The organism is Plebeiibacterium sediminum (genome assembly GCF_026013605.1).
GTDB classification, from domain to species: domain Bacteria; phylum Bacteroidota; class Bacteroidia; order Bacteroidales; family Marinilabiliaceae; genus Saccharicrinis; species Saccharicrinis sediminus.
Window position 1 is genome coordinate 1 of the sequence record NZ_JAPDPJ010000020.1, and the last position, 57,671, is coordinate 57,671.

Genomic DNA, 57,671 nt, shown 5'->3' on the forward strand with positions numbered 1-57,671 from the left:
CTAAGAAATATGGCCCTGCAATTTTGTGAGAACAAATTTCCGCCAAGAAATATGGCCCTGCAATTTTGTGAGAACAAATTTCCGCCAAGAAATATAGCCCTGCAACTTTGCGAGATCAAATTAAAATAAAGAGCTCTGCGGCTTGAACGAAAAGTTCCATTTCTAAAGACAATTCTTCAAATGAATCCAATTACACAATATCATCAATCTGGTCAAGGAAAAGCTTATAATGTTTTATATATTTATAAAATATATTATTTAAAGTTTTTTTATGTTACTCAGACTTTGGCTTACTATTTTTATTTCTCTAATCAGCTTATTCTCCTTTGCAAAAAAAAACTACACCATTGGTTTTTCTCAGTGTGGGCAAAGAGATAACTGGCGTCTTAAAATGGAAGCAGAGATGGAAAGAGAATTACTATACCATCCGGATCTATCCATAATTATTAAACAAGCTTTAGATGATAGTGAAACACAACTAGAACAGATTGATGAACTCCTTAATCAAGATATCGATCTCTTAATTGTTTCTCCCAATGAAATAAATCCTGTACAAAAGGTAATTGAAAAAGTTTATAAAAAAGGAATACCTGTTATTCTGATTGATCGTAGAATTGATTCAGATAATTATACTGCATATATTGGTGGGGATAACTATGAAATAGGTAGATTTGCTGCTGAATATATTGGGAGAAGACTGGATTATAAAGGTAACGTAATGGAAATACAGGGCGCAATGACTACATCTGCAGCCGTAGAAAGAAGTAAAGGTTTTAATGACGCCCTGGCCAACTATTCAAAACTAAAAAATGTATACAAAATCCATTCTTTTTGGAATGAAAATATACTTACAGATAGCTTGCCTTCAGGATTCAATTTACATCCCGATATCAAAGCAATATTTGCATTCAATGATGATCTTGCATCTGATGCTGTTGACTTACTCAAAAAACATACAAATTCATCAGAACTGGTAGTAGTCGGTGTTGATGGATTGGCAACACCTAAAGGAGGTATTTCAATGGTTGAAAACGGAACAATAACAGCAACAATAATTTACCCGACTGGAGGAAAAGAAGCCATACAAATTGCAGCCAAAATACTACATAACGAACCATTTATAAAAAATAATCTTCTGCCTACTGTTCTTATTGATGAAACAAATGTAAAAACAACCCGGATTCAATATACTTACATCGAGACACTCCAACAAGATATTGACAGGTCAAAAAATATGCTAGAGAAATTGACTGAGCAATATCAATCTCAACATATGTTATTATTAATTGCAATATCATTACTTTTAATTGTTATTCTTCTTAGTACACTGCTTTTTAGAGCCTTCAGACATAAAAATATTGCTAATCTAAACCTGGAGAGACAAAAAGAAGCAATTTCACAACAGAATATTGAACTTAAAAGAATTTCCAGACAATTAGATGAAGCAACTCAGGCAAAACTTAAATTTTTTACAAATATTTCTCATGAGTTCAGAACACCTCTAACCCTTCTTTTAGGACCATTATATGACATGGAAAAAGATGCAGAACTTGATGAAAAAAATAGGTGGAGACTGAATTTAATTCATAAAAATGCAAAAAGGCTGTTAATGCTAATAAACCAGTTAATGGATTTCAGAAAAATAGAGATGGGAAAAATGGGATTATTAGCTAATGAATATGATCTTGTAGAATTTCTTCAATCTATTATAAATGACTTTACCAGCCTTGCATCAAATAAAAATATTAAGCTTTGCTTTTATACGGATGTTGAGAGTATGCAGGTTTGGTTTGATAAAAGCCATATGGATAAAGTATTTTTTAATCTGTTTTCGAATGCTCTTAAATTTACTGATCAGGAGGGAAGTATAAATATACACTTAAGCCAGGTTTCATATACATTTGGTAATATAGAAAAAGAGTGTGCTAAAATTATTGTTGAAGATAATGGAAGAGGAATATCAGAGGAACACTTAAACAGGATTTTTGATCGTTTTTATCAAATAGAACAAAGTGGAAACCGTTTAGAAGGTACAGGAATTGGACTTTCTTTAACAAAAGGATTAATTGAAATTCATAAAGGTGCAATCGAAGTCTGGAGTGAAAAAGGTAAAGGAACACGTTTTAGTATTTTCCTGCAATTGGGGAATGAACATTTTAGACCAGATGAAATCAACCAATCCCAATCAGAAAAAGGTTTGATGGATGATCTCATAAAAACAGAAACTGATCTTGAAGAAAATAATTCCTTCATAGAAAAGAAGTCTATTAACGAAAATATTAACAAACCAGTTTTATTACTTGTTGAAGATAATGAAGAATTAAGAAATTATATTAAACAAAGTCTTATTCAGAATTATATAATTGTAGAAGCCGGGAATGGTAAAGAAGCACTAGGATTAATTGAAGAAAACGAGTTGGATTTAATTATTACCGATGTTATGATGCCCGAAATGGATGGACTTGAATTTACCCAAATCGTAAAATCTAAGGTTGAAACCTGCCATATCCCAGTTATCATGCTTACAGCAAAATCATCTGAAAAACAAGTTATTGAAGGTATTGAACAAGGAGCTGATGATTATATTACCAAACCATTTAGCGCAAATTATCTTTATGCTAAAATCCACCAACTCATTGAAAACAAAAATAATATTCGAAAATACTTTAAAGAATTAGGGGCTAACATGCCTATTAAAGGACTGTCAAAACTTGACAATCGTTTTATTAAGAATATAGACATTTTAATTTTAGAAAATTTGAATAACGAGCAATTCGGAGTTGAGTTCTTAGGTGAAAAAATTGGCATGTCGCGCGTACAATTGTACCGAAAAATTAAACAAATGACAGAACTATCCCCTAATGATTATATAAAATCTATACGCCTAAAAAAAGCCATAAAATTAATGACTGAAGAGAATCTTACCATTTCGGAAGCTGCTTTTAAAACTGGTTTTAGTACACCTTCCTACTTTTCTAAATGTTTTAAGGATATTTATAAACAAACACCTAGGGAGTATTTAAATGAGATAAATCAAAACTGAGTTATCTGAATACCAAAAGAGGGTGTGCGCTATGTTAAACAACCCTCTTTTACTTGCCCAATTTGCTATACGATCATTATGATAAAATCTTTCTAATTATTCCAAATAGATTTTAATTCGTACAAATCAGCTTTATTAATCAAAATGGCACCATCTTTCGAAAATGCACTTATTGTATCATAATTCTTTTTTGGGAAAACAAGACTTGTCAATACCCTTTCGCCATTGTTTACAAATATTTCAATAGAGGCCCAATCTACAATAACTCTAAAATTCAATGTACTTTTTGCATGATATGGCGCATATTGTAGTCCGTTAAAATCCTCAGAAAAATCTGAGACACCAGAATTATCTCTGTTTATGATCAATTCTTGCTTTGTAGTGTTATAGGAAACAATAAATTCCTCACCATCCTGATTTTGTAAAGAGAATCCATACTCTGAAACATTTTTAAACTCTGAATGATTAATTGTTTCAAATCCGAGTATAAATTCACAAGGCAACTTTATTTCTTGAAATACTTTTTCTGAGCCCACAATCATAAGTTGCTCCTTTGTTTTTACTTCTTTTCTGAGTGTTCCAAATTCAGTAACAGGTATTGACGTTAAAATTAGATCTCCTCTTTCACTCTTAAGTTTTAATTCTCTGGTAACAGTCATTGCAGAACGCCACCTTTCGGTTGGAACTTTATTTGCATAAAGCCAGTTACTCATCCAGCCAACAAATAAGGTTCTTCCATCTTCTTCCGGTATATCTGACCAGGTAACACCTGCATAGTTATCCTTCCCATAATCCAGCCACAAGAGATTTTTATTTTCATTAATAAATTCATGTCCATCAAAGCTTCCCACAAAGTATTGCGTACCGGAACCGCCATTTGGAGCTCCGGGGTTGATACTAACAAAAAGCACCCATTTTTCCTCTCCTGAAACTTCATCCATTATGGGAAATAAATCGGGACATTCCCATACTCCGCCATAAGCTCCCAGCTCTGGTTGAAAATCACTTTCATGTTGCCAGTTTTTTAAATCTTTGGAAGAATAAAAACTAATATGGTCTTTAACAGCAAGGCTCATGATCCACTTTTGCTGCGGTTGATACCATCGAACTTTAGGATCGCGGAAATCCTTGATACCTGGATTTGTTAAAACAGGATTGTCTTCATATTTAGTCCAGGTTCTCCCTTTGTCGTTACTATATGCAATAGCCTGAGTTTGGTAATCAATTTCACCGTTCATCTCCCCAACCCGATCATTATAAGTAAATATGGCAACCAATGGCGGAACACTATCCTTTCCAAAACCTGATGTATTATTCCAATCGACTACAGCACTTCCCGAATAAATATACCCCAAACTATCCGGGTATAAAGCTATTGGTAAATGCTCCCAGTGAACAAGATCATTGCTGATGGCATGTCCCCAATGCATTGGACCCCAAACATTACTATCCGGGTAGTATTGATAAAATAAGTGATATTCTCCTTCATAGTAAAACATACCATTTGGGTCATTCATCCACATACTATCGGGAGTAAAATGGATTTGCGGTCTGTACTGTTCAGAGTAGCGAGTTACTTTTTCTATTGTTGAATTTTGCTTGGTATTTTTGGATTTACATCCAAACACCATAATTACCAGAAATATTATAATTAATGCTCTCATACCTTTATTTTTTTATCCCATAAACCCTATTTATCTTCGGTAAGAAGAAATACACCACTATCAAACTGATCGGATATTTGCAATTCTATACCAACATTCATCAAATACTCTCCCTTAAATATTTTTTCATTTCCCCAAAAGCGAATTTTACCATTTTTATTGATCTCTTTAATTGTATAATCTTTTAATGGATCAAGTCCGTTTAACTTAATGGTAGGAAACAATCCTCTTGAATGAGGCTCTATGCTAAAGGCAAATAATGCAGCTGTCTTTTTGTCCGTAGAAACATATAATTGAGATGCCCAACCTCCTTCATCATAAGGTGATATTAAACGATAAAGATCTCCTTCTGTTACCAATGGACGTATATGTTGTTTGTAATTATTGATGGCATCTATAGCAAAGTTCCGCTCTTCTCCCTTTATATCTTTTGGCTGAAGTTCCATTCCCAAACGACCGGTCATGGCTACATCAAATCTAAATTTAAGAGGAGTAACTCTTCCTGTTTGATGATTAGGACTGGTAGATACATGAGAAGCTGATGCTACTGGCGGATAAATCAAATTCGTACCATACTGAATAAATATTCTCGATAAAGGATCTGTATTATCAGAAGCCCAGAATTCATTGTGATATTTTAATGCACCATAATCAAGTCGTCCACCTCCTGAAGCACAATCCTGAATCACAAAATTAGGATATTTTGCACGAATACGCTCATATATAGAATAAAGCCCTTTTGTATATGATACCCAAAAATGAGTTTGCTCTGACTCTGGCAAATAGGTTGAACCAACTTGTTCTACATGGCGATTGGCATCCCATTTAATGTATTCTATCTTAGGATGAGTGGTTAAAAGACTGTCTACCATATTGTAAATAAAATCCTGAACTTTTGGATTTGAAAGATCGAGTAAAAGTTGATGTCTCCATGTAATTTTATCCCTTCCCGGACTTTGAACAATCCACTCCGGATGCTTCTCGGCCAGTTCGCTTGCCGGGTTTACCATTTCAGGTTCAATCCATAAACCAAATTTTATTCCTTTAGAGTTTGCGTGTTTAATCAAATAGTCTAGTCCACGAGGTAATTTTTTGGTATTGGTTTGCCAATCACCCAATCCTGCATTATCATCGTTGCGCGGGTATTTATTACCAAACCATCCATCGTCAAGTACAAACATCTCCACTCCAATTTTAGCAGCCTCATCCATCATACCGGTTAGTGTTTTCTCATCAAATGAAAAATAAGCTCCTTCCCAACTGTTCAATACAATGTCATGTGTTTCATATCCACCTGTCATTCCATATTTTCTTCCCCAACGATGAAGGTTACGTGATATTTTTCCCTGGCCTTCATTACTGAATGTATAAATCATTTCAGGAGTGGTAAATGTTTCTTCTGGCTTTAAATTCCATTCGGCAAGAAAGGGATTAATCCCGGAAAGTACATTCAGGTTTTTCCATTCATCAATTTGAAAAGACAGACGATAATTACCCGACCAGGCCAAAGCTCCGCCATAACATTCACCTTCATTTTCAAGTGCGGGGTGATCAAGACTTAATATAAACGAAGCATTCTCACCTTGTGTTGTACGTACTCCTTTCTTTGATTCAATAACTTTAATTCCATTTTCAATTTTTTCTTCCACCTTTTGCATTTCTCCGGCCCACGGACCATAAAAGTGTGTCAGATAATAACTTTCTGAATTCACTTTCAAGAAGGAAGAATAAAATCGTTTAAGTGTTATTGCTTTGGGTTGGTGATTAATGATTTTTACCCATTGAGTAATAACATCTTCTGAAAGATAGGCTTTTGTATGCAACTCAACTTCCAAGGCGTAAACTTTATCTTTTAATTTGATGATTGAATGAGAAACACCTTCTTCAGATTTATCCATATCATGTCCCACATAAGCCAATTCTGTATTCAGGCTTCCATCTGATTGGATTGCAGCAAATGCCGGTTCATTTATATTTCCTAATCCCATAGTAGGATAAGCCTCATAACTTAAGTCTCTGTCCGTATCAAGTTTACGATAAGATTGTTGATGGTGAAAAGGTTTTATGTCTTCTATCCTTTTACCATAATATTGAAATACCAATCTATTATTCTTATCAACTGAATAAACTAAAGATGTTTCTTTTGTATGAATGGGAATAACAGCTTTATTTTGACTGAATACAGCACTGTTAAATATCAGAAAAACCAACATCATATGGCTCATCCATATTCTCTTTAAATATTTATTTTTTATTGTCTCCATAACTATTTATTTAAGTCTCTTATAATCCAGTCTGATTTCCATTTAATAATTTCACATGACCGTTTTCTGCAAAAAGATTCAGGTGCTTTATTCCTTCTGGTAATGCACATTTTTTAGTCATTGAAATGAATCCGTCAATGGCAAATATCTCCACTGATGCTTGATCGATGATTATTTTAAGATCGAGTGTAGATTTATCAATAGCATAAAAAGCGTAATCAATGTCGGTGTATTCTTCTGAGACTTTATTCTTATCTTCTTTTCTAACAAAGAAATAACGTCTTACACTATTATAACCAATAATGGTCTTTTCATTTTGATGATTTATTATTTCAATCCCAAATACTTCGGCTAAATCCAAATAAGTCCGATTGTTTACATCAAAAGTCAGGTTTAATGTTATTGGTAACTCTAATTTTTTACCAAAAGCGAATTGACTATTAATATTCTGTGGTTGAAAAGGTAACTTTGTATTATTCTGTGTTTCATTATACTCTACTGGTACAGATTTTAGGTAATAATCATTGAATTTGTTTATTAAAGTCAGTTTTCGTGGTAAAGTATACGATTCTGGCATCCCATCATTATTAATAGAATTCCCATATTTACTATTGTTCATCCATCCAAGGTAGTAACTTGGCTCTCCCTGTTTATAATAATTTGTTACTCCTACCCCTGCAAAGTTATCACTTCCATTATCCACCCATTTAGGCTTATGTGTAATCGGATTAAATTCAAAACCATTAAACTCTCCTACAAAATACTGAGTTCCACTTCCATTATTAGGAGAACCTTCAGTTGTGCTTACAAAAAGAACCCAATATTTATTGTTTGAGTTATCAACTCCTATTTGAACAAACTCAAGGTCTGTCCATTCTCCTTTTTTCTCGTCAACTTCATTTCCAAATTCATTAAAGTACTCCCAGTTTAACAGATCGTCAGAGAAATAAAATTGAACCTGATAACCTGATAATACCAACATTATCCATCGCTGCATTTCTTCATGCCATATTACTTTTATATCTCTAATGTCTGAATTGGTGTTATAAAGTTCTATTTCGTATTCCAGTTTATTTAACCAACTATTACCGTCATCAGTACTAATTGCTACATTGATTGACTTATAATTATGGTTATTTGATTCTTCTTCACTATTTGCATTAGTGTAAAATCCAATAAAAGTAGGATTATCTGATGCCAGTCCACTCTGATTATTTTGGTCGACCACAACACTCCAAACCCCAATTGATCCAAGAGAATCAAGTTCATTGGTTTTTGTTGCTTGATGCCAGTTAACTAAATCCTTACTAATTGCATGCTTACAATGAATTAATTGGTCATTTTCTTTTGCCTGATAGAATAGGTGATATTCTCCATTATGCAAGAATAGTTCCTTTGGAGCTCCCAACTGCATCTCTTGTGATACAAAGTGAATTCCATGTGATTTAATCTTAGAATCCATCTTGCAACCATGTAACGATAACAGTATTGATATAAAAGGTATAACAAAAAATGCCTTCATTGTAAATAATTTAGATTGGACTTCAATTACTATAAGGTTAAAAGGATATTGATACCGGAGTAAATATTGAAATATTCACTCCGGAAATTAATTCCTTATTTAGTCTTGCAAAATCTAGTATCCAACATTTTGCTCATACAATTTTTTTGTAAAATCTATCTCTCGTTGTGGAATAGGATAATATTCATCTCTGCCTGCTGTAAACTGAGCTTTATTCAAGAAATCTTTTCTTGTTTTTTCCTTTTCCAAATAGGCATTCAATGTAGGTTCTGCAATACCCCAGCGCACCAAATCAAAGAAACGAGGACTTTCCATTGCAAATTCCAATCTTCTTTCCCATTGTAAAGCAATTCTTGCATTTTCCTGCGTCCATGAAAGGTTTGCTCCATCATACTCACTGATCAGATAATTAGAAGGATTTGTGCCATCTGCCAATTTAGTTCGATCTGTACTTTCGGATGCTCTTTTGCGGATTTGATTGATTAAAGGCATTGCATTGGCTTGTTCTCCAAGTTCAATATAAGCTTCTGCCTGCATTAAAAGTACATCAGCATATCGAATTATATCAATATTTTTAGAAACACCCATAAACGGACCTTGTTTCTTATAACAAGAACAATCTGCAGCCTGTTGTTCTTTCATACTTTGAAAGTAACCATATACGCCTGGCTCTCTAATCCAGCTATTATTAAAAATATAAGCTTCCTCATTACGATATTTATAAGGATGACCGTTCATACCTACGGTATGATCTATTCGTGGATCAACAGTTACTCCTGTAGGTGTAATATCTTCAGCACTTAATTCCACGTCATTAAAAGTGTCAAATTTTGGCAACCCACTTTCATCTGTAGCAAAAGCATTTACCATATTTTGACTTGCCTGATGAAATCCGCAACAACCATATTGAGGAGCTCCGTGAGGATAGTTTAATCCATTTTCGAAATTCAAACGTCCGGCAGTAGTACCATCACTTATAGAAAATTGAATGGCAAAAACTGATTCCGGGCCGTTATCATATCCATCCAAAAAGTTCTCTGCAAAATCCGGCTGTAAAGAATATTTGCCTGAGTTAATTACCATTTGTGTTAAATCAACAACTTCCTGTAAACGAGTAGCATTAATATTTACAACCTGATTATTTTCATCCTGCTCATAAGCCTGATATAGTCTCAATTTAGCCAGATATGCAGCAGCCGCAAATTTGTTTGCCCTACCAATTTCTGTTTGATCTTCAGGAAGATTATCCACGCCATACTGAAAATCCTTAGCTATTACATTCCAAAGTTCATCATTAGTATACTCTCTGTTTGATGTTTGTATGATTTCATCATTAGATAAATTTTCATCAATATAAGGGATATACTTAAACAGAATTTTTAGCATAAAATGACTATGTCCCCTTAAAAATCGTGCTTCTGCGATACGAATTGTTCTTTCTTCATATTCATCATCTGTAAGTTGATTCAACATTCTTAAAGCTGAATTAGCTCTTGAAATGGCTGAATAATAGTTTTCCCAAGTATATGGAAGACCGGCTAACCAGCTTTGTTCAGGTTGCGTAATATTATACTGCTCATAAAAGTTAAATGGCTCAACATCACCTGTTCCTCCACCACCCTTATAGGCATCATCAGAACGAACACTTCCGTAAACCCACATACTGGCAATAGGGCCAATCATATCATTATTACCAATGGCAGCATAAGCTGCAGTTACCAAACCTTCAGCACTTTCTACAGATGGAGATCCTGCTTCGATAAAACCTTGTGGTTCAACATCAAGATAGTCCTTACAAGAATATAATAAGACTACTAATATGATAGCAAACCAATTTTTATATATGTATTTCATAATTTTCATTTTTAATCTTTATAAAACGATGTTTACTCCAAATGAGAATGATCTTGGGATTGGAATAGTATTTACATTAGTTCTTTCAGGATCAGGCCCTTGAAATTCTTTACTCTTAATAAGAAACAGATTTTCAGTCATGAAATATACACGAAGATTTTCAAAGCCTAACTTATCCGAGACTAAAGAAGTAAGGTTATAACCTATTTGCAGATTTCTTAATTTAAAGTAAGATGAATTTACATTATAATAATCTGATGGTCTTACTTCATTATTGTTGTCTGATAAACTTAATGCCGGAATACTTGTATTAGTATTTTGAGGTGTCCATGCTTTAAATACACCAGGTCCAACATTATCCCTACTTCTTACAAAATTATTTACGTTTATATAATAATCATAACCTGTTTTTCCGGCTACACCAGAGCCAAATAAGGATAAATCAAAGTTCTTATAGTTAACAGCAACTCTCAAACCATATTCAAGATCGGGAAGTGTTGTTCCAAGAAAATCCTGATCAAGCGCATCGATTTTACCGTCATTGTTTAAATCTTTATATCTGATTCTTCCCGGAGCTGCTCCTACTTGTGTTGCATGATCTTCTACTTCTGAATCGTTCTGAAAAATACCATCGGTTACATATCCGAATATTGAACGGCTGGAATGGCCAATTATAGTTTTTTCAGCATTTCCGGCATAAGCTGTTCTAACTTCTTCAGGTAGTTTTGTAATCTTATCACTGAAGTGACTTAATGTGGTTGATACTTCATAGGTAAAATCCTCATTAACATCTTTACGATAGCTCAATGCAAACTCCCATCCGTTATTCTTTTGAGTAGCCCCGTTCAGGAATTGTTTTTGTCCTTCACCTAAAGCTGATGCAACTGGTGGTTGAATAAGAATATCCGATGTTGTTCTTGTGAAATAATCAAACGCACCCATTAACTGGTTATTGAAAAATCCAAAATCGATACCAATATTTAGTTCTTCTGTAGTTTCCCATTTTAAGGCAGGATTTGCTGCCTGTACTGAAACAAAACCAGATGTAAGATTACCAGAATCAGAACCATCCAACGCATATGCTGAACCGACATTCCAGAATTGGTCAAAAAATGAATTGTGTTCAATTGATGAAATCTGATCAGCAGTAGCACCATAACGAGGTTCAAATAAGGCAAGACTGGCATACTCACCAACATCCTGATTACCTACTCGTCCAGCTCCTAGTCGTAATTTAAGATTGCTTAATTTCTTAATTGATTTAAAGAATGCTTCCTCGCTCAATCGCCATCCTACAGTAGCTGCAGGAAATAAACCATAGCGATTATCTTTACCAAAACGAGAGGATCCGTCACGTCGTAGAGTAAAAGAAGCCAGATATCTACCGGCATAACCATAATCTATTTTTCCAAACTGAGAAAAAAGTCTGCTCCCTGATGCAGTTCCATAACTATTACCATTACTGGTTCCGGAACTTAATACAAAGAAGTCCTCTGTTTGAGTAGAAAAACCTTCTTTATAACCTGTCATATCTTTAAAATTGTCGCTAACAGATTCAACTCCAAGTAAAAATCCAAAATCACTATTCCCTTTCTTTAACTTATAGTTTGCTGTATTCGACCAGGTTACACTGGTAAAGTCGCTATTATACATCGTTAAACTATTAACTGATCGCGAAATAAATCCATTCTCAAATGCAGGTTCTATATCTTTATCTTTTACCATTGAATAATCAATTCCTACGTTAGTTCTCAAAACTAAATTTGGAATAAGCTCCAATTCAGCAAAAACATTTCCAAAAAGATAAGAACGATTAGTATTGTCAAATCGATTAATATACTGCATAAATACAGGATTGTTTCTATCTGAATAACCAGAGCCTAAGGGGCCGGCATATTCTCCGGTAGAGGTATAAACAGGTATAGTCGGAGGCGAAGAAATAGCTAACCCAGGAGTTGGTGCACTACCCAAATCTGGTGTTTCAAGAGTTTCGTTCGAAGAAACGACCTGAGTATTAATTCCCACTTTAAACTTATCATTAAACATGCTTGTTTGTGCATTTAAACGAGCTGTAATTCTATCATAATTGGTATATTTTAACATACCTGTATTTTTAAGGTAGCCCAGATTCAATAACACAGAAGATGTTTCATTACCACCTGAAATCGTCAGATCGTTATTAATTACATATCCTGCTTCGTAGGTTTCATCCTGCCAATCAGTATCTCCTGCAGGGACATTAGTATCACCTCCTACATAAGGTTGAACTGTAACACTGTTTAATACCGGATTATCAAAATTATTATTCCAGTCAAAATTATATATCTCGCCATAACCTGCAGAAGGATCTACCCGGTCGTTCACAGATGCCTGCCACAATGCTCTTCCTCGCTGAACAGCATTAGCCATTTTAAAACGTTGTGGTTTTTCTGATTGAATGGAAACATTAGAATTAAACTGTACTGTTACTTTGCCATCCTGTTTTGCACCATTTTTAGTAGTTACAATTACTACCCCATTTGAAGCTCGTGCTCCATAAATAGAAGAAGCTGAAGCATCTTTTAATACCTGAACAGAAGAAATAGAACCAGGACTCAGATTTTGAAATACCTCTGGTCTTTTTGTTGGAACTCCATCTATAATAAATAAAGGATTATTATCACCTAATGTATTTTCTCCACGAATAAGTACTCTTGTATCAGCTCCTGAGGGTGATCCTGATTTTTCAATATACATACCTGGTACTCTTCCCTGTAAAGCCACCACAGGACTTCCGGAACTCAAACTAACATCAGAAACAGATTCCATCTTAACAACCTCAACAGCTCCGGTTAAGTCTGCCTTTTTTAATACACCATAGCCAACTGCCACAACTTCCTCCAGACCAATATTTTCCTGCTCAAGTATTACATTTATTAAACTCTTCCCCTGAACTTGAATTTCCTGAGTTACCATTCCGATAAATGATATTGACAAGGTTGCTTTTTCTGAGACATTAATGCTATAAGCTCCATCCAAATCAGTTATAGTACCATTATTTGTTCCTTTTTCCAGAATAGTTACTCCGGGTATACCTAAACCGTCTGTACCGGTAACTTTACCATTAACTGTTTTTTCCTGTGCACTGGCTCCTATTGTAAAAACAAATAGAAACATGGACAGAAAAATGCCAGTTAGTATTTTCCAATTGTCTGATTTTTTCATAGCATAAATTTGTTTATAAATTAGTAATAATTGATTTAATTTGCTCTAAGTCGTAAGCAGGAGTTGCACCTTCTTTTGAAGCTACATAAGCACCTGTAGCTGAAGCAAAATACAAAGCCTCAATTGGGTTGTTATCTTTTAAATAAGAAGAAATAAAACCGGCCAAAAAAGCATCACCTGCGCCAACCGAATCTATTGTTTCGACTCTGTATCCACTGTGTTTATGAAATTCACCTTTATCTAATAATACAGAACCTTCGGGTCCTTTGGTCATACAAATAGTATCTACCCCCAACTTCTGACCCAACCATGTCATCATGTATTCTTCGCTTTTATCGGTTAGGCAATTCCATTTTCCAATTTCCCTCATTTCATCATCATTGAGCTTAATGAAATTAGCAAGAGCTACTAAAGGCTCTACTATATCTTGTTTATCGTAAGGAGGGCGCAGATTTACATCAATAATTTTAAAGTCTACCCTATCAATGCATTTCATAATTGTTCCGCACGTAACAGGATTTCTTGATGCCAAAGAGCCATATATTAATACATCTGATTCATTGGCAACTTTTTCCAACTCTGGAGTAAACTCAATAGCATCCCATGCCACAGGTTCACATATCGTATAACTTGCCTGGTCTTTGTTATCCAGGTTAACCAATACTTCACTTGTTGGTAGCTGGTTATCTATTTGAATTAAATCGGTAGATAAACCTGATTGTTCCAAAAAATCTATGAGTTTTTGTCCTTTTTCATCATTTCCTACTTTACTGGCTATCTGAACATTTAATCCTATGTTCTTCAAATGTAAGGCCACATTCATAGGTGCCCCACCAGGTTTGGCTCCTGTAGGTAGCATATCCCACAGAACCTCTCCTATGCATAATATCTTCTTTTCCTTTTGTTCCATTTCATTTGATTTTTTTTCTAAATAGTATGAGTTTCAACTGATTTTTGACTTCTGTTTTGTAATTCATGTTGAATTTCTTCCAGACTTTTACCCTTGGTTTCAGGCATAAGCTTCCATGCAAAAAAGAAGTGTAATACCATCATCACAGCAAAGAATGCAAATGAGAAACCACCTCCAATACCGGGCATTTCTGCCACGATCGGGAATCCCCAGATTAATGCTGCTGCCATAATCCAGTGTGTAAAACTTCCAAGTGCCTGTCCTTTAGATCGTATCTTGTTTGGAAATATTTCGGAAATAAACACCCATAAAACAGCACCTTGTGAAAAAGCAAAAAAGGCAATGAATCCCATTAGGTAAATCATGACTCCATAACCTCCAAACTCAGTAAAATTGTTTGTGTAAAATGCTTTAGCCAGCATACTTAAAAAGAAAATCATTCCAACAGAACCAACCATAAGTAACGTTCTTCTTCCATATCGATCAATTAAGAACATAGCAAGAAATGTAAAAGCCAGGTTAGTTAAGCCTATAGATATAGATTGAAGTAATGCTGAGTCATTAGCAAATCCTGCCATTTCAAAAACGCGAGGTGCATAGATCATTATGGCATTAATACCTGCTAGTTGATTAAATGCAGCAATAAGAATAGTAAGTATGATTGGGAATCGATTTTCTTTTACGAAAAGGTTACCATGTTCCAAATGAGTTTCAGCTTCAATAGCCTTAATTACTGAATTTAACTCTTTATTTGGATCCTTAGCTCCAATACTTTCAAATACATGTAGTGCTTCTGCTTTTCTGTCTTTATTTACTAACCACCGAGGGCTTTCCGGAACTGTAAATAATAAAACAAAATATATAATTGCAGGAACTGCTTCTACACCAATCATTAAACGCCATGTTTCACCAGCAAACCCTTGAGAAATTACATAGTTAATTACATAAGCTAGAAAAATTGAAAACACAACTAAAAACTGGTTTAACAGAACTAACGTACCACGCTTATTAGCAGGTGAAATTTCTGCGATAAACATAGGAGTAACTACAGTGGTACTACCAAGAAATATACCCGTTATAAAACGGAAAAACATCAGAATATACCAACTTTGGGCAAGTGCACTACCTATGGCAGATAGGGCAAACATCCCTGATAAGAATAGAAGCGAACGCTTTCTTCCATATTTTTCTGCAGGCTTTCCAATTATAACAGTACCTATTATTGTACCTATAATGGCAATTGCCACTGTAAATCCAAGACTCGAATCAGACAAATTAAATAGTTTCTGAATCTGTGCTGTCGGACCAGACATCATCGCAATATCATACCCAAATAAAAAGCCACCCATTGCGATAAGTAGAGATAACCTAAAAATATTGAACTGTTTCATTTTTGATAAATTTGTAACGTTGTATTTTGCTTCAATTGCATTCGAAATATTTACATTATCAAATTTATTGAAGGATAAATAGAGTCATTAACAACCTCGTATCAATAACTATTACATTTGATACACAGTATTAAAAACTATCACATTTGTAACATAATTATCAAAAATGATACACTATTGTTACATGATTTATAGATCACACAATAAGGATTTTGATTAAAATAACCGCTTTAATTACCCATATAACAGAATCTAATAGCAGGAAAAAAACATATCAAAAATTCATCAATTTTGGGTTAAAATTTAAACTATTCAAACGTTAGTATGAAAGACTATTTTTTCTCGGAGCCATATATATAAAGATATTTTCATCTATTTTGAGAATATCCTTAATGATTATCTCATATCAGCCACTCTAATCTATAGGATATATAGAGAGAATATTGATTTAATTATTACCAAAGCCAGTCTTGAGATTGTTAGCCAATCAATTACCGATATCACAGAAGTGCAATTAGACAAATTATTGGTTCTAAATACCCACAAATCTATATTTTACTGCAAAATATATTTCTGATAATGGCCACAAAATACATTTTGGCTTCTGCACAAAAATTTTTCCACCTCCAGTCCAAACTCTTTATGTCTGGAGCAAGATAGCGCCAGTTTTTGAGGGTTGAAAATTTAGCTAAAGAAAGGACACTAACTCTTTAAAAAAGATTACTTTAAAATATTTACAGGAACTCCTGTTCCTATCAATCAATATATTCATTTCGCAATTCTATTTACCCCGACACTTAAGGAAACAAGAAATTCAAAAACCTGTAAATTATATGACTTACATGCTTTTCTGTTTTTTTTAGTATATCAATTTAATTCAATGTAAATCATATTTCTGGTGAACTATTTGGGATTAAAATTCTATAACATTTATTAAACTACGCCATATTATGACATAGTTATTTCATTACTTTGTTTTATAACTAAACATCAAAGAATGAAAACTCAAACTACACCAGATATTTTTAATATGGAATATACCACAGAACTATTGAACAAGCTTCAAATAGATTGGTTATATAAAGCTTTTCCGCATCCAAAACTAATACTTGATTTTGAAGATGCTTTTGATCTTATTCTGCATCAAAAAATAAACAATCCTGTAGATGTTGTACATTACATCACATATAAAAAAGGAATACACCCTCTGCCCTCTGCCAAATTCTTTTACAAAGCTGTACTAAAAAATCCAGTCATCGATTCACTTGAAAAATTAGACATTGCTTATAAAATCTATTTGGTTTCAGAAAATATTCAACATACTATTGAAAACATGATATCGCTTGTTTTTAGATACATACACAACTCTACTTTCAAAACATTCATTGATAAAGCTTTTGAAAATAACAAGGAAATAAATCCTTTTTGGTCCGATAGGCATATTGATGAACTACTGGGCTATTATTTTGAAAAGAGGGAATTTATTCCTTACCATGGAGAACTTGAATTACCTCTTAAATGTAGCTTAATACAAAACAATATTAATTTATTTCAAGAAGGCAAAGAAATGAATCACTGTATTTATGATTATTGGGAAGACGTTTTAAAAAAGAAATATTTTGTGATCAGCATGAGATACCCGGAACGTGTTACATTCCTAATTGATCAAGATCCTTATATGAAATGGTTTCGTATTCAATCAGCCCACAGATATAACAATCAAAGACCATCAAATAACTCCATTGCAATTATGGCTGAATACATTAAAAAGGAAGAAAATCAAAATTTCTTATTAGTAAACTATAATCATAGCAGCAAAGAATTTGAATTACCAGAATTTCCGGATATTCCATTTTAAAAATGATAATAAATAACAATGCCTGATGAAATGATTATTCCAACAGGCATTATGTCGAACAATAAATTTGCTAATTATGGCAATCAAGTGTTAAAAATGAACACAAAGGCATTGAGACACTGAATTTTTAAAAAAAATCAATAAATCCGCAAGGATTTACCTCTGTGAACTCTTTATAATTATATAAAAATGGAGTTTGATTACTTCTCTTTTTCTAATTTGTGTAATTTAGATGAGTTATGTATAAAATATTCTCTGTGCCTTTGTGTCTCAGTGTTATTCTTTTTTTCAACTATTGACTCGCATTAATTATACATTTACAAATCTCAAAGCACTTCTCTCAAAGACTTTAAGTACGGTTCAAAACTTGTAATTACAGTAAGCGTTATTTTATCTGCCTTCTCTTTTATATCATACTTCATCAATTTATATGGAGGTAATAATTGAAACAGTTCTGCAATCTCCTCCATACCCTTTTCACTACTTTCAATTTCCAATATTCGTTTATAAACATGATTAATAATACTTGCACTTTCGTAATGGCCAGCTTTTATTGATTTATCTTTTTCTTGATTTAAATAAGTATAGATTCTTGAAAAATCAACTCTTTCGTTGTTCAATCCAAGATAATCCTCCAGATTTAAAACTACTGTTTTAAAAAAATATTTATGATCCTCCTTCAATTCTGTTTCTAATTGAATTTCAACTCTTTTACTCAATAATTCTTTTATAAAAACCGACAAGCGGTCCAAATCCAAAGAAGAATTAAATCCTGAAAAAGAATGTGATAAAATTTCGCCTAACAATTTAATATTAGTACCAATATTCATAAGTGTATTCATTGTATTGTTGGTTTAATTACAATGCAAACTTATGCGCATACCATGCCAAAATATGTCGGACATGAAAAATACTTTTAAAATAATTCCCTAAGTCTGCCATTTTTTGTCAGAGTATGCCATTATCTTTACTCCACGTTAAACAAATAACCATTATGTCAAAAAAAGAAGCTATACTCAGATACAGTTTAATTATAAACCGGCTACGCTTAAAAGATTCATCCTTTAAAGAAATTGATGATTATTTAGAACAGGAAAGTATCAATCAAGGCTATAATTTTTGTATTTCTGAACGAACCTTTGATAGGGATAGAAAAGATATTTTAGCAATATACAATATAGAGATCAAATATGATTTTTCATCAAAAGTATATTATATAGCACAAGAGGATAACAATGGAGTACATAATAGATTATTAGAAGCTTTTGATACATTTAACGCACTGAATCTTAGTGATAAAATATCAAAAGGTATCCATTTTGAAACCCGAAAATCAATAGGAACAGAAAACCTTCACGGAATGGTTCATTCTATTCAAAACCAACTGATTATTCAGTTTGATTATCACAAGTTTTATAATAACCAGATTACTCATCGTACTGTTAATCCATTAGCTCTAAAAGAATACAAAAACAGATGGTACATCATGGCTAAAGATCATAAGGATGATCATATTAAAAGTTTTGGTTTAGACAGGATTAAAAACCTTCAAATTACAAAATCGAAATATGAGAATGACACCAGCTTTGATATTGATGATCATTTTAAATACAGTTTCGGAATCATTAGTCCAAACGCTGATAAACCGGAAGATATCATTCTTTCTTTTACACCTTTTCAGGGAAAGTATATTCAATCGATGCCATTACATCATACTCAAGATTCCATTATAGATAACAATGAAGAATACAGAATAAAGCTTAAACTATATATCACTCATGATTTTATAATGGAAATATTATCTATGGGGAATAATGTAAAAGTAATTCAGCCACAATCATTAATTGATGAGATAAAAAAAGTGAGTAAAGCTACTTGTGAACAGTATCTGTAGTTTTTATAGTTGATTGTTAGATTTTAGACTTATTTGCAAGATGTTTAAAATTAATCATTTAAGCACCTTGTATAACAAACTATAAATAGATTGTAAATATGATAGTTATAAAAGTTCACTGAACTATTATTATAAACAACTAAAATTAAATTTCAATAAAAACGTTACAATATATTATGCATAAAGAATCAAAATTACCCCTTAATAACTTTGTTGGATGTCTACTTGGAGGAGCTATTGGAGATGCATTAGGTGCTCCAATTGAGTTCATGTCTATTAATGAGATCAAAAATAAATATGGTCAGCAAGGAATTACAGACTATGTAGAATATGCAAATGGATGTGGTGAATTTACTGACGATACACAGATGACCTTATTTACTGCCGAAGGTTTATTAAGAGCATATTTCCGTGCCAGCCATAGAGGCACATGGGGAGCTGTTTACGGTATTTCCCATGAATCACTTTTAAGATGGCTACACACCCAGGAACACGGACAATATAAACATCCAAAACATGAGGATCGTATTATTTCAAATTGGTTAATACAACAAAATGAATTATACAAACTTCGTGCTCCTGGTAACACTTGTCTTGCTGCACTTCAAAGTGGCATTATGGGTACAATGGAAAAACCGATAAACAATAGTAAAGGCTGTGGTACCATTATGCGCATGGCTCCTGTTGGTCTTATTGAACCGGGAGAAACAGAGCAAAACTTTAAGTTAGGTTGTGAACTATCTGCTTTAACTCATGGACACCCGAGTGGATATTTATCTGGTGGGTTCTTTGCTGCAATCATTTCAGAATTAGCAGTTGGAACAAAACTAAGAGCGGCGATAGAAGTAGTAAGAGATATCTTAGTAAAATACAAACATCATGAAGAAACGCTTAGAGCTGTTAATGCAGCCTTGGAGTTGTTTGATGATGTAACAAAAATTGGAGTTGCTCCATCTCCTGAATTGATAGAACAACTTGGAGAAGGATGGGTTGCAGAGGAGGCATTAGCCATGTCTATTTTTGCCGCTTTGCTTTATGAAAATGACTTTGAAAAAGGAGTTTTATTTTCTGTAAATCACAGTGGTGATAGTGATAGTACAGGCTCTATTGTTGGAAATATTTTGGGTTTAATTAATGGTCCTAATCGTATTCCAAGACAATGGGCGAATAATTTATACTCTGCAAATCTGGTTATGGAAATTGCCGAAGATTTATATCATCAAAGTAAAGTTAGTGGGTATGGAAATGATGATTTCAGGTGGGTGTACAAGTATATAAATTGATATTTATAATAACACACTCTAACATGTAAATGGTAAAATTATTAATTTATTCTTCTTGAAATCAAGCCCTTATCTTTAAAAGATTCTCCTTAACGCATTAATGATATTATGAATTTTCATATAAGTCCCAGGCTCCAAATAATATTTCTTTGATTTGTTGAGTGAGCTCATTGGGCCTAATTACTTTAACACGATCACCAAAGGATAGTATTTCCATGCAAAAATCGTAAGTTAAATAAATGCGGAGTTTAATTCGAAACTCTGATTCATTATCTATTAATACTTCCTGAGATTCGTGTAAGGGTAATGATTTTATGTATTTACCCTGCAATGGATCAAAAGCAAGAATTACTTCATATATTGTTTTGTCTTCAGGAATATAAATACCAAAGCTGTTTCTAAAATATTCATCAATATTTAAAGTATCTGATTTTTTAAATTCCATATCAGTAATAACTAAAGCTGATATTCGATCTAAGGCAAAATTCTTTACTTCACAATCTTCATTATCTTTACCAAACACATACCATCTGTTTCTAAACTCTTTTACAATATATGGCTCTATAAGGCGTAAAGATTCTTCATTTTGATTGAATTTATTATAGGTAAACTCAATTTTTCTTTTGTTTTTTATAGCCTGTATTATCCCAAATAAATTTTCTGTTCCTTGTTGTTTTCTTTTTTCAAACTGAATATATTCACCTAGTTGATCTGAAACTTTAAAAATATTAAATATATCAAAAGCTTCCAGTTTACGATCTGAACCATAAGACTGATTTTCTTCTGCAATATAATATTTACGACTTGAAGAATTATATTGTATATCTAAATCATACAATGCTCTGATATCATCAATATCACGCTGAAATGTACGCTTTGAAATGGTGTAATCATACCCTTGCAAATCAGATTCAAATTCTAAATACTCATATATTTCTTTAAATGATGATTGTTGAGTTCTTAATCGGTTAATGATTAAATATAATCTGGCAATAGCCTCTCTGGTTGACATATTAGAATTTTAATAAAGGGATAAAATGACTGAAATAGGAATGTTTAATTTTTACAAAAGACCTTTAACATACTTTTGGCTCTTGTGCATTGTGTATAAAACATTTTGGTATTTACATCTTCAATACCACCATTAAGGATCAAAAGTACAATTGGACTTTCCAATCCTTTAAAACGATTGATTGAAGTAAAATGCAGCGCTTTACCTTCACGTTCACCATCATTGTGCCAAGGTACAAGGGGATAAGATGCTATTTTTTCAACCTGATTTAATGGATGCTCATTTAAGTGCCCGTCTACCAGTATTGTTATATCACTGCAACTGATTTTTTCAATAGTAACTAGTCGCTGTATAGTAAATTCAAGTTGTTTAGTTAACTCTTCAACATTAGAGAAACTTACTGTATCAACCGGCAGTCCTTCTGGCGTTTCTTTTGATGAGATCGGTATATTTGTTTTATCTGTAACATAGTCTGAAATAGCCAACGTATTTCGAAAATTATATTTCAATTGTAGTTTTATAAAACTATCATGTTCAGGAATTTGAAATTGACGCTCAAAAATATCTTGATTTTCATCGAACAGAATAACAACATTGGCATCTTTACTAGTGAGCTTTAATATAGATTCCATCCAATGTTCACTTAAATCCTGCGCTTCATCAACAATAAGAGCATCGTATTGAAATGTATCCAGATGATTCTCAATTAGCTTAACAAATTTTTAGGTAAGGTTTCAATATTAAAGAAATGATCATTCGTGTTTTTATCCGCAAACCAATCAGGTTCAATACTTGTAATAAAATCATACGCAAAGGAATGAAATGTAATTGCAGTTATATTTTCATGGTCACATGCTTTTTTTAAGGCTTCACTCAACATGCGATTATAACATAGTAATAACACGTTTTTTCCTTCATTGGCAAAATCAATGGCTGCTGCTGTTGCCATAATTGTTTTTCCCGTTCCAGCCCCTCCTGATACAGCAATTCGCTTTTGCTGATACATTTGTTCAAAGAACATTTTCTGCATTTTTTCCAGATAAATATACTTTTCCTCATATTTCTTTAATAGAATATTCATAGGCTGTACAATACCCATTCCTCTTAGCAGACTCTTCTCTAATTTATTTTTATATGTTTCTATTGGTTCTCCTTCGTGATAGGCATAACGTTCTTGTATGTTACTAAAAATATTGTCAATAACATCCTCAACCTCATCTACAGCCTGATAGTCCATTACCTGCCATGGTGCCAGATGTGTTGGAGTAAAGCTACCTGTGGAACTTAATCCCTCCGGAAACCATAAAGCCCAGTCTGTAGGAACATTTCTAAGTATATTTTTATAACGCTTTAATAAGTTGTACTTATTCTTTTTTGCCTGATCATCAGGTCCATGATCCATCCGGCGCTTATTCTGAAACCAGCAGTTTTCCTTAGCTGAATAACTTAAAATTCCCCCCTTTACTTCTATAATTAATAGGCCATTAAAACAATTGTTCCGTTTATCAATGAGTAAAAAATCTATTTCATAGTCGCTACTTTCATTGCCGGATGATCCACTAAAACATTTACTGTAGAAAATATCAAAATCATTTTGAGGCAGCTTTGCTAAAGCATTAAATACATTTTCTTCTGCCGGGTTATCTATACTATTCGGAAATTTTGGAGGGTATATCATGTTTTTATTTTAACAATATTCAAAACCAAAATTAACAAAAACAAAACCTTTTCCCCCTCTGTTAAAGGTCATCTTAACATCTTTGGAATTAATAAATTCTGAATCCAGAACCAATTGTTTTATTTCCTGTTCGTTATAATCCCTTACATCTTCTTCTGCAAAAATGATACTCTCGCCTAACACGCCATCCCATATCCACTTTTGATATAGTACATCAATGTCGCCAACTTTACATTCTTTTTGCTTTATAATTTTAGTATCCTCATCAAGAAGTACATTCTTAAATTTATCTGTCATGATAGTATGGTTTTAAAGGGATAGAAATTTTACAACATTGAATCATAATAACAAGCTTGCGATATTGGAGCTGGCACATGAGTTACATACTCACGCTAGCAAATCATTCTATTGTAACAGACAATCCACAATCAATTAATATATTCTTTATCGGTAACAGTTCTTTTTCTGAACCTGATTTCACATCACATTTACCTTTATAATGCACAATAAGTGAACACTGTTCGGCTTGCTCTATTGTATGCTTGCAATATTTCATTAAACACTCAATAACAAAATCAAATGTATTAAAATCATCATTCCATAAAATCAGAGTGGATTTATAAAGTTTATCCAACTCCTCTTTTGTTTTTTTCTTTGTTAATGTATCAGCCATTATTCTCGGTTATTATTTTTTCTATTAGATGGATAATAAATACTTGCATACACTTTCCCAATCTGGGAATATATCGGTTCCGTAATGAATATGTTCTCCTTCAAAGTCGCCTGCTCCGTTTTTAGTTCTGTCATCAATCAAATAATGTCCTTTATTCAGATTTTTATTGTGTGACAAAATGAGTCGCTTATAAGCCGGCTTGCCTAAATATTTCTTTACCCATAACAGTTTATCGCTCCAGGCACTTGGATTTTCCCAAGGGGCAGTAGAAAGAATATAGGTATCATATACTTCGGATAGTTTATTAAAAGCTTCAACAGCACCTGGCATTGGATCCATTAAAGAAAAAATTCCAGGTACTTCATCTAATCTACCTTCATATTGTTCTTGAATATCTTTTGAAATACGGTTTATTCCTGAAGGAAAATCAACCAGTACATTATCCATATCTATATAAAGAATTTTCTTGTGTTCCATTGGTATTGTATTTTAAAACAAAGATAATAACTGCTTACGCCAAATCATGACGCACAGGTAGTTTTCCAAAAACAGCGTCCATTTTTTCAATTAAATTTAGTTCTGGTTTATCAAAAAACACTCCGGTATCCTGTCCGGCTCTACAACCTCTTAAGAACATGTATATCACTCCTCCAAAGTGCTCATCATAATTAAAATCTGATATTTGCTGTTCTAGATAACGTTTTAAAGCCACCGTATAAATCAAGTATTGCAAATGGTAATTATTGGCACTTATAGCCTGATCTAATTTATCTGATGTATAATCACTCAATGAACTACCCAGGTAATTTGATTTCCAATCGAGAATATAATATTTACCATTATGCCTGAATACTAAATCGATAAAACCATGCATTAAACCATCTATTGTAGAATATTTGTCTGATTTAAAATCCGGAACTAGCTTTGTTAGTTCCTGCATATTAAAATCCTGGGTACTAAAGTAAAATTCCAGCTCATTCAATTTACTTTTATTTCCAATATCTGAAAGTTTGAAATTCAAGTCATTACCCAACTTTGCATTTAATGTATGATTAATTAAATATTCATAATCTTTTTTATTCTTATTTTTTATGATCGGATATAGTCTGTCAGCTTTTACAATTACTTCTTTATGATTGGTAACCTGAAAATCGGCATATTCAAAAATTTGATGTAAAAAATTCCCAAGGATTGAACCTCGTGGCATATCTTCAAAAACAAACTGGCTATATTCATCCATTATATTTTTCTCACCTCCAGTAATAAAAGCATGCTTATCGCTTAAATTACTAAAACTGGAAATCTGCCAGTTGTTATTGATTTTACAGTCAAAAACCTCAGGTACTTTTCGAATATCATCCTTTTTTCGACTGTATTTATCAGTTGGCTCTGACAGACTATTTCCTAACGCAATAAATTCATTGGCTGATGCAGCTTCAATAAACTTTTTAATACTGCCATTTCCCCCTTTACTGCTTGTATTCTGAAAAATAATACATTGATAAACAGCTCTTGTTAAAGCTACATATATAAGTCTTCTGTTTTCCTGTTCTGTCTGCAATCCGCACCAGTTTTTCTCCTCATTTGTTTTATAATACGAAAAGCAATATTTATCACTATCCGGATTTTTATATTCAAGGGGAGAATACTTGGGTTCTGCATGCAAATCCAAATGAGGAGCTATAACAATATTGTATGCCAGTCCTTTACTTTTATGAATAGTTACAATCTGTACTGCATCTTCATCGCTTTCAAGGCGAAGTGTATAATCGTCTGACTTATCATTAGAATTATCGGCTATACTCTTACCAAACCATATTAATAACTCAGATGACGAAAGTTCGGACTGGACTTCTTTTTTATGTAAAACTTCACTTACCTGAAGCAGATTACTTATGATACGTTCCCCATTATCCGGATTGCTATTAAAAACATACTCACTCACATTGTACATTTCCATAAACTGCTTGAGGGAAGTATATACTCCATTTTCTCCAAGAGTATTATTCAACTCCCTGAAATTTTCAAGATCAGTATTATTATTAGGATTTATAAGTTCTTCTTTTGTTTTAGATGTCAAACAATTAAGCATTGCCCTGTTAATGTTTGGTTTATTAGGATCTACAATAGCTGTTAATACGTATTTGATCATTTCAGCTTCTTTTGTATTCCAGATGGTTGTATCATCTATAGTAATAGCTGGAATATTTAACCCAGTCAATGCTTCTTTTATAGCATTACCTTCTGACTTAGATCTTACCAAAATACCAACATCAGAAGGTTTTACAGAACGATCTTTAATCTTATAATCCTGAGTTAATAGTTCCAACACTTTATAACTGGTTTGTTGCGCAATTTTTGACTTTGAACCTTCTGAATGTAAAATTAGTGGAGAACACGAAGACCCTTCAAAAGTCAATTCCTTTAGGTTTAGTCCATTTTCTACTTCCTCGTATTTTATCCTTGTATCAAAAAATGGATCATTTAAATTAGTAAAAAAACAGTTTAAAGCTTTTATAAGATTTGGAGTAGAACGAAAGTTATGCTTCATCGTGTAAGCAGCTTTTACCTGATCTGCTGCTTTTAAATAAGTTTCAATATCAGCGCCTCTAAAACGATAAATACTCTGCTTGGGATCACCTATATAAAAGACTATTGAGTCATTGAAGATGGTGTTAAAAATTTCGTACTGGTATTTATCTGTATCCTGAAATTCATCAATAAATGCAGCTTTATATTTGTTTTGAAGATTTGTAATTAACTGTTCGCTTGTTTCTGAATTTATAGCAGAATGCATATTGGTGATTAAATCATCAAACGAAAATTGAGTCAATTCCTTCTTTATCCGTTTTATTTCACCTTCTGTATTGATGATTGCATTATTGTAATGGTAATATTTAATTTCTTTTATAGCCTCTTCTAGCTCCAATTGGGTGGACTCACAAAAAAGAGCAGATTCCAGTAAATTACCAAATAATCTACCAACATAATCCTTCTCTTGTTTAGAAATTAATACTCCCCTGAATCCATCTGCATCATGAAGCAGATTACCAAAAGATTTCCTGGCATTGCCATTAGTCTTTACATTTTCTTTTTCGCCATTATTCTCAAACCGATAATTAAACTCTTGTATATTTTGCTTAACCCTTTCTTCACTTTGTCTTACTTTATCCAGTCCTTTGTTATAATCAAAGTGATCCTTACAAACAAATTTCTTTCCGGAAAGTGCCTTTTTAACTACATCTATAATTTCGGTTCTGCTAAGTCCATTATCTTTCAACAGTTGTAATAAAGAAACCTCTATAGTAGTTATTTCTTTACGCCAATATTCGTTCACCACTTTTTCAATAATAGCAGTTTCATCCTCAATCACATCACTATCGAATAGTTGTCCGGTTTCAAATGCAAATTCACTAAGCGATATCTGGCAAAATCCGTGTATGGTAAAAATAGAAGTCTCATCCAATTGTTGTCTGGCTCTTTTTAAACGCACTAAAACCTCGTCTTTTCCAAATGTATTTACTGCAGCCTCAACTACTTCCTGAATATTAGAATCTGAGGCTGGTTGACCGATAATATGATTATAACCATCACGAACAAACCTGCGAATACGAGTTTCTAATTCAGCAACAGCAGCTTTGGTAAAAGTTACCATTAACACCTCCTTTAGCTCTATATTTCGCTCTACGATTAATCGCAAAACCAATATTGCAATGGAGTATGTTTTTCCTGTACCTGCACTTGCTTCGATAAGATTGGTATTTTGCAAAGGAACAGTCAGACTGTTGAATGGTAGTAATATTTTAGATGCCATTTATTGTAGAATTTGTGATTGAAAAAGAGGTTTAAATAACAGATCAGAAATAATAAGTAATGTGTCTGAACTAATCATATCAGCATCATTAAAATACCCCTGCTCTATTTCTTTTGCGATATACAAATCGCAAAATGATTGACCATATGGTATCTCACCTTCTTTTTTAATATCGTTAATTGCTTTTGTAATCAAGTCTTCCTTTTTATCCGGATTATTATAAATCCCCTGCGCTAATTCTTTACCTGCCTTTGGTGTAAAAGGAATAATTTCCGTATGCCCTAACCTGAAATATCCAATCAATTGCCTAAGAAGATGCCTTGCTCCTGCTCCATCAATTAAAGTTTCAGGTATTTTAAAAGTCAGTTCACTCGATAAGTAATGAGTGGTTATGGCTTTATCTGATGCTGTTAAAAACAGATGTTTCAACCAGGCATCGATGATATATTTAGCTTGACTATTACTTTTTGAAGCATTAAAAACTACATGATCAGTACCAAATAGATTAAAAATACTTCCCCGTAACGTTAGCCCATTAAATTCAATTTCATGATAAAATGTAGATTGCTCTTTATTTGATGTAAGTTCTCTATACAAATCTCGTACTTCTTCAATTTCAATTTGTTGTTTATCCAATTCTAAGTTAGCCATATTCCCTAAGGGTAACAGGCTATAACTCTTTCCTCGATGCAAATACTCCTGTATCCGTTCTTCATCGAGAGTAACCAAATCGAATTTCAATTTCCACTCCTGAAGTTTATCCAGTTCAAAGGGTTCTGTTTCACTAAAAGAATGATCGTCATCGTTATAATAGATACTTAGGGTTTTATTGTAAAACCATTTAAACGGCTCTTTAAAGAACTGAATTAAGCTATCAAGGTTTATTAAATCAAAATCTGTATCCGGAGTAAAAGATGTATCATGCCTCTTGATTTCATTATTTGCTTCTCCTCCCAGGTAAGTATAGAACTTTGAATCTTGGCTATAATATTTATCACTAAAGCTGTGTAAAGGATGATTATAAATGATATGCTTATTAATGCTTTCCTCTGTTAATCCCAACTTAAGATAATCCATTAATTCCTCCACAAGTAAAGATGGTGGTAACTCAGAATTATCCTGTGCACTCTTTCCGATATAACTCAGGTACAGTTGTTTTCTGGCAGCCAGTAGTGTTTCCAGAAACAGGTATTTATCGTTATTTCGTACATTTCTATCTCCAATACATTCTTCAAAACTCATCAAATCAAAACCTAATACCGCTTGCTTCCTAGGGAATATATCTCCATTCATACCTAACATAGCAATAATCTTATAGGGTATGGAACGGACAGGAAGTATAGGGCAAAAAGTAATCCCTCCACCTATATAACTCGGTTTTTTAATTTCATTTGACAACTCGCTTATATATGTTTTTCGAAAAACAGAGAAAGGAATTTTATCTTTAAAATCATCTTTAATAAAATCAATGCTTTCAAGCGATTTTGATATCTGAGTATATTCTTCTTTACAGGAGTCATTAATTTCAAACAAGACATTGATTACATCTTTCGTCAAAAACTTCTTCCACTCAATTAAAGTTCGTGGTAAATGCAATCTTTCATGTATACTAAAAACTGTATCAACAAACGCCTTTAACCTAAACAAATCGTAAGCAGAATTTCCTTCAACATTATTGGGCAAATAATAGGTTTCATCATCCAGAACATAAGCCATGTCGCCTTTTATGGCGTAACTCAATATTAATTTTGACAAACCGTGCTGCCAACTCATCAGATATGTATCATCATTTTTTCTTCCATTTTGTCCAAAGCGAATATTGGCTTGTTGTACCAGGGAAGTAAGACTTTCTATGTCTTCGATATCAAACTTAGCACGTATATATTTCGATTCTAGCAACTGAAATACAGCTTCGGTACTAAACTGATTTTGTCGCAAGGAAAGGAATTCTTCCAGAGCAATCAAAAGTGTATCCCCTTCTGAAAAAGCCTGTTCACTTATTCGATAGGGTAGCTTTACAGGACCATTATTAAATACAGCTTTTATATATGGAGCATATTTCTCAGGCTCGGCTAATAAAACCACGATATCTTTTAATTGTAGATCAGAATTGTCCTGTATGGTTTTTAAAAGGTAATTATATAATGATTCTACCTCCCGAACAGGTGTATACGATGAAGCTATTTGTAATGATGTGTCTTTACTATCAAAAGCAATACTTTTTATTCCTTCGTGATGATTATGGCAAATATCCTGTTGGATTATTTCAAGAAGTGTTTTTCCTTTGGCCTTCTGATCTACAAGTTTTTGTACATCTACGCTTTTATCTTCAAATAACATTGAGAATAAATGCTGACCTGTAGTTTTACAGCTTGCCAGTATATCATTACAATGTAATTCTTCTGAATCTGATAAATACCAATTGCTTTGGAGAGCCGGATCTATCAGGTAATAATGTAACGATATAATTTCAGCTAAATGATCGAATATTTCCTTATGAAATGGTGAAAGTACCGAAAGAGCAATAATTGATATTCTTTCATAGGTAGATTTTACCTTTTCAACAAAATTGTTGTCTTTGAACTTATTAAGTAACTGTTTCTTTAATTCAACCTGATCAATTGAATTATCCTTAAGCTGTTCTTTTAACTTTAACCAAAGCCAGGATTGCCATTGCTCATGCTGCTTAAAATTATCACTTGCATTACTTTCTTCAATCTCTGAATGTGATCCTAAATTCCACTTTTCAATATAATCCGGTCGATAAACCATATACTGATCAAATAAGTCAGCTATTTTTGAGGCTAATTGCGACTGCTTAATAAGATCATCGTTATAATATGATGCAATATGCGGAAATTCTGTTATAAAATTCTCATCTGACAAAAGGCTATAGATGGCCCACTGCATCTGTTGCCTTGAAAATTGATAATTCGGATGCAAGTCTGCTAATGAAAAAAGTCTACTGATAAGATCATCCGGTTTCAGGAAATTATAATTTGCAAAAACTCCTGTTTTAATTGCAATTTCACTGGTAATCATTTGTTGCATTCCTGGAGTTTGCGTAATGATTGTTTCGGGTTTAAAAGCATCGGTTTTATGCTTTATGTTGATAGAAAGCTTGTTTATTAGCTTTTCTATTTTATTTGATATATAGTATTTAACTGCCACCTTGTTATTCGATTTTTAATTTCAATTTCTTAGTTGTTAACCTTTAGCTTCTTTACGCTGATGCAAGATGCAACCTTGTACCTTTATTTTATTAATAACTATACAATAACCCTTTAACTCTATGCTCTAAACCCTACAACCTTTTACCCTTTTACCTTTCTACCTTATTTCCTTTTTCCTTTCTTCGCTAAAGCCGCTGGGCTCCTACTTTTTGCTACAGCTCAAAAAGTAGGCAAAAGAGCCGCCGGCCACACCTGCATCGCTCAAAAAACTACGGTGCTTACGTCGAAAGCGATGAAACTTGCCTTTCGTACCTCAAGACTTCAAACAACATCGCTTTTACCGACTTCAGCATCTTGTTTTTTGGCTCTCCAGCTGATGCCGGAAGAACCACTCGAGATTGAAACATTTGATTTATTCTAAATAATCTCTTTAAAAACCTATTGATCTATCGACCTGATGACCGTATTTCTTGTTCCTTTCTCCCTGTTCCATTTTCCCTTTTCCCTTATTTCGCTCTAGCCGCTGGGCTCCTACTTTTCGCTACAGCTCGAAAAGTAGGCAAAAGAGCCGCCGGCTGCACCTGCATCGCTCAAAAAATCTACGGTGCTTACGTCGAAAGCGATGAAACTTGCCTTTCGTGCCTCAAGGCTTCAAACAACATCGCTTTTGCCGACTACAGCATCTTGTTTTTTGGCTCACCAGCTGATGCCGGAAGAACCACTCGAGACTGAAAGACTATTTCGTTATTGTTATATATTTACTTTTTTGCGCTGGTGCAAGATTGCATCTTGTACCTTTTAAACCTCTTAATCATCTTGTTCCTTTCTCCATTCTCCTTTCTACCTGTTCCCGAAGCCCTTAACACCCTGCTCTTCGCTCTTCGCTCTCAGCCCTATACTCCTTGCAACAACCTATCCGTTATCCCCGAAGCACGTTCAACCATCCGTTCCGTACCATTAATCAATACTTCTGTTGAAGAAAAGATAACAGCACTTTTTTTAGCCCTTGTAATACCGGTATATATTAATTCGCGGGTTAATAATGGTGAATTATCATCGTTGGGTAATACAATTCCAACGTGTGTAAATTCTGAACCCTGACTTTTATGTATGGTCATGGCAAAAACCGTATCATAAGCATTTAAATAGCCAGTATGTATACTCTTGATTCCATATTCAGGATCTTCGAACCATGCTTTTAATTTACCTTTCTCATCTTTACGAATAATACCAATATCGCCATTAAACAATCCTAAATTATAATCATTTTGTGTGATCATGATGGGTTGATGCTCATAAAACAGATTCCTGGCCTGAATCAAACCTTTATTATTCAAATAGCCTTCTATAAGTTGATTGTATTGATTCACACCATAATCCCCCTGGCGTACAGCACATAAAAACCTGACGTTATTTAGTTTTTGTAAAGCCTTTTTGATATCCGGCTCTGTAATGTATGCCTTGTAATGATCAATTAGAGTATATAATTCATCTGATTTATAGTTATTGCAGACTTGCACATATTCACTATCTGCAGGAACTGAAGCAGTAATCATTTCTTCATTAAGCACACCATTAATAACAGCTTTACTAAACTTACCAATACCTTCGGTACTTTTAAATCGGTGGCTACGTTTTAACTCAACGATATGCTCCTGCAGAATATTGCCAGTCCCCTCTTTTAGTACAAATGATGAATGTATTTTTGCCTGTTCTTCTTCAGTAAACTGATTGATCCAATCTGCATTTTCCTTTGTAATATGGTTCATGCATTGTTTTTGTGTCAGACAAATATCACCCAATATACTTCCTGCCTCAACCGAGGCCAGCTGATCTTTATCTCCCAACAAAATTATACGCGACTCTGGTTTTACTGCTGATAAAAGTTTTGCCATTAACGAAGAACCAATCATACTGGACTCATCAACTATTAATACATCAAAGTTTAAAGGATTATCGCTGTTGTGCCTGAAGTATGGTGAATCCTTAACATAGCCTAGTAATCGATGAATGGTAGCTGCATCTATGGTATCGAACTTCTCTTTTACATCCTCGTTTATGGATAAAAAATTACGGGCGTTATTTAATGATTCTTTCATTCGGGCAGCAGCTTTACCAGTTGGTGCTGCTAACGCCACTTTATATTTGGGATTTAAAGTATAAAGCACGGCCAATATCTTAGCAACAGTAGTGGTTTTACCAGTTCCCGGTCCCCCGGTTATAATGGAAAAATTACTTAGCAAAGCGATTAATGCTGCTACCAATTGCCAGTTTGTATTTTCTTCAATACTCAAATCCTTATTGATGGTATGCGTATTAAAAAGTTCCTGAATAAAGTTTTTATGCTTATTTAATAAGGCTATTCGATTTTCTTTTTCTTTTGTACCTTGCCCGATTAGTCGCTTTATGGAATCAATAATCTCGGTTTCGTAACTGAAATAGCGGTGCAAGTACAATTTATCATTATACAACACAAAGGGTTGAATATTGCTATCATCGCAAGCTACTAAGTCACTATTATGTAATACTTTTTTATCAATGGTTTGCGTAAACTCATTGCGTTCCTGCCCAGTTTCTTCAACCTGTTTATTGTATTGATCAACATCTACACAGGTATGCCCCTCTGCAAGTTTTTGCGAAACAACATAAGCGGCTTGTTGTAATTTTTCATCATTAAAGAACCTGGCAAATTCTTTATGAATATCTATATTTTGTGACATTTAGGTTAAATTTTTCTCATCGTTTATGTGATGATTTGTAAGGATTGATGATCTTCCTGACATTTATAATTTACTTAATCCATTATTAGTACTTGGTTAATATGTTTTATTAATCATCATTCTCTTTAAATTCAAATCTACAATACACTCTCTACATGATTATTTGCTTCGTGTTAACTTCCAATCCTTTCGTTATTTCCCAGCGATTAGTCCTAACTTGTATTAATTAATCTTCTTCAAAGAAGTTATTATCTAGCTCTTTCACTTCATAAACAGTCTTTACTTGAACTCCCACATTAAATTGATGCATTAGGTCAACTAATTTTGTAATCTTCATTATTACTATTTTTTGTACTAATAATTGGTAAAGTATCTATTAATTCTTGCGTTATTCAAAACAAACAATCCGAATATACTTCATAATTTTTCAAAGGTTTCGTATTTATATTGCATAATTAATCTAAATAGGCCAAGTAATTATTTACAATGATAAATAGCGTATCTGCATAGATTAAAATAGAGACGTATACTAAGTTTTCTATTTCCTAAACTTGATTCTATGTTGATTAATGGTTACTACAAATAAAACATACACATAAGTCAAAATATGTCAGACATACCTGTCATATTGCGAAAAAATACTTTTAGAGAAACCTTATTGAACTACTTAATATTTTCATTGTACAAAAACTTTTAATACCACATACAATATTCTCATAATCCTCTCGTTTATAATCCTGTTGACGGTTAATTGTTGCAAAATAATTAGCCAAAACAATCTTTAAAAATCAATAACCTTGTGGCTATAATGCTACACTATGAGTACTTTTCTTCATTAAAAAGTAATAGTCATAAGGTTAATTTATTAACTAAATAAATTTAACATCATGGGAAATAAAGAATCTTATGACCAAATGCTCGAAGCAGCAAAAAGCTTAACTCAAGATCAAATTAAAAAGCCTTTGATTCCGGTTGGCACCTACATTCAGGAAGCTGAAGACTTATTTGTATGGAGCGCCAAAGACAAAGATCAATTGATGAACGCCGGTATTACAGAAAGTGTATTCGAAAATTTAAATATCTGTGCAGCTGCTCTACGTCATGCACAGAGTTTATGGAACGAAGAAAAGAAAAGCAGAGAGGAAGCAGAGCAACAATGGCTTGATGAATCGCCCAAAGCATTTGAGTTTAGAGATGATTTGTTACATGCATTCCGCTATGCATACCGTAATACTCCAGCCTTATTAGCTAATGTTGCCGCCATTGCCGAAGGTGATGATATACCTGATATGATTCAGGATTTAAATGACCTGGCTGTTTTGGGACAAAACAACATTGAACCATTGAAAAAAATTGGATTTGCTGAAGATAAATTAGGCAGTGCAGCCGAGTTATCGGCAAAAATGGCCGATATCAGAGCTCTGGCCAATGGTGATAAATATGAATCCAGCGAAACATTAGATATTAGAAACAGAATATATAGCCTGTTAAAACAAAACATGGATGAAATTAATAACTGTGGCAAGTATCTATTCTGGAAAGATCCTAACAGAATAAAGGGGTATAGAAGTCAATATATGAAACGAAAGAATGAAAGCTATCGTAACAATAACTAACACAACACCCTTTATAGTATAAAATTAAACCTCATAAAAATAGATTCTTTTATGAGGTTTTTTATTGAAAAAAGCGCTGCAACCCGCGAAAGGACAGGCTTCCCCCTGAAAGGATGGACTCCAGACTGAAAGGACAGGCTCCCCCTTGAGACAAGGGTAATAATTATTGAGAAACCCACATTCCATATTGAGAAATACGTGCTCACACCTGAGAAAATCAAGCTTCCTGGTGAGCTTTATAGCTTAAATATTGAGAAAATTACATTTTACATTGAGAAAACCATCATAAATATTGATCAAATGGTATTATCTGTTGAACTAATAATACAAAATTGTAAAATTTTCAAATCTTCTTAATCTGTTTACTTTTTATGGTTTTTAGCCTGAGTATAAATATTGCATATATTCCCATGGCGATGCCATGGGCTGTGATGATTAAGACCTTAAGCCTGAATTTTGACTATACTTAATACGCAATACGTACTCTAATAAACCTAGCTATTAAGGGAAAATGAAAGGATGAAGAGGGAAGTAAATTAGATGAAAAAATCATAGATGAAAAAATAAAAATATTATTCATCTATGACATTTAAAAAAAACTATTCTTTCAAAATATTACTGTAACAATATTCCTTCAAAATGCTTTTCTGCAGCTCCTGTAGAAAGTTGTTTAGCTATTTGTGTACAATAATTAAAATATTTTTGAGCTTCTGGCTTTGGCATATTATCTGTTCCGGGATAACACAAAGCAATGTATACCACTTTTCGTTCCATCAAAAGCGCCATTCTTGAAACAAACTTTTTGGCAATTTGATCAGCCCTATGAGCATCTAGTTCTATAACAACAATGTAATCTGATGTTTTAGAAACACCCATTATATCAACCCTATCTTTATATTTATCTGAAATATGACATTCAATATCCCATTCATACATTGGTAATAAACTTTTTAAATATTCAATAACCTCTAATTGAAGTACATTAACATCAGCATGCTTTTTTATATCATAATTAAAGTTTATTACTTTATTGTATACATCAGATAGTATATTATTGTCTTTGGGAACATCTGATTTATTATTAGTATCTAGCGAATTAGTATTTATATAATCACTATAAAAATCGACGTACAACCTTACAGCTTGTTTTAATGTTGCTGAACCAGTTCGTAGATTCCCATTTATTACGACTGGGTGTTTTGGAATTGAATTAGATCTTTCGTCTTCTGTTGTATAAGTAAGTTCTTCTATAATCGTTTTACAATTATCCTTTTTTATATGAATGTCCAAGTCGTTATAGAATTTCTCAACATTTAAACAGTTTGAAATTCGATTTCCTACAGTTGTTGGTGAATCTGGATATTTATATTCCAACCATTTTTTAAATTCTTCTTTTTTCATTTAATTACATTTTTTAGTTGTACCTCTCCCTATCCAATGTCCCTTTGGGCAATAAAACCTGCACCTGATTAACTCCATGAAATGTGAGTTCCTGTTGTATCATAGATGAAGAGCCTGCATAAGAAAAAGGTGGTATATTTTTTCTTCTAAAATAAATTTAAGTCATAAAAACTTTAGCAATGCACAGTTTTAATCCATTGCATGTAAATTTATAAAATCTCAAAAAGATCAGTAATTGGAGTATTCAATATAGCTATTTTCTTCATATCTCCTGACTTATCTTCTGTATATGCAAAACACTCCTGATCTCCTGTAGAAAAATTGGAATTAACGTAATAATTGTATTCAAAAATAAGAGATTTTAGTATATGTTTTCTTAAATCTGTCTTGTTATTATCTATTAAATGTATGCAATATTTTTCAGGATAATAAGGTTCATTTTCCCTGGTATAAGTTTTATGATCCGGATTTGGAATAAAGTAAAGAAATAAGCCTTTGTCAAAATCATCGTCCATCTCCAATGCAGGATTATTTAAAGCAAAACTTTTCTTGCCTGAATCAACATACGAATTTAGTTGTTGCTCTGCCTGTTGGTGTGATTGGTAGTACAAGTCTTTACTCTGTAATAATACTTCAATGTAGCTTTGATACATACTAAAAGCCCTATTTCTGGCTTCAATTATATTTTCATCACTGAATTCTTCATAGACCTCTACTAAATCTGTGTGGTCATCTGTATTACGGTAAAACGTTCCTTTTAAAAGATATATTGGTTTTTGCATAGTAATAATAATTATTTCAATCTAAAGTTAAAAATGAACACCGAGGCACTGAGACACCGAGTTTTAATTATTTTTTTAATCTATTTCATTAAATCCCAAAGGATTTACCTCTGTGTACTGTTTGTAATTCCGTATTATTAGTGTTTAAAAACTTCTTTTATTCATTTTAGTACAATATTTAGTGTATAATTGAGTCTCCGTGTTATGCTTTATTTCAATTCTAGATTCGCATTATTAAAGTGAATCAAGGTTTGGCATTATTTACAACATATTATCTAACAAATCCAAAACTGAACCATAACTTTTAATGATCAGCAGATTGGTTTTTCTATAATTTGCTTCATGTTTCATAGATCAATAACAAAGGTACTTTGATAAGATGCCAAAATATGTCCTACTGACTTTTCAAGTTCAGAAATATTCAAATTTTAACTACTTGTATATTATTTTCTTTTCATATCTGTCCTAAATAAAAAAGAGATTTCAACTCTTTAGCAGGTTCTACATTGGCCTCAGCCAGTGAACCAAAAAACAAGGTTAGTTTGACGGTTAAAAATCGTTTTTGTTTGAACGCAGTGAGTTTAAACGATTTCAGTCTAATAACCGTAGTTTTTTGAGAGAAGTGGGTGCAGCCTTGATTTTCTTTGCTTCTTTTCTTGTATCAAAACAAGAAATGAAGTCGGGTCTGGGTGAAACGCCAGTTAACAAAAATAATTAGGACAGTTCTGTTTTCCTTTAATAAATCCACTAATAAAAGCCATTTCATATCCCCAATTTTACATTTCAGAAATATTTAACTTTTATAAACATTAATGTTTTCCCAAAGCCATAATATTATATCACAACACATTAACTTAACAAATAAGTAATATTGGTACTGGCAACAGTAATTCAGGTCATATGTTCACAAAAAATCATATTATCTTCGCCGCGTGAAAATTAAATCTACAAAAAACAGTGTATCCAAATAAGTTTTTGAAATTCCCATTTACAATGTTTTAAAATTTTCCGAATGAAATTTACAGACATCAAGCTTAAAACTCGTATTAATACAACATTTGCGGTATTATTACTACTTGTATTTACAGTATTGGCCATTGTAATTACAAGCTATCTTAAAAAAAGTATTGTACACAATGCTGATAAACAAATGACTACACACTTGCATGATTTGGTGGATATACTAAACACCCATGTTGATGGTCAGCAATCAGTTATTAATCTTTCACTTAAAATTGCACATAATACACTCTATAATTCTGGTGGTATAACAGAATCAAAAGAAAAAATCAATACATCCATAAGCAATCAGGATAACGATAAATCGAGTAATTATTCTTTATCTACACTATTGTTTAACGGTGAAGCCATCTATCATAACAACCAGCTTGTAGATCATATAAAATCACAATCGGTAGAGTCAATTACAATTTTTCAGAAGATAAAAGATGGTTATGCCCGCATAGCCACTAATGTTTTAAATAAAGATGGAAAAAGAGCTGTTGACACCTATATACCTAACTCTTCGGAAGTAATTAAAACCATTGAGCAAAACAAAACCTATTACGGTAGGGCATTTGTTGTTGATGATTGGTATTTAACAGCATACGAACCCATTAAAATTAACGGTGAAATTAAAGCTATTTTATATGTGGGTATTAAGGAAAAAGATTATGATTATTTAAAACATCAGTTTTCTTCGCGCACCTACTTTTCTGAGGGCTATCCTATCCTGGTGGAGTCAAATGGTAATATTTTAATTCATCCTAATGCAGAAGGACAAAACACATCTAAAGATATTTTCTATAAACAAATGGTAAATGCACCTAAAAATATAGTAGGTCAATCTAGATACCAATGGCCTGATAATAAAAATGGTGAGTGGAAACAACAATACTTTCAATATTATGAGCCTTACGACAGCTACGTAGTTGTATCCATATATGAAAAGGATATGTATGAAAGCTTAATGGTACTGAATAAAATTATCATTGTTGGTATTATCATCAGTTTAATATTAGCTTTTATTGGCATCTACTTTTTACTACAACCAGTATTATTTGGTATCAACAAAATTGCTGAAGTTTCGTCTAAAATTGCACAAGGCGAATTAGATGTTGATGTAAATATCAATAGCAAAGATGAAATAGGACAAACAGCTTCGTCGTTAAAAAGTATGTCGGAGAAATTAAAAGAGATTATTACTGAAGTAATAAATGGTTCGAATAACATAGCTAATGCCAGCGAACAATTAAGCAATGCATCTCAGGAATTAAGTCAGCATGCCAGTGAACAAGCAGCTTCTGTTGAAGAGATTTCAAGTAGTATAGAAGAAATTGCTTCCAATATTTCACAAAACACTCATAATGCTTTAATTAACGAATCAATTTGTACTAATACAGGTAAGGGTATTGATGAATTAAATTTTGATACAGAACAAACGATTCAGGCTAACAAAATTATTGCTGAAAAAACAAAAATTATTGGGGAGATTGCAAAACAGACCAATATTTTGGCCTTAAATGCGGCAGTTGAAGCAGCTAATTCAGGCGAACACGGAAGAGGTTTTGCTGTGGTTGCTGCCGAAGTACGTAAGCTGGCTGAAAGAAGTAAAATTGCATCGGAAGACATTATAAAAAATGTAGATAATGGTGTTAAAACAGCAATTTTAACAGGTGATAAAATGAAATCGTTGTTACCGCAAATAGAGCAATCGACCAATTTAATTAAAGAGATTACAGCTGCAAGTCAGGAGCAAGATACCGGAGCTACACAAATCAATAGTTCGGTTCAACAACTGAATTATGTAACGCAACAAAATGCAGCAGCTAGTGAGGAACTGGCTTCAAGCTCTGAAGAATTATCTGCTCAGGCAGAAAAATTAAAAGATCTTATTTCTTTTTTTAAAGTTGATAAAACTGCTGTTATAAAGCAAAAATCTGTTAAGAAACCAATTCAAGCTGAGGAAAAGAAAGTAGAAAGAAAAGGTACTGAATTAAAACTGGATATTGATATACCGACTAAAAAAGAATATTTTGAGAATGAGGAATACCAATCATTCTAAATAGAATATGACAAAATAAACAAAACCACCTTATTCCATTATTATTTACAATTGGAATAAGGTGGTTTTATTTTATAATAGTTTTGAGGCCGGAAAATGCAATTATCAAACCTTAATATATTTTTGATATATCTATTTTTATATCCTCAATATTACTAAATCGATGCCCGCCTTTTTCCAATACATTAACCTTTTTAAGACCTTTAAAATAAGCTATTGTTTCGTATGGATCAATAAGGTCGTCATCTAAGGTTACATATACAAAAACAGGTAACTCTTTTAAATCCAAAACCTCATTTTTTTTAAGTTTATTGAGGTTCTCAATGGTAAAATCGTATGCTTCATTTGATGCAAAATTGATATTCTGACCAATAAAGGGCGTTAAGCTTTTAATAGGATTTGTGGTAGGATTTAGCAAGATACACTTTGCGTTGTATTTGTTGGCAAGGTAAACAGCAACATAACCACCTAATGAATTACCTATAAATAGCATATTATCATCAGGAGTAATTGCATCCATAAGGTTTTCGATAGTATCAAAATCAGCACTATCATAAGATGGTGAATACATTTCAATATCAGGAAACAGATGTTTTAATTTCTGAAACTTCTCTCCTCCTCCTAATGAGTTAAAACCATGAATATATATGATCATAATAATTTATTTAAACTTTTGTTCATAGTGCTTTCTCTCCTTAAATATTTGAAAAAATAGCTACATTTTCATTTTCAAAAACCAGAAAGCTGCACATCAGCTCTCCTCCTTATTCAAGGAGGAGTACGGTAAGGTACGAACCGGGAGGTGGTTTATAACCTATTATTAAAACAAGTATAGATTATCTGGAGCTGAATGATAAAAAACCACCTCCCCTCTCCCTAGTCGAGGTACTCCTCCTTTTAAAGGAGGAGAGTTGATTTCCGTAACACATATTTTTTACAATTACCATAGAACCCTACTACCATAACATCTTTACCTTTACCCTTTGTTCTGCGCCCTCTACGCTCTGCACTACGCTCCACGCACTATGCACTTTGCCTATTCCCCCTTTGCATACTTATCCATCACAACAGCACAAGTGGCATCTCCTGTAATATTTAGAGCTGTACGTAGCATATCAAATATTCGGTCCAGAGCATACAATAATGGCAAACCTACAATAGGAATATCTGCAGAAATAAGTACAGCAACAACCAATAAGGATGGTCCGGGAACACCTGCCTGACCAATACTACCAATAGTAGCTGTAAGAATAATAGCAATGTATTGTCCCATGTGTAAATCAATTTGAAAAAGTTGCGCAAAGAACACTGCAACCAAAGCATAGTAAATGGCGTTTCCATCCATATTTATTGTTGCTCCCAGAGGTAGCACAAATGAACCCGCTTCTTTAGATACACCTAATTCATCTTCGCACACTTCCATGGTTACAGGCAATGTGGCCATACTCGATGATGTTGATAAGGCCATTATTTGGGCTTTACTTATTTTAGTCATAAACTCTTTAACCGACATTTTTGAAAAGCCTTTTATCAGTGCCGGATAAAATACATACATATGAAGTAAAATAGCTCCCAGATAAACTAAAAACAGTTTTAAAACAAGGTAAAGTACATCAAAACCGAATGTACCTATACTATTGGCCATCAATCCAAATACACCAATTGGAGCGGTATACATTACCACTTTAATAACCCAAATCAACGCATCAAGAACAATATCACAGCCCTTTACTATTTTTTCTCTTTTTACTTTTGGTAAAGTGCTGGCACCTATTCCTAATAACAAACAGAAAAATATAATTTGTATAATCTCTCCTGAAACTAGTGCTTGAAGTGGATTTTCAGGTATAAAACCCATTATTGTATCCCAAAATCCTGGCTGAGTAATTTTTTCTGAAGTTTCTTCATTAAATAAATAACGAACAGATTCTATGTCCAAACCACTACCAGGTTTAAATATTTCTCCTAAAATTAAACCTAAAATAACTGCAAATGCAGTAGTCAACATATACCAAACAAAGGTTCCTATTCCAAGTTTTCCGGCAGATTTTGTTGCGCCTAACGAGGCAGCTCCTGACACTATAGATATTGCTACTAACGGAATCACTACCATTTTTATCAGTTTAATAAAAATATCGCCCAAAGGAGCAAACATTGAAGCTTGTTCTCCCATTGCAACACCTACCACTGCGCCAATAATCATGGCTACTAAAATCTGAAAACCCAGGTTTTTAAGTAATTTCATCGATACTTATTTTGATTTTTATTAGGAGGCAAATATAACTACAATATGCTAATAGTAATATGAAGAAGATCAGTTGAGCTGATACATATAAAATAATGGATTACAACACTTAAGTATCATTCTGTTTTAATAAACTTAATTGTCACTAAATAAGCAACTCAAATACTTAATTATAAAGTTATTGGTCTTTGAAAAAAAATGCTTAAATTCTAGCTATCAAACATTAAACTAAAGAGCTATTCTTTTACAAAATATTAGTAAGCAAAATTTAACTCTAAGCTAATTTGATTATGAACAATAAATTAACCGCCTGGATTAAAAAATACTATTCAAATGCTTTATATTCTATAATCATCATACTTATATTTTTTCTCTATTACACTTTCGTTTTTAAGCAGTATCAATCTGTCATTAAATCACAAACAGAACATCAGTTTGTAAGTGATATGAAAATGAAGGCTTTGCTTTTAGACAATACACTTTCCAAAAATATACAAGGCGTAAAAAGCATCAGCAGCAGATCTACAATAAGAAATAAGATTATAGAATACCAAGAAGGATCTATTACCTTTGATGAATTAAAAACTTTTACACTTCCAAAATATAAAGAGGGCATTAAAGCTTTAGAAAATATTATCTGGGCCCGAAGATATATTCATTCGGATATACTTATTGAACAAGGTAATTGTAATCAGAATGTTGATACAATTATCGCAAAGACCAACAAAAATAAAGTATCTGCTCAGGCTTTTCATAATGATACAACACTTGTAACATTCGTTTCATCCCCGATTTTTGATAACGATAATATCATTGGACAGGATATTATTTGTTTTAATACGAATACAGCATTAAACAAAATTATAAACAAAGAAATTAAGTTTAATATACTTCCTGTAAATAAAACGATTAACGAAAATCAAATATATTATTCCGCAGATAGTGCTATCTGTAATATTAAATCTGATTTTTTGGATGCCAGTTATGAATTTAGTATTTCTCAGGAACGATTATTCCACGATTTAAACAGCTTTTATAAAAATCAAACTATAATTACGCTACTGCTTTTAACTAGCTTAACTTTAATTTTACACATCTTTCACCGTAAAAAGCAATTGACAAATCTTCAAAAAAGTGAATATTTTGAAACACTGGCTGCTCAAAAAACAGCTAAGCTAAACCAAACAGTAAATCAATTATTAGAATTAAATAAGCAGAAAGAAGAAAGTGAAAAACGCTTTAAAACCATTTATGAAGATAACAGGTCTATAATGATGATTATTAACCCGAAAAATTATCAGATAGAAGATGCGAACAATGCAGCTCTTGACTTTTATGGATATACAAAAGAACAACTTGCCAATCTTAAGATTTATGATTTAAATGTATTACCGCGTGAAAAGGTTAAAAATGAAGTCAATACGGTAATCATCAAAAACAAAGCCTATTTTAATTTTAAACATAAGTTGGCTAATGGAGAAATAAGAGATGTTGAAGTTTACTCTTCGCCCATTGAATTTGATGATAATGTAAAACTCATTTCAATAGTACACGATATTACTGAACGAAAATTATATAAAGATAAAATTGAACGATTAAACGTAGAATTATCCAATTCTATTCAAAACCACCAATTACTCGAAAGCAAACTAAAAACCATTGTAGACATGTCTCCTATTGCCATTATTATGTCTACTGGAACCTCTCAGAAAATTGATTATATCAACCCTGTATTTATGCAACTATTGGGCTATACGATTGATGATTTTCAAACAATTCCAGAATGGTGGTCCATTGCAATACCAGATAAAAACGAGTCTGAAAAAATTAGTTTTGAATGGAATGAAAGAGTAAAAAGAGCCAACGAAAACAACTCAAAAATTAATCCTATTGAAGTTGAAGTTACCTGTAAAAACGGATCAAAAAAACGCATTAAATGGGGATATATTAGCTCCGGAATACAGAATTGGGCTTTTGGAATTGATCTGACAGAATTAAGAAATACGGAGAAACATCTTAGAAAGGCAAAATTAAAAGTTGAAGAAGATGCATTGCTACTTCAGGAGCTAAATGCTACCAAGGATAAGTTTTTTAGAATTGTGGCGCATGATTTAAAAAGTCCTTTCAACGCAATACTGGGATTTACCAGTACGCTTTTAAACAACTTTACTTTATATACTCCTGAAGACATAAAGAAATATGTTCAAGTAATAGATAGATCAGCAAAAAACACCTACGGATTATTGGAAAATCTTTTAACCTGGTCGCAAGCACAAACCGGAAAAACAATATATAAACCTAAAAGTATTAATGTTAAAAAGTTAATTTACACAACAATAATACAATTAGAAGTTGTAGCTTCGGCCAAAAATATTAGTATAATATTTGATGTGGATAAGGAGCTAAACGTTTTTGCCGATGAAAACATGCTCAATACAGTTTTACGAAACTTAATTAATAATGCCATAAAATTTACACCTGAAGATGGCAGAATAGAAGTTAATGCGATTCAGAATGATTCAGATATTATTTTTATTGTAAAAGATAACGGCGTTGGTATGTCGGAAGATATTATGGATAAACTATTTAAAATAGAAGAAAAAATATCCACAAAAGGTACAAATAATGAATCCGGAACAGGATTAGGATTACTACTGGCAAACGAATTCATTAAGAAACATAATGGTAGTATTGATGTTGAAAGTGAACCGGGAAAAGGTAGCATATTTAAAATACAACTACCTTTAAATTAATCCTATCACATTAAATATGTCCTCATTTTTACAGATAACTATTCTAATTCATGCTGTTTTTAACTGCTCAAAAAATTCAAGAACAGTTTCTTTTAGCGGTCGGTATTTTAATCCTAAATGATATTTGCTCTTTGACGTATCTGCAATAAAAGGATATCCAATATTTCGTGAAATCATCTTACGCTTATAACCTACTAATGGAGCTACAAGCCAGGTGATAGCTTTAGGTATTACCTGTTTTGGAAATTGAAATCCATTTTTATATTTTTCTTTCAAAATTGAAGATACATGCCACATACTTGAATTTTCTGCAGAAACAATATATCTGCCTTCTGAATCTGGTTTATAACCAGCCAAATAATGAGCCTCTGCAACATCCCTTACATCCACCATTCCAATTCTAAAATCAGGAACACCGATTTTAAAATCGCCATTAAATATTTTTCGAAACACATTATGACTTTCAGAAGATGTAATAACAGATAAACCCGGCCCTATTACAAACGAAGGGTTAATGACAACCAACTTCCACCTGTTTTGAGCTTTGTATATAGCCCATGCCTCTCTTTCCGCTACTGTTTTTGAGTAGGAATATGGTTGATGTTTTAATGTAGATGTTGAATTCCAATCATCTTCAGTAAGCATTCCTTTTGTACAATCCATTATATCAGCATTGTCGCCATAAATGGCAGCTACGCTACTGGTTAAAACTACTTTTTTAACGGAAGCACAATTATTAACGGATTCTAAAATATTAGCCGTTCCGATTAATGCCGGTTCAACTAAATCTTTTTGTGGATCAAGAACATTAAGCTTAAACGGAGATGCTGTATGATAAACCAATTCACAACCAACCATGGCTTTATCATATGAACCTCTGTTTAGTAAATCAGCCTCAAATAATTTTAATTCTCCTGGTAACTTCTGCGAAAGTTCTTCTAAATAATACGTTTTTTTTACATCGCTAATGTTCCGAACAGTAGCATGAACAGTAATTCCTTCTGAAAGTAATCTTTTAACCAAAACTCCGGCAATATATCCTGAAGCTCCGGTTACTAATACAGGCTTTGTTTTATCTATTGCTGACATAATTAGGTATTTATATAAGTTTAAGTTGCTTTCAATATAAAAGCATTTTGTACCTAAAAATGTTTAATGAATTTTTGAGTATTAATGACATTTCTACTTTTTACCCCATTTTTCCTATTATTTAAATAGGTGTAAACAAAAAAAGGTGTTACTAAAAAAATAACACCCCATTGTAATCATATCAAAAACTGTCTAATTAATCTCGATATCTTTTTGTAATGTCGCCATAAGCATCAATTCTTCTATCTCTAAAGAAAGGCCATATTCTGCGCACATCTTCTGTTCTTTTTTTATCAATTTCAATAACCTGATGTAACTCGTCTTTTTGATTGGCCTGCCACAATATTTCACCCTGAGGACCTGCCACAAAACTAGTTCCCCAAAACTCAATACCATTAGTAACACCAGTCCAATCAGGTTCAATACCAACTCTGTTTACTGCTATAACTGGTAATCCGTTTGCTACGGCATGCGCTCTCTGTGAAATCATCCAGGCATCACGCTGACGAGCTTTCTCTTCATCTGTATCTGTACTCTCATAACCAATAGCTGTTGGATAAATCAACATCTCAGCACCAGCCATTGCCATTAAGCGGGCTGCTTCCGGATACCATTGATCCCAACAAACCAGCACACCCAACTTACCTACTGATGTTTGAATGGGGTGAAAACCAATATCTCCGGGAGTAAAATAAAACTTTTCGTAATAAGCAGGATCATCAGGAATATGCATTTTACGATAGCGCCCTGCTTCTGATCCATCCTTTTCAAAAACTACTGATGTATTATGATATAAACCTGGAGCCCTTTTTTCAAATAACGATGTTACCAAAACAATATTCAATTCTTTAGCTATAGCAGCAAACTGATTGTATGACGGACCTGGCAATGGCTCTGCCCATTCAAACATATCAACTTCCTCTGCCTGACAAAAATAAATGCCTGTATGTAACTCCTGAAGCACTACTAATTCCGCACCATCCTGAACGCATTTTCTAATGCCTTCAATACTTTTATCTATATTATTTTGCTTATCATTTGAGCAGGTTTGTTGCACTACTCCAACTTTTAGTTTACTCATTATCTTACAATTAACTTTATGCTGTTTGTTATAATGTAACATCGCAAAGAAACATATATTTTTGATTGATTCTTATTTCTTTTACGCAAAAGTTAAAAATAATGGATTTTTCAGAAATAGCATTTTTATAATAGTAGAAACGAAATCTTTTATTGACTAAGCGATATTATTAGTAATCAGACAAGATTTACAAGATTTACAGGATAGCTTGTTTCATTTTTGAAACAAGAATATTATTCCAACCTGTAAATCCTGAAATCCTATCCAAAATAAATACGCGTATAGTCTTATTCTGTATTCAAAATAGAAAGATGAATTACAATTTCTGGGATGATTAAAATCTTTTTCAAAGTATACTATACGTAGTATTTACCTGTAACTGTAACTACTTTTATTTTTATCACTCCGGTTCCTTTCAGCATGTTTTCAGGATATTCCTGACCGGATAATTGAGGTGTATATTTACCAACTATTTTATTCAGAGCCTCAATTTTCTCTTCCTTTGAATCAACCAATGATGCAGTCCCAAATATTACCACGCTTTTATATTTAGTATTTACATCACAAGCTTTATCATCTAAAATTAAACCTTCCATGTTGGCCACTTCAAAACAAATTTTATTATTGCTTTTAATGTTGGCGAGTTTGGTACCTCTGTTTAACCCGTGTATATAAATTACATCCTTTTCGCTTGCAAAATGAACAGGAACAACGTATGGATATCCGTCAGTATTATGAGTAGCTAAATGCCCAACTTTAGATATGCTTAATATTTGCTCTATTTCTTCAGCAGTAAGCTGATGTTCTTTCATTCGATTTTCCATAATACAATATATTTTAAATTATTATTTGTCGTTAAACTAAAAGCACATAGAGCAAAAAGATCAACACAATAGCTATCAATTAAATTTTGATAGTATCAATATTAAGCTCTAAATGATTGTTATAATAAGGTGGTATAATAATTCTGAAACTCTTTATAGCTGCATTATCCAGCCCAAAGATGATATATGTATTTGCGAGGTTGTCAATGTATTAAAAGACGATCAAATATAGATTTTTTGCAAAAAAGTAACAAGAGGAAATATACTCAAGCAAAAATATTTATTACTGCTTGAGTTATTAAGAATAGAGAAATCTTACTATTTAATCAGAGCTGTCCTAAATACCTTAGTATTCTGGCGCTTCGCCCAGACCTGACTTCATTTCTTGTCTTAATACAAGAAACGGAAGCAAAGAAAATCAAGGCTGCACCCATCTCTCTCAAAAAACTACGGTTATTTGACTGAAATCGTTTAAACTCACTACGTTCAAACAAAAAACGATTTTTAACCGTCAATCTAACCTTGTTTTTTGGTTCACTGGCTGAGGCCCATATAGAACCTACTAAAGTATTGAATTCTATTTTATATTTAGGACAAATGTGCTATTTAATATTGATTATTAATGCAACTCAACACCTTTAGGGTATTGCATGCTAATACAATGCAACGAACCGTGCTGTTCAATTAACGGACGACAATTAACGCCAACAACTTTTCTTTCCGGATAAATAGATTGTATTACAGCTAGGGCATCTTCATCCTGAGCTACACCATAAGTTGGAACCAAAACAGCTCCGTTTACAATTAAAAAGTTAGCATAAGTAGCAGGAAGTCGCTGTCCATCTTCATCAAAACATGCATCAGGCCAAGGTAAAGCAACCAGGTTATAGGCTTCATCTTTAGCATTGGTAAATTTTTGAAGTTGCTCTTCCATATCAACTAAAGCAGCATAATGCTCATCTGTTTCATCGTCGCATTTTACATAAGCAATGGTATTTGAATTACAAATACGAGCTAAAGTATCAATATGAGAATCTGTATCATCGCCAGCTAAATAGCCATGATCCAACCATAAAATTTTACTTACTCCAAATTGCTTTTTCAAGAATGCACTGATGGCTCTTTTACTTTTATCCGGATTTCTGTATTTCGACAACAAACACTCAGTTGTTGTTAATAAGGTTCCTTCGCCATCTGATTCAACACTTCCTCCTTCTAACACAAAATCAAGGTTTTTAATTTTGGTTCCTGAAAGAACTGTTTGAGCCAATCTTGAATTTAATTGATTATCTAAACCAGCCTCAAATTTTTGTCCCCAACCATTAAAAATAAAGTCTAATAAAACAGGCTTTTCATCTTCATAAATAGTAATGGCTCCATGGTCTCTGGCCCATGTATCATTTGATTCAGCTTGCACAAAATGAATAGGGAAAGCTGTTTCATTATTAAATAAAGCTTTAACCTCATCCACAGAATGACAAATCACTAATACGGGAACAAACGCTGCAGTAGTATTAATGATATTAACAAAACAGTTTTCAACCTCAGCATACATGTATGCCCAATCACTGTTTTTATGTGGGAAAGTGTACTGAACAAAGCTTTGCTCCTCCCACTCTGCTGGAAATCTTACCATGTTATTTTATTAAAAATCTAAATAAATCATGGAAGCAAATATAGAATTATGAATGATATAAAAACATATTTAAGCAAAAAAGTGCTACAAATAATATAACTTTTTTACAGTCATACAATTAGATATATAATGAATAAAAAAACTAATGAGGAACATTCTATATGATAGAAACGGACTGCCGATGTAACAAAGAGCATACTGGTGCGGATGGTTATCGGATGGTCTGCGGCATTTCTGCGGATGCTATAGACCGATGCTCACCCGCAGCCTATCCGCAGACCACCCGCAGAAACCCGTTCACGATCCGCAGCCTGTCCGCAGCAGGTATATTGCAAGTCCGTTTACAGTCCGTTCATGCACCGTAAAATGCCTTTTTTAACACTTTTGTGCACAATTTTATGCCGTTTTTGCCAAAATATGCACAATCAGCCTTAAAATAGCCATTTTTAAACAATCAGGCTTACACTAACAGAACACAATAACACATAACACACTCATTTTCTATCACATAAATATAGCAAAAAGTAACTGTAAAATTACCGTTACTTTTTGATGCTATACTTTTTTATAAATTGAACATTAAAATGATTGAAAGATGTGGCATATGAAACCAAATCATTGTAATGCATTATTGATACATGATAGTTCCTATAAAGACAGGATTAAGAAAATAAATCTAGTTTCAGAATGAAACCAATAAAGTTGTTCACCATGTTAATCCTGCCAAAAAATATTTTACATTTTCATGACTGAATCTGGTATACAGAAATAAAATAAAGCGCCATCCTGAATTATAAACTTAACTAAAAGCTATTTTATAAATTCAACTTTTGCACTATCTGAAAAAACAGCCCCTTTATATTGTACCTTAAGTTCAATACTTATTAGTTCATTTAATTTATAATCTGATACCTTTAATTTTAGTGACCTTTCTGCATCAACCTTAATACCATTAATCATCCAGCAATAATGATCATAATCATACCCGGCATCCAAAGTATATTCATCACCTTTTACCTTAATTTCTTCCTTAATAATTCTTTTTGCACCATGATATCTGGTATTCATATCATTAATATGGCCTCCTTCTGATGTTCCTGATTTAGAATGAGCTCCACTTTGTAATTGATATGTATTATTCCAGAACTTACCTAAATCAGAACCTAAATAATACCCTAACTGAGGAGGCTGATTATATGAAATATTTTGGGTTAGTACAGACCAGCGATACATAATATCTGTCATTAAAGAATGGAAACGATAAGGCGTTTGGTATGGGGTCATGTAAATTCTTAACTCCTTATTATCTTTGGTTCGGGCAATTACTTCTTCACGCCAATCGCCTATAATATCGGCGCTTAAACATGGATTCCCTTTGGTCCAGTTATTGGCGGCCAGATCTTTACTATCCGGAAGAGGCAATATTTCAACTCCATCACCAGTCCATTTGGTTATACCAACAAACTCACGACGAAATACTCCTGAACCATCCAATAACTCACGATTAAGATCTCCATCCCACCAAATGCCAAAGTTTATTGATGGTGTATTTTGACTAATCAACTCCCCTTTTGCCGTATAAACACCACCGGAGTGTGTAGTCCAAACTTCAAGACCTTTAAATCTTGGATCGACATCAGCCGCCATAGCTCTACCTACATCTTCGTATGAAGGAATACCCCAAATCAAATCGCCGGTGCAAGCATCCCTTAACTCTGAACCTGCAAGGGTTGGCACATGCTCATGGCAATCCCACACTTCAAATCCAGGACGTTCAATATCAATATCTGTTAGATGAATCGCATCACCATGCCCCAATTTAGTATTATATGCTCCGGAACCGTCATCATCAATCATACAAGCTCCGTAGGTTATTTCATCTTTTCCATCACCATCCACATCTCCAATAGCTAAATTATGATTACCCTGTGCTTCGTAGGCCTTATATTCACCATTATTATCTGATGTACTAAATTGCCAACGTTGCGTTAATTTACCATCTCTGTAATCCCAAGCCTGCATAACTGTTTTGGCATAGTAACCGCGACAAAGTAAAATACTTGGATGCTGCCCATCAAAATATCCGGCTCCGGCTAAAAACCTGTCAACACGATTTCCTCTGTTATCTCCATATTCATTAGGAGTTCCTCTTGGAATATAATCTGCTCTAGCTAACTCTGTTCCTGTTTCTCCATCTATCACTGAAAAAAACTCAGGACCACTCATTATTTTCCCCCATGTAGGAGAATCAGGATCACGATCCACATAATCAGTAACTCCATCCTTGTTAACATCACCAATTACTTTTCCATCTGCAAATTGAGTTCCTTCTGCCGTTTTCACCACAAGTTCAGCTTTACCATCTTCATCAAAATCATAAACAACCATTTGAGTATAGTGTGCTCCCTGCCTGATATTTATTCCCAAATCAATACGCCATAAAAAAGTACCATCTAATTTATAGGCTTCAATTATTGGTCCTCCATTACAAACTCCCCTATGCGAATTATCCTTACCACTATTTTCTCTTTTTAAGATGATTTCGTAGGCTCCATCACCATCCAAATCTCCAATTGAAGCATCATTGGGACTATAGCGCCACAGGCTGTCTCCCGCGATAGGTTGTATGGGAATAGACATATATGGTTTACTAAAATTATCTTTTGTGATGTTGTAACTGGCAAGTAAGCTGTTACTGGCAGCATCTTTTAAAAGATATTTACTTATTTGTTGAATATCAGAAACCGAATCCATATATAAAGTACTCTTAATTAATGGAGTTTGATTAAGCTTTATCTCTTTATTACTTATAATCCGATATAAATCAAATGCTATATTTATTGAGTCTTCAGGTAAATATCGCCAACTTAAAGAAACGCGACCATCACCCTGATTGATGGCAACAAAACCACGGTTCAACGCTTCTTTGTGTATTGAAGTAGCATATTTAGATCCTTTATATATTTCTTTTTGTATGTCTGCACCATTATTGCAACAAGCTGTAAATGTTATTAGTAATAATAAAAATTGATAATTCTTAATCAGGTTATTTAAAAATGACATTATTATTATATTGAATGTTATCTATTAATTTTTTTGAAAGGTGTACTAAATACTCTTAATAAACAAATAAGGCTATTTCAAATTGAATTAAATCAATATCAGAAACAGCCTTATCTCATATATCTAGTTTTATTATTTATTCAGTTTGAATAGGGTTACTGATTAACTTACCTTCAACTCGGATGTTGGTAGCATCTACATTTTTAGCATCATCCAAAATAAATAATGGACGTCCATCATCTTTTTCAAAATAAAAGCGGATGTTATCAAAGAAAATATCTTTGGCATGACGAACATAGAATCCGGAAGCTGGTATGGTACCAAACATCCAGGGTTCAGGGTAGTTCTTAATACTCTCTGTTGGTTTAATTTTACCATCCTCTTCAGAAAAACCTCCTTTATAATGAATGTTGATATTTGAGAAAGATACTTCTTCTACCTGGTGTCCGGGGATTCCACTTATTATAGATGAAAACCGGGAATCTGCATCATATACATTAACATTACTAATTTGGAGTCTTCTTAATTTACCAACAGGAGTTCCTTTAGGGCTACGCTGACGACCACCCAAACGAATAAAGAAAGGTGAATTACCAATGTTGCGCATGGTGATATTTGATACTACAACATCCTCTAACCATCCGCCATCAACAGCTTCAATAGCCAAACCTCGACTTCTTTCAAAAATACAATTGGTAATAGCTATATTTTTAAATCCACCACTCGATTCGGTTCCCAGTTTAATTCGTCCGGTATTTGAGCCATGATCAGGAGCAACAGCTTCATCTGTTTCCCATTTACCTGCCAATACAGAACCTTTATCAAAACCTGAAACATAACATCCACTGATGGTTACGTTCTCTGTGTCTTTAAAATACCCCAATCCATAACTTGCTTTTAACACAATTGCATCATCCCATGGACAATTAACTGTACAATCTGTAATTCGTACATTCTTACAGCAATCAATATCAAAGCCATCACGATTGGTATCTACTTTTACATTTAATACATGAAGATTATCAACACCTGTAGCCAAAATAGCAAAGTGTCCGCAATGTTTCATTGAAACATCTTTAACAGTAACATTATAGCACTCTTTAAGTGAAATCACTTTATTACCTACTCCAGGCAAACGACTCTCTTCACGACTCAATCCTTTTCCATAAATTAATCCGGCACCACAAATGGTGATATCATGCTCACCAATGGCCCACAATAATGAGTTTTGCCAATGGCTATGTCCGAAATCCTGAAATGGATTATCAGGATTTGGTTCAGCTTCATCATATCCGGTTGTTTCTGTAGGAAAAGCAGCCTGAATAACTGCACCGGACTCTATCCAAAGCGTAATATTACTTTTTAATCGTATGGAGTAACATGCATACGTTCCGGCTGGTACATAAATGGTTCCTCCTCCATCTTTTACTGCAGCATCAATTGCTTTATTAATAGCAGGTGAATCAATGGTTTCTCCATCACCTTTTGCCCCATAATCTTTTACATTATGAATGGCTGCATTAATAGAAAAAGAACCTAGTATAATAAGAAATGTAAATATCAATCGCATAATGTGTCTCTTTGTTGAATATCAAATTAGTCTGGAGTAGATTTCATCCATTCCGTTTGCTTATTAACGACGTATGATCTGTTTTCGAATAGCTTAGGCAACATAAAATAGTTGTAATCAGCTTTAGGATTTAAAAAGTAAAAGCAAAAGTAAAGGTCTACGTCATCAATTAATTGACTTTCAGAAGCCACAACCTGAGCATCCGTTTTTTTTCCGGAATTCAATAATTGAAGCGGTGATTCCTGCTGCTTTGCATCAGCTAATTTTGGTTCTTCTCCTGGAGGAACCAATGCCTCTAAAACTCTTAATTTGCGGCTTGTTCCATAGTATAATGTAAATGAATTACCTTCGATACTAAATACGTTTTTGTAACAGTCTTCAGGCTCTAAAACAGAATTCCATTTTTCTGCTTTTGTATCATTTGAAGCCCCTCCGTAAGTCCAGATCAGCTTGATATCTTCAGGTGTATTTTTACTTGTAAGTTTAATTACTGCACCTTTACTATCCTTTAGCGCCTTAATATGACACTTTATTTCGCCCTTTCCTAGAATTTCATCTTTCAGGGTAAAAATAACCTCATATTCCTGCGCTTTTTCTTTAATTGTTTTAAAATCAGCAAACCATTTACTGGAATTGCCGTTTGCTACTCCTAATCGTAATGTTCCTCCAAGTTCAGGAGCCAACATGGACCAATCCGGATTTTGCGCAAAAGCATTTTGCCCTATAAAAAGGCAAAATGCTATAAACATAGAAAACTTTATTACTCTTAATTTAATTTCCATCTGGTTTTTCTATTTCTGTAAATGGTGTTGGATACCATTTAAAATCTTCATATTTATCTGGATGAGCCGGATCGTAAGCTGGTACATCGTCCCTCAAATATTTTGCTAATGGAAGATTTATCTCCTTCATTCCATTCACAACACATTGTACAATCTGGTATCCACCATAAGGTCTGAAATGTGTATTATCGGCCAATGCTTTTTCCTGATTTGGGAATGTATTGGCAGGATAATGAACAAATATTTTTATTGATTTTTCAACGCCTAAAGCTTCATACAAAGTACGGGTATAATTATGAAGATCAATCAATGGCACATTTTCCTCAGCAGCAAGTTTACGCATTGCATCAGGATAATCTCCATGGGTTTCTACAATTTTACCTTCGTCATTAAAACTTCTTCGTTGGGTTGGAGTGATAAAAACAGGGTGAGCACCAATTGCTCTGGCTTTTTCAATAAACTCTTTTAATCTGTCTGTAAAATTAAGATAAGCACCTCTGCCCTCTCCTTTTTCTTTTTGATCGTTATGTCCGAATTCGGCAAAAATATAATCTCCGGCTTTAGCCTGAGTTAACAACTTTGCCAACCTTCCGCGAGCAAGAAATCCGGTTGCAGTTTCTCCGGACTCAGCATAGTTGGCTACAGATACCTTATCATTAAAAAAGCGAGGTAACATTTGTCCCCAGCCAATCCATGGTTCATAATCCTGATCAACTACAGTTGAGTTTGCACATAAAAAAACAGTTATGACATCATCTACCGGTTTAATCTCTATAAAATCTACTTGAGGAGACTCCCCGTTAAATTCAAAAGTCAATTTACTATCCCAATTGAACTTATTTCGCTCTCTGCTTTTAATACGAACTACTTTGCCTTCACCAATAATTGTATCTCTTTTATTGATGTTGAAATAAACATCCTTAAATTCGCCTTTTGCCGTTTTAATTCCATTATAAAACAATCTGCGCGATTCGCCTCTGATTACTGTATGTCCTTCTGCATTTTCAGATCCTACTCTAACATGAACACGATAGTTGCCATCTGGTATACTATCAAAGGAAATAAAACCATTATTTGCTTTCTCTAGAGGTTTATTTATTTTGTATGGATTACTTTCTTCTTTACATGAAAAAAGTAAAACACTGCATAATATTAATCCTAAACTAATTGTTGCTTTAAACTTTCTCATTTCAAATTTTTAAACATCTGACAGGTTAATTATCATTATGTAAACAAACCTGACAGGTATATATAATTTGTTTCAGGCTTACAGCCTAAGATTTTTTTTGTGTCTAATTACAAGGGGCTTCACCCTTGCGGTGATGTATTAGGCTTTCAGTCTAATTCCTAAGTTATCTAAACTTAAATCACATTAAATATATATAGAAAAAAGCCCCATTAGTCGAAATTAAGAGGGGCTCTTCTAATTATTTCATTTTATAAACTTCAACACCAGCTAATAAAAAACAACCTATTCCATAATCTTCAAAATCAGGCATGCTATCGTAAGTTACAGGCTGACCATCTTTAGGTTCTTTTCCTGTACCCTGAACAAAACCTAAAAATCCATTGTCATGAATTGCATCTTCTACAATAGCACTCCAGGCTTTATTAATAATCGGAGTATATACATCTTTGTCTAAAATTCCATTATTAACACCCCACGCCATTCCATAAATAAACAGTGAAGTTCCTGTTGTTTCTTTTCCTCCATAATTTTTAGGATCATGTAAACTTGCGTTCCAGAAACCATCTTTTCTTTGGCATTTAACCAAAGCTTCAGTCATTATTTTAAAATCACTTAAATA

At 33.2% G+C, this 57,671-nt stretch carries 37 protein-coding genes (1 of these 37 running past the window's edge); 7 read left to right on the forward strand and 30 right to left on the reverse strand.

The genetic code is table 11. From position 1 onward, the window contains the following. Positions 1–271: 271 nt before the first annotated feature. Entirely contained in the window at positions 272–3,043 is a 2,772-nt protein-coding gene (locus OM075_RS10225; RefSeq protein WP_301190409.1) for a hybrid sensor histidine kinase/response regulator transcription factor, read from the forward strand. Between the two features lie 92 nt (positions 3,044–3,135). Here the strand turns inward: OM075_RS10225 and OM075_RS10230 are convergent, their stop codons facing one another. From OM075_RS10230 to OM075_RS10260, 7 genes are all read right to left on the reverse strand, one after another. After that, the gene (locus tag OM075_RS10230; protein WP_301190410.1) at positions 3,136–4,707 is read right to left on the reverse strand and encodes a glycoside hydrolase family 32 protein; all 1,572 of its coding nucleotides are present in this window, start codon (positions 4,705–4,707) and stop codon (positions 3,136–3,138) included. Positions 4,708–4,733: 26 nt separating this feature from the next. Further along, entirely contained in the window at positions 4,734–6,971 is a 2,238-nt protein-coding gene (locus OM075_RS10235) for an alpha-galactosidase (protein WP_301190411.1), read from the reverse strand. Positions 6,972–6,990: 19 nt separating this feature from the next. After that, on the reverse strand, positions 6,991–8,493 hold the full coding sequence (locus tag OM075_RS10240) for a glycoside hydrolase family 32 protein (protein WP_301190412.1): 1,503 nt from the start codon (positions 8,491–8,493) through the stop codon (positions 6,991–6,993). A 114-nt stretch (positions 8,494–8,607) separates the two neighbouring features. Then, the gene (locus OM075_RS10245) at positions 8,608–10,347 is read right to left on the reverse strand and encodes a RagB/SusD family nutrient uptake outer membrane protein (protein WP_301190413.1); all 1,740 of its coding nucleotides are present in this window, start codon (positions 10,345–10,347) and stop codon (positions 8,608–8,610) included. Positions 10,348–10,365: 18 nt separating this feature from the next. After that, complete coding sequence (locus OM075_RS10250) at positions 10,366–13,551, reverse strand: SusC/RagA family TonB-linked outer membrane protein (RefSeq protein WP_301190414.1); 3,186 nt, start codon at positions 13,549–13,551, stop codon at positions 10,366–10,368. Positions 13,552–13,564: 13 nt separating this feature from the next. Beyond that, positions 13,565–14,461, reverse strand: a complete 897-nt coding sequence (locus tag OM075_RS10255; protein WP_301190415.1) for a carbohydrate kinase family protein — start codon at positions 14,459–14,461, stop codon at positions 13,565–13,567. Between the two features lie 17 nt (positions 14,462–14,478). Beyond that, entirely contained in the window at positions 14,479–15,900 is a 1,422-nt protein-coding gene (locus OM075_RS10260; RefSeq protein ID WP_301190462.1) for a sugar porter family MFS transporter, read from the reverse strand. Between the two features lie 949 nt (positions 15,901–16,849). On the opposite strand from OM075_RS10260, the gene OM075_RS10265 reads away from it, so the two are divergent. Next, positions 16,850–17,710: a PcfJ domain-containing protein gene (locus tag OM075_RS10265; protein ID WP_301190416.1), complete on the forward strand. Its 861-nt coding sequence runs from the start codon at positions 16,850–16,852 to the stop codon at positions 17,708–17,710. Positions 17,711–18,036: 326 nt separating this feature from the next. On the opposite strand, the gene OM075_RS10270 is transcribed toward OM075_RS10265, so the two are convergent. Further along, positions 18,037–18,552: a hypothetical protein gene (locus OM075_RS10270; protein WP_301190417.1), complete on the reverse strand. Its 516-nt coding sequence runs from the start codon at positions 18,550–18,552 to the stop codon at positions 18,037–18,039. 152 nt (positions 18,553–18,704) lie between these two features. On the opposite strand from OM075_RS10270, the gene OM075_RS10275 reads away from it, so the two are divergent. Beyond that, positions 18,705–19,604 (forward strand): helix-turn-helix transcriptional regulator, encoded by a 900-nt coding sequence (locus tag OM075_RS10275; RefSeq protein ID WP_301190418.1) that lies wholly within the window; start codon positions 18,705–18,707, stop codon positions 19,602–19,604. A 176-nt stretch (positions 19,605–19,780) separates the two neighbouring features. Then, positions 19,781–20,887: an ADP-ribosylglycohydrolase family protein gene (locus OM075_RS10280; RefSeq protein WP_301190419.1), complete on the forward strand. Its 1,107-nt coding sequence runs from the start codon at positions 19,781–19,783 to the stop codon at positions 20,885–20,887. Between the two features lie 106 nt (positions 20,888–20,993). Here the strand turns inward: OM075_RS10280 and OM075_RS10285 are convergent, their stop codons facing one another. The 9 genes from OM075_RS10285 to recD all read right to left on the reverse strand — a co-directional run bounded on the left by OM075_RS10285 (position 20,994) and on the right by recD (position 33,957). Continuing rightward, positions 20,994–21,899 (reverse strand): helix-turn-helix transcriptional regulator, encoded by a 906-nt coding sequence (locus OM075_RS10285; RefSeq protein ID WP_301190420.1) that lies wholly within the window; start codon positions 21,897–21,899, stop codon positions 20,994–20,996. Positions 21,900–21,943: 44 nt separating this feature from the next. Next, entirely contained in the window at positions 21,944–22,531 is a 588-nt protein-coding gene (locus tag OM075_RS10290) for a DEAD/DEAH box helicase (protein ID WP_301190421.1), read from the reverse strand. A gap of 74 nt (positions 22,532–22,605) precedes the next feature. After that, positions 22,606–23,577 (reverse strand): nuclease-related domain-containing protein, encoded by a 972-nt coding sequence (locus tag OM075_RS10295; protein ID WP_301190422.1) that lies wholly within the window; start codon positions 23,575–23,577, stop codon positions 22,606–22,608. Positions 23,578–23,586: 9 nt separating this feature from the next. Further along, positions 23,587–23,874 carry a hypothetical protein gene (locus tag OM075_RS10300; protein ID WP_301190423.1) on the reverse strand — a complete coding sequence of 96 codons (288 nt, stop codon included), beginning with the start codon at positions 23,872–23,874 and terminating at the stop codon, positions 23,587–23,589. A gap of 103 nt (positions 23,875–23,977) precedes the next feature. Beyond that, the gene (locus OM075_RS10305; protein WP_301190424.1) at positions 23,978–24,250 is read right to left on the reverse strand and encodes an ATP-dependent Clp protease adaptor ClpS; all 273 of its coding nucleotides are present in this window, start codon (positions 24,248–24,250) and stop codon (positions 23,978–23,980) included. Between the two features lie 24 nt (positions 24,251–24,274). After that, complete coding sequence (locus OM075_RS10310) at positions 24,275–24,727, reverse strand: 5' nucleotidase, NT5C type (protein ID WP_301190425.1); 453 nt, start codon at positions 24,725–24,727, stop codon at positions 24,275–24,277. Positions 24,728–24,761: 34 nt separating this feature from the next. Further along, on the reverse strand, positions 24,762–28,064 hold the full coding sequence (locus OM075_RS10315) for a UvrD-helicase domain-containing protein (protein WP_301190426.1): 3,303 nt from the start codon (positions 28,062–28,064) through the stop codon (positions 24,762–24,764). Beyond that, positions 28,065–31,235 carry an exodeoxyribonuclease V subunit gamma gene (locus OM075_RS10320; protein ID WP_301190427.1) on the reverse strand — a complete coding sequence of 1,057 codons (3,171 nt, stop codon included), beginning with the start codon at positions 31,233–31,235 and terminating at the stop codon, positions 28,065–28,067. Positions 31,236–32,130: 895 nt separating this feature from the next. Further along, complete coding sequence (gene recD, locus OM075_RS10325; protein ID WP_301190428.1) at positions 32,131–33,957, reverse strand: exodeoxyribonuclease V subunit alpha; 1,827 nt, start codon at positions 33,955–33,957, stop codon at positions 32,131–32,133. Positions 33,958–34,844: 887 nt separating this feature from the next. On the opposite strand from recD, the gene OM075_RS10330 reads away from it, so the two are divergent. Next, positions 34,845–35,573 carry a hypothetical protein gene (locus OM075_RS10330; protein WP_301190429.1) on the forward strand — a complete coding sequence of 243 codons (729 nt, stop codon included), beginning with the start codon at positions 34,845–34,847 and terminating at the stop codon, positions 35,571–35,573. Between the two features lie 615 nt (positions 35,574–36,188). On the opposite strand, the gene OM075_RS10335 is transcribed toward OM075_RS10330, so the two are convergent. Together OM075_RS10335 and OM075_RS10340 are read right to left on the reverse strand one after the other, a co-directional pair. Next, positions 36,189–36,974, reverse strand: coding sequence for a hypothetical protein (locus OM075_RS10335; RefSeq protein ID WP_301190430.1), 786 nt, complete (start codon positions 36,972–36,974; stop codon positions 36,189–36,191). A gap of 209 nt (positions 36,975–37,183) precedes the next feature. Further along, the gene (locus OM075_RS10340) at positions 37,184–37,756 is read right to left on the reverse strand and encodes a hypothetical protein (RefSeq protein WP_301190431.1); all 573 of its coding nucleotides are present in this window, start codon (positions 37,754–37,756) and stop codon (positions 37,184–37,186) included. Between the two features lie 1,012 nt (positions 37,757–38,768). On the opposite strand from OM075_RS10340, the gene OM075_RS10345 reads away from it, so the two are divergent. After that, positions 38,769–40,820, forward strand: a complete 2,052-nt coding sequence (locus tag OM075_RS10345) for a methyl-accepting chemotaxis protein (RefSeq protein ID WP_301190432.1) — start codon at positions 38,769–38,771, stop codon at positions 40,818–40,820. Positions 40,821–40,932: 112 nt separating this feature from the next. On the opposite strand, the gene OM075_RS10350 is transcribed toward OM075_RS10345, so the two are convergent. Continuing rightward, the gene (locus tag OM075_RS10350) at positions 40,933–41,475 is read right to left on the reverse strand and encodes a YqiA/YcfP family alpha/beta fold hydrolase (protein WP_301190433.1); all 543 of its coding nucleotides are present in this window, start codon (positions 41,473–41,475) and stop codon (positions 40,933–40,935) included. Between the two features lie 381 nt (positions 41,476–41,856). Then, a complete protein-coding gene (locus OM075_RS10355; protein ID WP_301190434.1) occupies positions 41,857–43,065 on the reverse strand; it encodes a dicarboxylate/amino acid:cation symporter in 1,209 nt (402 codons plus the stop codon). A 290-nt stretch (positions 43,066–43,355) separates the two neighbouring features. Between OM075_RS10355 and OM075_RS10360 the strand changes: the two genes are divergently transcribed. Beyond that, positions 43,356–45,818: a sensor histidine kinase gene (locus OM075_RS10360; RefSeq protein WP_301190435.1), complete on the forward strand. Its 2,463-nt coding sequence runs from the start codon at positions 43,356–43,358 to the stop codon at positions 45,816–45,818. Between the two features lie 48 nt (positions 45,819–45,866). On the opposite strand, the gene OM075_RS10365 is transcribed toward OM075_RS10360, so the two are convergent. From OM075_RS10365 to OM075_RS10405, 9 genes are all read right to left on the reverse strand, one after another. Beyond that, a complete protein-coding gene (locus OM075_RS10365) occupies positions 45,867–46,907 on the reverse strand; it encodes an NAD-dependent epimerase/dehydratase family protein (protein ID WP_301190436.1) in 1,041 nt (346 codons plus the stop codon). 196 nt (positions 46,908–47,103) lie between these two features. Beyond that, positions 47,104–47,988, reverse strand: coding sequence for a carbon-nitrogen hydrolase (locus OM075_RS10370; protein ID WP_301190437.1), 885 nt, complete (start codon positions 47,986–47,988; stop codon positions 47,104–47,106). A 356-nt stretch (positions 47,989–48,344) separates the two neighbouring features. Then, positions 48,345–48,812 carry a pyridoxamine 5'-phosphate oxidase family protein gene (locus tag OM075_RS10375; RefSeq protein WP_301190438.1) on the reverse strand — a complete coding sequence of 156 codons (468 nt, stop codon included), beginning with the start codon at positions 48,810–48,812 and terminating at the stop codon, positions 48,345–48,347. A gap of 619 nt (positions 48,813–49,431) precedes the next feature. Next, entirely contained in the window at positions 49,432–50,448 is a 1,017-nt protein-coding gene (locus tag OM075_RS10380; protein ID WP_301190439.1) for an agmatine deiminase family protein, read from the reverse strand. 810 nt (positions 50,449–51,258) lie between these two features. Next, positions 51,259–53,511, reverse strand: a complete 2,253-nt coding sequence (locus OM075_RS10385; protein ID WP_301190440.1) for a rhamnogalacturonan lyase — start codon at positions 53,509–53,511, stop codon at positions 51,259–51,261. Between the two features lie 136 nt (positions 53,512–53,647). Beyond that, complete coding sequence (locus tag OM075_RS10390; RefSeq protein WP_301190441.1) at positions 53,648–55,081, reverse strand: rhamnogalacturonidase; 1,434 nt, start codon at positions 55,079–55,081, stop codon at positions 53,648–53,650. 26 nt (positions 55,082–55,107) lie between these two features. Further along, complete coding sequence (locus OM075_RS10395) at positions 55,108–55,863, reverse strand: DUF4450 domain-containing protein (protein ID WP_301190442.1); 756 nt, start codon at positions 55,861–55,863, stop codon at positions 55,108–55,110. Then, a complete protein-coding gene (locus tag OM075_RS10400; RefSeq protein WP_301190443.1) occupies positions 55,853–57,052 on the reverse strand; it encodes a rhamnogalacturonan acetylesterase in 1,200 nt (399 codons plus the stop codon). The genes OM075_RS10395 and OM075_RS10400 overlap by 11 nt, the downstream gene beginning before the upstream one ends. 238 nt (positions 57,053–57,290) lie before the next feature. Further along, positions 57,291–57,671, reverse strand: partial view of a glycoside hydrolase family 88/105 protein gene (locus OM075_RS10405; RefSeq protein WP_301190444.1) — the 3' end only. It continues 753 nt past the right edge of the window; 381 of the gene's 1,134 nt are visible here — the last part of the coding sequence; its start codon lies beyond the right edge, outside the window; its stop codon occupies positions 57,291–57,293.

Excerpts from the sequence above, each read along its gene's own strand:
- OM075_RS10225 (WP_301190409.1), top strand. The coding sequence starts at position 272 with ATGTTACTCAGACTTTGGCTTACTATTTTTATTTCTCTAATCAGCTTA.
- OM075_RS10230 (WP_301190410.1), bottom strand. The coding sequence starts at position 4,707 with ATGAGAGCATTAATTATAATATTTCTGGTAATTATGGTGTTTGGATGT.
- OM075_RS10235 (WP_301190411.1), bottom strand. The coding sequence starts at position 6,971 with ATGGAGACAATAAAAAATAAATATTTAAAGAGAATATGGATGAGCCAT.
- OM075_RS10240 (WP_301190412.1), bottom strand. The coding sequence starts at position 8,493 with ATGAAGGCATTTTTTGTTATACCTTTTATATCAATACTGTTATCGTTA.
- OM075_RS10245 (WP_301190413.1), bottom strand. The coding sequence starts at position 10,347 with ATGAAATACATATATAAAAATTGGTTTGCTATCATATTAGTAGTCTTA.
- OM075_RS10250 (WP_301190414.1), bottom strand. The coding sequence starts at position 13,551 with ATGAAAAAATCAGACAATTGGAAAATACTAACTGGCATTTTTCTGTCC.
- OM075_RS10255 (WP_301190415.1), bottom strand. The coding sequence starts at position 14,461 with ATGGAACAAAAGGAAAAGAAGATATTATGCATAGGAGAGGTTCTGTGG.
- OM075_RS10265 (WP_301190416.1), top strand. The coding sequence starts at position 16,850 with ATGAAAACTCAAACTACACCAGATATTTTTAATATGGAATATACCACA.
- OM075_RS10270 (WP_301190417.1), bottom strand. The coding sequence starts at position 18,552 with ATGAATACACTTATGAATATTGGTACTAATATTAAATTGTTAGGCGAA.
- OM075_RS10275 (WP_301190418.1), top strand. The coding sequence starts at position 18,705 with ATGTCAAAAAAAGAAGCTATACTCAGATACAGTTTAATTATAAACCGG.
- OM075_RS10280 (WP_301190419.1), top strand. The coding sequence starts at position 19,781 with ATGCATAAAGAATCAAAATTACCCCTTAATAACTTTGTTGGATGTCTA.
- OM075_RS10285 (WP_301190420.1), bottom strand. The coding sequence starts at position 21,899 with ATGTCAACCAGAGAGGCTATTGCCAGATTATATTTAATCATTAACCGA.
- OM075_RS10290 (WP_301190421.1), bottom strand. The coding sequence starts at position 22,531 with ATGGAATCTATATTAAAGCTCACTAGTAAAGATGCCAATGTTGTTATT.
- OM075_RS10295 (WP_301190422.1), bottom strand. The coding sequence starts at position 23,577 with ATGATATACCCTCCAAAATTTCCGAATAGTATAGATAACCCGGCAGAA.
- OM075_RS10300 (WP_301190423.1), bottom strand. The coding sequence starts at position 23,874 with ATGACAGATAAATTTAAGAATGTACTTCTTGATGAGGATACTAAAATT.
- OM075_RS10305 (WP_301190424.1), bottom strand. The coding sequence starts at position 24,250 with ATGGCTGATACATTAACAAAGAAAAAAACAAAAGAGGAGTTGGATAAA.
- OM075_RS10310 (WP_301190425.1), bottom strand. The coding sequence starts at position 24,727 with ATGGAACACAAGAAAATTCTTTATATAGATATGGATAATGTACTGGTT.
- OM075_RS10315 (WP_301190426.1), bottom strand. The coding sequence starts at position 28,064 with ATGGCATCTAAAATATTACTACCATTCAACAGTCTGACTGTTCCTTTG.
- recD (WP_301190428.1), bottom strand. The coding sequence starts at position 33,957 with ATGTCACAAAATATAGATATTCATAAAGAATTTGCCAGGTTCTTTAAT.
- OM075_RS10330 (WP_301190429.1), top strand. The coding sequence starts at position 34,845 with ATGGGAAATAAAGAATCTTATGACCAAATGCTCGAAGCAGCAAAAAGC.
- OM075_RS10335 (WP_301190430.1), bottom strand. The coding sequence starts at position 36,974 with ATGAAAAAAGAAGAATTTAAAAAATGGTTGGAATATAAATATCCAGAT.
- OM075_RS10340 (WP_301190431.1), bottom strand. The coding sequence starts at position 37,756 with ATGCAAAAACCAATATATCTTTTAAAAGGAACGTTTTACCGTAATACA.
- OM075_RS10345 (WP_301190432.1), top strand. The coding sequence starts at position 38,769 with ATGAAATTTACAGACATCAAGCTTAAAACTCGTATTAATACAACATTT.
- OM075_RS10350 (WP_301190433.1), bottom strand. The coding sequence starts at position 41,475 with ATGATCATATATATTCATGGTTTTAACTCATTAGGAGGAGGAGAGAAG.
- OM075_RS10355 (WP_301190434.1), bottom strand. The coding sequence starts at position 43,065 with ATGAAATTACTTAAAAACCTGGGTTTTCAGATTTTAGTAGCCATGATT.
- OM075_RS10360 (WP_301190435.1), top strand. The coding sequence starts at position 43,356 with ATGAACAATAAATTAACCGCCTGGATTAAAAAATACTATTCAAATGCT.
- OM075_RS10365 (WP_301190436.1), bottom strand. The coding sequence starts at position 46,907 with ATGTCAGCAATAGATAAAACAAAGCCTGTATTAGTAACCGGAGCTTCA.
- OM075_RS10370 (WP_301190437.1), bottom strand. The coding sequence starts at position 47,988 with ATGAGTAAACTAAAAGTTGGAGTAGTGCAACAAACCTGCTCAAATGAT.
- OM075_RS10375 (WP_301190438.1), bottom strand. The coding sequence starts at position 48,812 with ATGGAAAATCGAATGAAAGAACATCAGCTTACTGCTGAAGAAATAGAG.
- OM075_RS10380 (WP_301190439.1), bottom strand. The coding sequence starts at position 50,448 with ATGGTAAGATTTCCAGCAGAGTGGGAGGAGCAAAGCTTTGTTCAGTAC.
- OM075_RS10385 (WP_301190440.1), bottom strand. The coding sequence starts at position 53,511 with ATGTCATTTTTAAATAACCTGATTAAGAATTATCAATTTTTATTATTA.
- OM075_RS10390 (WP_301190441.1), bottom strand. The coding sequence starts at position 55,081 with ATGCGATTGATATTTACATTTCTTATTATACTAGGTTCTTTTTCTATT.
- OM075_RS10395 (WP_301190442.1), bottom strand. The coding sequence starts at position 55,863 with ATGGAAATTAAATTAAGAGTAATAAAGTTTTCTATGTTTATAGCATTT.
- OM075_RS10400 (WP_301190443.1), bottom strand. The coding sequence starts at position 57,052 with ATGAGAAAGTTTAAAGCAACAATTAGTTTAGGATTAATATTATGCAGT.